The 55,656-nt window shown below is 71.3% G+C and carries 54 protein-coding genes, 6 tRNA genes and 1 other RNA gene (2 of these 61 running past the window's edge); 30 read left to right on the top strand and 31 right to left on the bottom strand.

From position 1 onward, the window contains the following. The 3 genes from hrpA to ACWDZ4_RS11435 all read left to right on the top strand — a co-directional run. Positions 1–2,440, top strand: the 3' portion of a protein-coding gene (hrpA, locus tag ACWDZ4_RS11445) for an ATP-dependent RNA helicase HrpA (RefSeq protein WP_451508164.1). It extends 1,481 nt beyond the left edge of the window; only the last 2,440 of its 3,921 coding nucleotides appear in the window; its start codon lies beyond the left edge, outside the window; its stop codon occupies positions 2,438–2,440. Positions 2,441–2,533: 93 nt separating this feature from the next. Further along, positions 2,534–2,608, top strand: a tRNA-Asp gene (locus ACWDZ4_RS11440). Between the two features lie 124 nt (positions 2,609–2,732). Next, on the top strand, positions 2,733–2,981 hold the full coding sequence (locus ACWDZ4_RS11435; protein WP_451508163.1) for a DUF6274 family protein: 249 nt from the start codon (positions 2,733–2,735) through the stop codon (positions 2,979–2,981). 440 nt (positions 2,982–3,421) lie between these two features. Here the strand turns inward: ACWDZ4_RS11435 and bldC are convergent, their stop codons facing one another. After that, positions 3,422–3,628 carry a developmental transcriptional regulator BldC gene (bldC, locus tag ACWDZ4_RS11430; protein ID WP_003949541.1) on the bottom strand — a complete coding sequence of 69 codons (207 nt, stop codon included), beginning with the start codon at positions 3,626–3,628 and terminating at the stop codon, positions 3,422–3,424. A gap of 472 nt (positions 3,629–4,100) precedes the next feature. Next, positions 4,101–4,952 carry a hypothetical protein gene (locus tag ACWDZ4_RS11425; RefSeq protein ID WP_451508162.1) on the bottom strand — a complete coding sequence of 284 codons (852 nt, stop codon included), beginning with the start codon at positions 4,950–4,952 and terminating at the stop codon, positions 4,101–4,103. 197 nt (positions 4,953–5,149) lie between these two features. Between ACWDZ4_RS11425 and ACWDZ4_RS11420 the strand changes: the two genes are divergently transcribed. Together ACWDZ4_RS11420 and ACWDZ4_RS11415 are read left to right on the top strand one after the other, a co-directional pair. Beyond that, a complete protein-coding gene (locus ACWDZ4_RS11420) occupies positions 5,150–6,232 on the top strand; it encodes a Leu/Phe/Val dehydrogenase (protein WP_451508161.1) in 1,083 nt (360 codons plus the stop codon). A gap of 299 nt (positions 6,233–6,531) precedes the next feature. Further along, positions 6,532–6,786 carry a DUF3073 domain-containing protein gene (locus ACWDZ4_RS11415; protein WP_451508160.1) on the top strand — a complete coding sequence of 85 codons (255 nt, stop codon included), beginning with the start codon at positions 6,532–6,534 and terminating at the stop codon, positions 6,784–6,786. A gap of 86 nt (positions 6,787–6,872) precedes the next feature. Here the strand turns inward: ACWDZ4_RS11415 and purM are convergent, their stop codons facing one another. Both purM and purF read right to left on the bottom strand, forming a co-directional pair. Then, positions 6,873–7,973: a phosphoribosylformylglycinamidine cyclo-ligase gene (gene purM / locus ACWDZ4_RS11410; RefSeq protein ID WP_451508159.1), complete on the bottom strand. Its 1,101-nt coding sequence runs from the start codon at positions 7,971–7,973 to the stop codon at positions 6,873–6,875. Between the two features lie 35 nt (positions 7,974–8,008). Next, entirely contained in the window at positions 8,009–9,532 is a 1,524-nt protein-coding gene (purF, locus tag ACWDZ4_RS11405; RefSeq protein ID WP_451508158.1) for an amidophosphoribosyltransferase, read from the bottom strand. 116 nt (positions 9,533–9,648) lie between these two features. On the opposite strand from purF, the gene ACWDZ4_RS11400 reads away from it, so the two are divergent. Then, a complete protein-coding gene (locus ACWDZ4_RS11400) occupies positions 9,649–9,741 on the top strand; it encodes a putative leader peptide (RefSeq protein WP_451508157.1) in 93 nt (30 codons plus the stop codon). A 159-nt stretch (positions 9,742–9,900) separates the two neighbouring features. Then, the gene (locus ACWDZ4_RS11395) at positions 9,901–11,319 is read left to right on the top strand and encodes a sulfatase-like hydrolase/transferase (protein ID WP_451508156.1); all 1,419 of its coding nucleotides are present in this window, start codon (positions 9,901–9,903) and stop codon (positions 11,317–11,319) included. 22 nt (positions 11,320–11,341) lie between these two features. On the opposite strand, the gene ACWDZ4_RS11390 is transcribed toward ACWDZ4_RS11395, so the two are convergent. The 3 genes from ACWDZ4_RS11390 to ACWDZ4_RS11380 form a co-directional block, all read right to left on the bottom strand. Further along, positions 11,342–12,175, bottom strand: a complete 834-nt coding sequence (locus ACWDZ4_RS11390) for an META domain-containing protein (RefSeq protein ID WP_451508155.1) — start codon at positions 12,173–12,175, stop codon at positions 11,342–11,344. 64 nt (positions 12,176–12,239) lie between these two features. Continuing rightward, entirely contained in the window at positions 12,240–13,031 is a 792-nt protein-coding gene (locus ACWDZ4_RS11385) for a putative protein N(5)-glutamine methyltransferase (protein ID WP_451508154.1), read from the bottom strand. Between the two features lie 169 nt (positions 13,032–13,200). Next, positions 13,201–13,992: a sterol carrier family protein gene (locus ACWDZ4_RS11380; RefSeq protein ID WP_451508153.1), complete on the bottom strand. Its 792-nt coding sequence runs from the start codon at positions 13,990–13,992 to the stop codon at positions 13,201–13,203. A gap of 141 nt (positions 13,993–14,133) precedes the next feature. On the opposite strand from ACWDZ4_RS11380, the gene ACWDZ4_RS11375 reads away from it, so the two are divergent. Beyond that, the gene (locus ACWDZ4_RS11375; RefSeq protein WP_451508152.1) at positions 14,134–14,538 is read left to right on the top strand and encodes a nuclear transport factor 2 family protein; all 405 of its coding nucleotides are present in this window, start codon (positions 14,134–14,136) and stop codon (positions 14,536–14,538) included. Between the two features lie 101 nt (positions 14,539–14,639). Here the strand turns inward: ACWDZ4_RS11375 and purL are convergent, their stop codons facing one another. The 3 genes from purL to purS are packed head-to-tail and all read right to left on the bottom strand — an operon-like array spanning position 14,640 to position 17,847. Then, positions 14,640–16,919 carry a phosphoribosylformylglycinamidine synthase subunit PurL gene (gene purL, locus ACWDZ4_RS11370; RefSeq protein WP_451508197.1) on the bottom strand — a complete coding sequence of 760 codons (2,280 nt, stop codon included), beginning with the start codon at positions 16,917–16,919 and terminating at the stop codon, positions 14,640–14,642. Continuing rightward, positions 16,919–17,599 carry a phosphoribosylformylglycinamidine synthase subunit PurQ gene (purQ, locus tag ACWDZ4_RS11365; RefSeq protein WP_451508151.1) on the bottom strand — a complete coding sequence of 227 codons (681 nt, stop codon included), beginning with the start codon at positions 17,597–17,599 and terminating at the stop codon, positions 16,919–16,921. The genes purL and purQ overlap by 1 nt, the downstream gene beginning before the upstream one ends. Further along, entirely contained in the window at positions 17,596–17,847 is a 252-nt protein-coding gene (gene purS, locus ACWDZ4_RS11360; RefSeq protein ID WP_093800170.1) for a phosphoribosylformylglycinamidine synthase subunit PurS, read from the bottom strand. Before purS ends, purQ begins: the two co-directional genes overlap by 4 nt. 312 nt (positions 17,848–18,159) lie before the next feature. On the opposite strand from purS, the gene ACWDZ4_RS11355 reads away from it, so the two are divergent. From ACWDZ4_RS11355 to ACWDZ4_RS11320, 8 genes are all read left to right on the top strand, one after another. Next, the gene (locus tag ACWDZ4_RS11355) at positions 18,160–18,477 is read left to right on the top strand and encodes a histone-like nucleoid-structuring protein Lsr2 (RefSeq protein ID WP_451508150.1); all 318 of its coding nucleotides are present in this window, start codon (positions 18,160–18,162) and stop codon (positions 18,475–18,477) included. 100 nt (positions 18,478–18,577) lie between these two features. Next, positions 18,578–18,649 (top strand) — tRNA-Gly (locus tag ACWDZ4_RS11350). A 53-nt stretch (positions 18,650–18,702) separates the two neighbouring features. Then, a tRNA-Gly gene (locus ACWDZ4_RS11345) sits at positions 18,703–18,775 on the top strand. Positions 18,776–18,922: 147 nt separating this feature from the next. Next, positions 18,923–19,900: an ABC transporter ATP-binding protein gene (locus ACWDZ4_RS11340; protein ID WP_451508149.1), complete on the top strand. Its 978-nt coding sequence runs from the start codon at positions 18,923–18,925 to the stop codon at positions 19,898–19,900. Next, on the top strand, positions 19,897–20,664 hold the full coding sequence (locus ACWDZ4_RS11335) for an ABC transporter permease (protein ID WP_451508148.1): 768 nt from the start codon (positions 19,897–19,899) through the stop codon (positions 20,662–20,664). The genes ACWDZ4_RS11340 and ACWDZ4_RS11335 overlap by 4 nt, the downstream gene beginning before the upstream one ends. A gap of 86 nt (positions 20,665–20,750) precedes the next feature. Continuing rightward, positions 20,751–22,085, top strand: a complete 1,335-nt coding sequence (locus ACWDZ4_RS11330; protein WP_451508147.1) for a sensor histidine kinase — start codon at positions 20,751–20,753, stop codon at positions 22,083–22,085. Beyond that, positions 22,082–22,705 (top strand): response regulator, encoded by a 624-nt coding sequence (locus ACWDZ4_RS11325; RefSeq protein ID WP_451508146.1) that lies wholly within the window; start codon positions 22,082–22,084, stop codon positions 22,703–22,705. Before ACWDZ4_RS11330 ends, ACWDZ4_RS11325 begins: the two co-directional genes overlap by 4 nt. Positions 22,706–22,727: 22 nt before the next feature. After that, a tRNA-Gly gene (locus ACWDZ4_RS11320) sits at positions 22,728–22,800 on the top strand. 52 nt (positions 22,801–22,852) lie between these two features. Here the strand turns inward: ACWDZ4_RS11320 and ACWDZ4_RS11315 are convergent. The 6 genes from ACWDZ4_RS11315 to ffs all read right to left on the bottom strand — a co-directional run bounded on the left by ACWDZ4_RS11315 (position 22,853) and on the right by ffs (position 31,262). Further along, complete coding sequence (locus tag ACWDZ4_RS11315; protein ID WP_451508145.1) at positions 22,853–23,752, bottom strand: phosphoribosylaminoimidazolesuccinocarboxamide synthase; 900 nt, start codon at positions 23,750–23,752, stop codon at positions 22,853–22,855. 85 nt (positions 23,753–23,837) lie between these two features. Then, complete coding sequence (locus ACWDZ4_RS11310; RefSeq protein WP_451508144.1) at positions 23,838–25,346, bottom strand: N,N-dimethylformamidase beta subunit family domain-containing protein; 1,509 nt, start codon at positions 25,344–25,346, stop codon at positions 23,838–23,840. A gap of 320 nt (positions 25,347–25,666) precedes the next feature. After that, positions 25,667–27,367 (bottom strand): hypothetical protein, encoded by a 1,701-nt coding sequence (locus ACWDZ4_RS11305; protein WP_451508143.1) that lies wholly within the window; start codon positions 27,365–27,367, stop codon positions 25,667–25,669. Between the two features lie 219 nt (positions 27,368–27,586). Continuing rightward, positions 27,587–28,840: a phosphoribosylamine--glycine ligase gene (purD, locus tag ACWDZ4_RS11300; protein ID WP_451508142.1), complete on the bottom strand. Its 1,254-nt coding sequence runs from the start codon at positions 28,838–28,840 to the stop codon at positions 27,587–27,589. Between the two features lie 73 nt (positions 28,841–28,913). Further along, positions 28,914–31,121 carry a DNA polymerase III subunit gamma and tau gene (locus ACWDZ4_RS11295; RefSeq protein ID WP_451508141.1) on the bottom strand — a complete coding sequence of 736 codons (2,208 nt, stop codon included), beginning with the start codon at positions 31,119–31,121 and terminating at the stop codon, positions 28,914–28,916. 42 nt (positions 31,122–31,163) lie between these two features. Then, positions 31,164–31,262, bottom strand: an RNA gene (gene ffs / locus ACWDZ4_RS11290) — signal recognition particle sRNA small type. 98 nt (positions 31,263–31,360) lie between these two features. Here ffs and ACWDZ4_RS11285 point away from each other — a divergent pair. After that, positions 31,361–31,448, top strand: a tRNA-Ser gene (locus ACWDZ4_RS11285). Positions 31,449–31,517: 69 nt separating this feature from the next. On the opposite strand, the gene ACWDZ4_RS11280 is transcribed toward ACWDZ4_RS11285, so the two are convergent. The 4 genes from ACWDZ4_RS11280 to ACWDZ4_RS11265 all read right to left on the bottom strand — a co-directional run bounded on the left by ACWDZ4_RS11280 (position 31,518) and on the right by ACWDZ4_RS11265 (position 33,930). Beyond that, the gene (locus ACWDZ4_RS11280) at positions 31,518–32,105 is read right to left on the bottom strand and encodes a hypothetical protein (RefSeq protein WP_451508140.1); all 588 of its coding nucleotides are present in this window, start codon (positions 32,103–32,105) and stop codon (positions 31,518–31,520) included. A gap of 209 nt (positions 32,106–32,314) precedes the next feature. Then, positions 32,315–32,938 (bottom strand): GNAT family N-acetyltransferase, encoded by a 624-nt coding sequence (locus ACWDZ4_RS11275; RefSeq protein ID WP_451508139.1) that lies wholly within the window; start codon positions 32,936–32,938, stop codon positions 32,315–32,317. Continuing rightward, a complete protein-coding gene (locus ACWDZ4_RS11270; protein WP_451508138.1) occupies positions 32,935–33,492 on the bottom strand; it encodes a helix-turn-helix domain-containing protein in 558 nt (185 codons plus the stop codon). The genes ACWDZ4_RS11275 and ACWDZ4_RS11270 overlap by 4 nt, the downstream gene beginning before the upstream one ends. Before the next feature lie 57 nt (positions 33,493–33,549). Beyond that, the gene (locus ACWDZ4_RS11265; protein ID WP_451508137.1) at positions 33,550–33,930 is read right to left on the bottom strand and encodes a hypothetical protein; all 381 of its coding nucleotides are present in this window, start codon (positions 33,928–33,930) and stop codon (positions 33,550–33,552) included. A gap of 819 nt (positions 33,931–34,749) precedes the next feature. Between ACWDZ4_RS11265 and ACWDZ4_RS11260 the strand changes: the two genes are divergently transcribed. Both ACWDZ4_RS11260 and ACWDZ4_RS11255 read left to right on the top strand, forming a co-directional pair. Further along, complete coding sequence (locus tag ACWDZ4_RS11260) at positions 34,750–35,052, top strand: type II toxin-antitoxin system VapB family antitoxin (RefSeq protein WP_344496120.1); 303 nt, start codon at positions 34,750–34,752, stop codon at positions 35,050–35,052. Between the two features lie 127 nt (positions 35,053–35,179). After that, the gene (locus tag ACWDZ4_RS11255) at positions 35,180–35,809 is read left to right on the top strand and encodes a LytR C-terminal domain-containing protein (protein ID WP_451508136.1); all 630 of its coding nucleotides are present in this window, start codon (positions 35,180–35,182) and stop codon (positions 35,807–35,809) included. Positions 35,810–35,831: 22 nt separating this feature from the next. On the opposite strand, the gene upp is transcribed toward ACWDZ4_RS11255, so the two are convergent. Next, positions 35,832–36,467, bottom strand: coding sequence for a uracil phosphoribosyltransferase (gene upp / locus ACWDZ4_RS11250; RefSeq protein WP_451508135.1), 636 nt, complete (start codon positions 36,465–36,467; stop codon positions 35,832–35,834). A 106-nt stretch (positions 36,468–36,573) separates the two neighbouring features. Between upp and ACWDZ4_RS11245 the strand changes: the two genes are divergently transcribed. The 8 genes from ACWDZ4_RS11245 (at position 36,574) to ACWDZ4_RS11210 (ending at position 40,874) form a co-directional block, all read left to right on the top strand. Beyond that, positions 36,574–36,759 carry a hypothetical protein gene (locus ACWDZ4_RS11245; RefSeq protein WP_451508196.1) on the top strand — a complete coding sequence of 62 codons (186 nt, stop codon included), beginning with the start codon at positions 36,574–36,576 and terminating at the stop codon, positions 36,757–36,759. A gap of 184 nt (positions 36,760–36,943) precedes the next feature. Beyond that, on the top strand, positions 36,944–37,489 hold the full coding sequence (locus tag ACWDZ4_RS11240; RefSeq protein WP_451508134.1) for a tRNA adenosine deaminase-associated protein: 546 nt from the start codon (positions 36,944–36,946) through the stop codon (positions 37,487–37,489). A gap of 74 nt (positions 37,490–37,563) precedes the next feature. Next, positions 37,564–37,992, top strand: a complete 429-nt coding sequence (tadA, locus tag ACWDZ4_RS11235) for a tRNA adenosine(34) deaminase TadA (protein ID WP_451508195.1) — start codon at positions 37,564–37,566, stop codon at positions 37,990–37,992. A 93-nt stretch (positions 37,993–38,085) separates the two neighbouring features. Next, positions 38,086–38,172: transfer RNA gene (locus ACWDZ4_RS11230), tRNA-Ser, on the top strand. 95 nt (positions 38,173–38,267) lie between these two features. Beyond that, entirely contained in the window at positions 38,268–38,432 is a 165-nt protein-coding gene (locus ACWDZ4_RS11225; RefSeq protein ID WP_451508133.1) for a hypothetical protein, read from the top strand. Positions 38,433–38,463: 31 nt separating this feature from the next. After that, a complete protein-coding gene (locus ACWDZ4_RS11220) occupies positions 38,464–38,757 on the top strand; it encodes a Dabb family protein (RefSeq protein WP_450263772.1) in 294 nt (97 codons plus the stop codon). A 179-nt stretch (positions 38,758–38,936) separates the two neighbouring features. Next, positions 38,937–39,797, top strand: a complete 861-nt coding sequence (locus ACWDZ4_RS11215) for an RNA polymerase sigma factor SigF (RefSeq protein ID WP_344496108.1) — start codon at positions 38,937–38,939, stop codon at positions 39,795–39,797. 210 nt (positions 39,798–40,007) lie between these two features. Beyond that, the gene (locus tag ACWDZ4_RS11210; RefSeq protein WP_344496106.1) at positions 40,008–40,874 is read left to right on the top strand and encodes an RNA polymerase sigma factor SigF; all 867 of its coding nucleotides are present in this window, start codon (positions 40,008–40,010) and stop codon (positions 40,872–40,874) included. 126 nt (positions 40,875–41,000) lie between these two features. On the opposite strand, the gene ACWDZ4_RS11205 is transcribed toward ACWDZ4_RS11210, so the two are convergent. Further along, positions 41,001–41,216, bottom strand: coding sequence for a hypothetical protein (locus tag ACWDZ4_RS11205; protein WP_451508132.1), 216 nt, complete (start codon positions 41,214–41,216; stop codon positions 41,001–41,003). Between the two features lie 244 nt (positions 41,217–41,460). On the opposite strand from ACWDZ4_RS11205, the gene ACWDZ4_RS11200 reads away from it, so the two are divergent. The 3 genes from ACWDZ4_RS11200 to ACWDZ4_RS11190 all read left to right on the top strand — a co-directional run bounded on the left by ACWDZ4_RS11200 (position 41,461) and on the right by ACWDZ4_RS11190 (position 45,364). Next, complete coding sequence (locus tag ACWDZ4_RS11200; protein ID WP_451508131.1) at positions 41,461–41,946, top strand: MarR family winged helix-turn-helix transcriptional regulator; 486 nt, start codon at positions 41,461–41,463, stop codon at positions 41,944–41,946. Between the two features lie 15 nt (positions 41,947–41,961). Next, entirely contained in the window at positions 41,962–44,400 is a 2,439-nt protein-coding gene (locus ACWDZ4_RS11195; protein WP_451508130.1) for an MFS transporter, read from the top strand. Positions 44,401–44,545: 145 nt separating this feature from the next. Next, entirely contained in the window at positions 44,546–45,364 is an 819-nt protein-coding gene (locus tag ACWDZ4_RS11190) for a YceI family protein (protein ID WP_451508129.1), read from the top strand. A gap of 13 nt (positions 45,365–45,377) precedes the next feature. Here the strand turns inward: ACWDZ4_RS11190 and ACWDZ4_RS11185 are convergent, their stop codons facing one another. The 9 genes from ACWDZ4_RS11185 to ACWDZ4_RS11145 form a co-directional block, all read right to left on the bottom strand. Further along, on the bottom strand, positions 45,378–46,160 hold the full coding sequence (locus ACWDZ4_RS11185; protein WP_451508128.1) for a GAF and ANTAR domain-containing protein: 783 nt from the start codon (positions 46,158–46,160) through the stop codon (positions 45,378–45,380). A 28-nt stretch (positions 46,161–46,188) separates the two neighbouring features. After that, positions 46,189–46,878, bottom strand: a complete 690-nt coding sequence (locus ACWDZ4_RS11180) for a GAF and ANTAR domain-containing protein (protein ID WP_451508127.1) — start codon at positions 46,876–46,878, stop codon at positions 46,189–46,191. Between the two features lie 189 nt (positions 46,879–47,067). Then, positions 47,068–47,823: a TetR/AcrR family transcriptional regulator gene (locus tag ACWDZ4_RS11175; protein WP_451508126.1), complete on the bottom strand. Its 756-nt coding sequence runs from the start codon at positions 47,821–47,823 to the stop codon at positions 47,068–47,070. 75 nt (positions 47,824–47,898) lie between these two features. Further along, positions 47,899–49,419, bottom strand: a complete 1,521-nt coding sequence (locus tag ACWDZ4_RS11170) for an MFS transporter (RefSeq protein ID WP_451508125.1) — start codon at positions 49,417–49,419, stop codon at positions 47,899–47,901. Between the two features lie 93 nt (positions 49,420–49,512). Continuing rightward, entirely contained in the window at positions 49,513–51,525 is a 2,013-nt protein-coding gene (locus ACWDZ4_RS11165) for an ArnT family glycosyltransferase (RefSeq protein WP_451508124.1), read from the bottom strand. Beyond that, positions 51,522–52,817, bottom strand: coding sequence for a glycosyltransferase (locus ACWDZ4_RS11160; protein ID WP_451508123.1), 1,296 nt, complete (start codon positions 52,815–52,817; stop codon positions 51,522–51,524). The genes ACWDZ4_RS11165 and ACWDZ4_RS11160 overlap by 4 nt, the downstream gene beginning before the upstream one ends. A 63-nt stretch (positions 52,818–52,880) precedes the next feature. Next, on the bottom strand, positions 52,881–54,458 hold the full coding sequence (locus ACWDZ4_RS11155; RefSeq protein ID WP_451508122.1) for a sensor histidine kinase: 1,578 nt from the start codon (positions 54,456–54,458) through the stop codon (positions 52,881–52,883). A 3-nt stretch (positions 54,459–54,461) separates the two neighbouring features. Beyond that, a complete protein-coding gene (locus ACWDZ4_RS11150) occupies positions 54,462–55,184 on the bottom strand; it encodes a response regulator transcription factor (RefSeq protein WP_451508121.1) in 723 nt (240 codons plus the stop codon). A gap of 106 nt (positions 55,185–55,290) precedes the next feature. Continuing rightward, positions 55,291–55,656: the 3' portion of an amidohydrolase family protein gene (locus tag ACWDZ4_RS11145; protein ID WP_451508120.1), read on the bottom strand. 576 nt of this gene lie beyond the right edge of the window; 366 of the gene's 942 nt are visible here — the last part of the coding sequence; the start codon falls outside the window, past its right edge; its stop codon occupies positions 55,291–55,293.

Below are 55,656 nucleotides of genomic sequence, written 5' to 3'. Positions count from 1 at the left end.
CCCCGTCGACCCCCGCCTGGCCCGCATGGTCCTGGAGGCGGACAAGAACGGCTGCGTACGCGAGGTGATGGTGATCGCCTCCGCGCTCTCCATCCAGGACCCGCGCGAGCGCCCGTCCGAGAAGCAGCAGCAGGCCGACCAGCAGCACGCCCGCTTCAAGGACGAGACGTCCGACTTCCTCGCCTTCCTCAACCTCTGGCGGTACGTCCGCGAGCAGCAGAAGGAGCGCGGCTCCTCCAGCTTCCGCCGGATGTGCAAGTCGGAGTACCTCAACTTCCTGCGCATTCGCGAATGGCAGGACATCTACACCCAGCTGCGCTCCGTCGCGAAGCAGATGGGCATACACGTCAACGAGGACGACGCTCCCGAGCTGTCCGTCCACCAGTCCCTGCTCGCCGGCCTGCTCTCCCACATCGGGCTGAAGGACACCGAGAAGAACGAGTACCTCGGCGCCCGCAGCGCCAAGTTCGCGATCTTCCCCGGCTCGGCGCTCTTCAAGAAGCAGCCCCGCTTCATCATGTCCGCCGAGCTGGTCGAAACGTCACGCCTGTGGGCGCGGGTCAACGCGAGGATCGAGCCGGAGTGGATCGAGCCGCTCGCCCAGCACCTCATCAGGCGCACGTACAGCGAGCCGCACTGGGAGAAGGACCAGGCTGCCGTGATGGCGTACGAGAGGGTCACGCTGTACGGCGTCCCGATCGTCGCCCAGCGCAAGGTCAACTACGGCCGGATCGACCCGGAGACCAGCCGCGATCTTTTCATTCGCAACGCCTTGGTCGAGGGAGACTGGCGTACGCATCACCAGTTCTACGCGGACAACCGCAAGCTCCTGACCGAGGTCGAGGAACTGGAGCACCGCGCCCGCCGCCGCGACATCCTCGTGGACGACGAGACGCTCTTCGACTTCTACGACCGGCGCATCCCCGAACACGTCGTCTCGGGCGCGCACTTCGACTCGTGGTGGAAGCACAAGAAGCGCGAGGAGCCCGAACTCCTCGACTTCGAGCGCGAGATGCTCATCAACGAGAAGGCCGGGGCGGTCACCAAGGACGATTATCCGGACAGCTGGCGCCAGGGGAAGCTCAAGTTCCGGGTGACGTACCAGTTCGAGCCGGGCGCGGACGCGGACGGCGTGACCGTCCACATCCCCCTCCAGGTCCTCAACCAGGTCACATCCGAGGGCTTCGACTGGCAGATCCCGGGCCTGCGCGAGGAAGTGGTCACCGAGCTGATCCGTTCCCTCCCCAAGCCGATCCGCCGCCACTACGTCCCGGCCCCGAACTACGCGCAGAAGTTCCTGGAGCGGGCCGTGCCCCTCCAGGAACCGCTGCCCGTCACGCTCGCGCGCGAGCTGAAGCGGATGGTCGGCGTACCGGTCGGGGCGGACGACTTCGACCTGTCGCGCGTCCCGGACCACCTGAAGATCACGTTCCGGATCGTCGACGAGCGCCGCAGGAACCTCGCCGAGGACAAGGACCTGGAGGCGCTGCGGCTGAAGCTGCGCCCCAAGGCCCGTCAGGCCCTCTCCAAGGCCGCGGCGGCGACCGCGGGCCCCTCGGGCGAGTCGGTCGAACGTACGGGCCTCACGGACTGGACCATCGGCACGCTCGACCGCGTCTTCGAGACGCGCAGGGCCGGCCAGCCGGTCCGGGCCTATCCGGCCCTCGTCGACCAGGGCGAGAGCGTCGCCGTACGGCTCTTCGACACGGAGGCCGAGCAGCGGCAGGCGATGTGGCGGGGCACGCGCCGGCTCATCCTGCTCAACATCCCGGTGAACCCGGCGAAGTTCGCCTCGGACAAGCTCAGCAATCAGCAGAAACTGGCCCTCTCGCGCAATCCGCACGGTTCGGTCCAGGCGCTCTTCGACGACTGCGCGACCGCCGCCGCCGACAAGCTGATCGCTGACCACGGCGGTCCGGCCTGGGACGAGGAATCGTTCCGGAAGCTGTACGACAAGGTCCGCGCCGACCTCGTGGACGCGACCGTGCGCACGGTGAACCAGGTCCAGCAGATCCTGGCCGCCTGGCAGGCCTGCGAGCGCCGCCTGAAGGCCGCCTCCAGCCCGGCGCTGCTGGCCAACCTCGCCGACGTGCGCGACCAGCTGGCGGCCCTCGTGCCGCCCGGGTTCGTCACGAAGACGGGACTGCGCCGGCTGCCCGACCTGATGCGCTATCTGGTCGCGGTCGACCGCAGGCTCCAGCAGATGCCGACGGCCGTCCAGCGCGACACCACGCGCATGGAGAAGGTCCACGAGATGCAGGACGAGTACGCCTGGCTGCTGGAGCAGCTGCCGCAGGGCAGGCCCGTACCGCAGGAAGTCCTGGACATCCGCTGGATGATCGAGGAACTGCGGGTGAGCTACTTCGCGCACGCCCTGGGGACGGCCCAGCCCATCTCCGACAAGCGGATCGTGAAGGCGATCGACGCGGCGGCCCCGTAACTCCGCCGTCGCCTTGAGTGAGTTCGCCCGCACCCCCTGACCTGCTGTACAGTCTGTCTTCGCAGCCCCGAGCAACACGGCAAAGCGAATCAAGGTCCTGTGGAGCAGTTTGGAGTGCTCGCCACCCTGTCAAGGTGGAGGCCGCGGGTTCAAATCCCGTCAGGACCGCACAAGAAGAAGTACGAGAAGGCCCGGATCCGCAAGGATCCGGGCCTTCTCGCGTCTTGACTGCGTCATCTGCCACCGGTAACCAGACAACAGGGCATCGGGGGCCCGCACTGGGAGGTGGCGCATGGCGGCATCAACAGCCAGGCACGAGACGCGCGCGCTGCTGCGTGCCCATCTGGCGGCCTCTACGGGCTATCGCCACGTCACCAGACACTGCCCCATCTGCCACCGGCTCCTGCGGCTCGCCATGGAGCCCGAGGCGGAGACGAAGACGGAGCGGGAGCCCGAGAGGCCGGCGAAGGCCACCGGGCCCACGGGGACCGCCGCCGAAGCGGCCGAGACCGCCGAGGCCGAAAGCCCTTCGCCGTCATGACCAATGACGCTGCACGCCCTCGCCCTTCGCTGGAGCGATGGAAATAAACAAGAGTTTCCCTGTGTGACGGGTGTCACCACACGAGTTTTGGGAACCGGGGGACTTACACCCTCCCTACAACCGGTCAATTTAATATGTGCAATTGCACTCACCCGAAAGGGCCGTTCGGAGCTCTCCCCGAAGCCGCCCCCGACCCGCCCTGAGGCACTCCGAGGGCCCCGGGAACCGGCGCGCCGCAGGTCAGAGCGGTCGGCAGGCGTCCTGGCGCGGGCATAAAAAAAGATCGCGCTGGACCCGGCGGAGTCCAGCGCGATCAACGACGCATCCATCAAGCCCGGATGTGGCGCCTGTTGGGGCAGGCGCCTGTCGTGTGGTGCTCAGGTGGGCGTCCGAGTTGGGGGACCCGGAGGATTGCCCGGTAAAGCGGGTTATTCAGTTGTTCAGGCCTCGCTGCGCTGCTGCGGAATGCCCGCAAGCAGCGCGCGGACCTCTGCCTCGCGGTAACGCCGGTGTCCACCAAGCGTGCGGATGGACGTGAGCTTGCCTGCCTTGGCCCAGCGCGTGACCGTCTTCGGGTCCACGCGGAACATCGTGGCAACCTCAGCCGGGGTCAGCAGCGGCTCGGCGTCAGGGGTGCGAGCGGTCATGAGCGGCCTCCTCGGGAGAACCGAACCATCACGGTTCTTTCCTCTAAATTCTGCACCTTGACCCGCGTTGCCCGAAATGGCGGACGCGGGCCGAGTCGGTTATAGGACGAACGGCTTGTCCTCGGCACTACAACTACACCATCCGTCCAGCCACGTCGGCCAAACCGATGGAATTGCCCTCCCAGGTGTTCATCAGCGACGAAGCCGATGGACCATGCCATAGCGGACAGTCACGTCACAGTGACGATCAGTCACAGAGCGATCAGGAGCCGTCATGACCCCCCATAGCGCGCAATACCGAGCCATTCCGCCCATAGGTGGACGGAAGGAGCCCTCGTCGGACTCCTTGTCCTATTTTGGCATGAGGATGGGGGATGGGCGCAAGAGACCGCTAAGTGCTGTCCATCACGCTTGAGGCAAAGGCCCGTATCAGGACCTACGTCCCGGCCGCCGGATCAGCGCCCCGTCGCACTCAGTTCGCGAACTGGCGCTCGCGCACCACCCGCCACCGCTCCATCAGCCTTCCGTGCACCTCGCGGGCCCCCGCGCCGTCCCCGGCCCGCAGCGCCGCGATCCCCTCGGCCGCATCCGCCGCGGAGTGGTCCTCGGCGAGGTGCTCCTGCGGAAGGACGTGCACCAGACCGCCGTAATCGAGCTCGACCAGCGACCTGGGGTGGAATTCCTCCAGCCAGCGCCCCACATCGACCAGGCCCTCGACGAGCGGCCCGCCGGCCTCGGCGTCGAGTTGCTCCCGCAGCGTCTTCAGCGCCCGCGCCACCCGCCGCCGCGCCTGGGCCATCGGCGTCCGGTAGCGGAGTACGGGCGCGGCCTCCCCCTCGCCCTTGCGGTACTCCCGTTCCTCGTCCGCGAACAGCGCGAACCAGCGCACCGGCACGTGCCACGCCGAACTCCTGATCCACGGCCGCGCGTCCGGGTGGAGCTCCAGCCACCGCTCGAAGTCCGCGGCCGCCTGCCGCCGCACCACCGGCGGCAGCGCCGCGTCCAGCATCGGCTCCGGGAAGAGTCCGGGCAGTTCCTCCAGCGCCAGCCAGCCGCGCAGCCGCGTACGCCAGGGACAGACGCACACCACCCCGTCCACCTCGGTCACGAACGCGTCGCCGCTCTCGTGGACCGGCACGGCGACCGGCGGGGTGGGCAGCAGGCCGGCGAGGGAACGGCGCAGTTCGTCCTGGGCGGTGGGCAGCCGCTCACGGCCCGCGTACCGCTCCCAGTGGCCGCGCTCCGGCTCGGGGAAGGCGGCCAGTGGTTCGTACACCCGCAGATAGGAGGCGTACGGGACGATCACTGATGACGCCTGGGCCACGCCTGCTCCTCACCTCGACCGGAAAGAATCTGGAAGAACCGGAAGGAAACCGGGGAGGAATCGTCCCACGCGTACTCCGCCGGGGGGTGATCCTCGGCACGGGGGTCCACCCGGGGCCTGCCAGGTCTTACTCTCTTGCCCACCGGCCCTCCCCACCCGCAGGAGGGCGTAGCGCCTCGTACTTGGGAGTCACCACCGTGACCGACGCATCCGAAGGCGTCCTGCACACCCTGTTCCGATCGGAACAGGGCGGCCACGAGCAAGTCGTGCTGTGCCAGGACCGCGCCAGCGGCCTCAAGGCCGTCATCGCCATCCACTCCACCGCCCTGGGCCCGGCCCTGGGCGGCACGCGCTTCTACCCGTACGCGACCGAGGCGGAGGCCGTCGCCGACGCGCTGAACCTCGCGCGCGGCATGTCGTACAAGAACGCCCTGGCCGGACTCGGCCACGGCGGCGGCAAGGCCGTGATCATCGGCGATCCCGAGACGCTCAAGAGCGAGGAACTGCTCCTCGCCTACGGCCGGTTCGTGGACTCCCTCGGCGGCCGTTACGTGACCGCCTGCGACGTCGGCACGTACGTCGCCGACATGGACGTCGTCGCCCGCGAGACCCGCTGGGCGACCGGCCGCTCCCCCGAGCACGGCGGCGCCGGCGACTCCTCCGTGCTGACCGCCTTCGGCGTCTTCCAGGGCATGCGGGCCTCGGCCCAGCACCTGTGGGGCGACCCGACGCTGCGCGGCCGCAAGGTCGGCGTCGCGGGGGTGGGCAAGGTCGGCCACCACCTCGTCGGCCACCTCCTGGAGGACGGCGCCGAGGTCGTGATCACGGACGTACGGGAGGAGTCGGTACGCCGCGTCACCGAGCGTCACCCCCAGGTCGCCGTCGCCGCGGACACCGAGGCGCTGATCCGCGTCGAGGGGCTCGACATCTACGCCCCGTGCGCGCTCGGCGGCGCGCTGAACGACGAGAGTGTTCCGGCACTGACGGCGAAGGTGGTGTGCGGCGCGGCCAACAACCAGCTCGACCACCCCGGCGTCGAGAAGGACCTCGCGGACCGCGGGATCCTCTACGCGCCCGACTACGTGGTGAACGCCGGCGGTGTGATCCAGGTCGCCGACGAACTGCGCGGTTTCGACTTCGACCGGTGCAGGGCGAAGGCCGCGAAGATCTTCGACACCACGCTCGCAATATTCGCACGTGCGAAGACGGACGGCATTCCGCCGGCCGCGGCGGCCGACAGGATCGCCGAGCAGAGAATGGCCGAGGCGCGCGGGCGCTGACGCCGCGGCCCCTTCCCCCGGGGGCCGGCCCGCCGTCGGTGGGACATGACGAGACATGACTCACCCCCGTCGGCGGGTCGGCCCTCAGAAGAGGTTAAAATCGCAGTTGACCAGCGAGGACGGGGCTTCTCGTGGGTTCTGTGCCGAGGCGTTGCATGCGGGCGGCGTACCGTATGGCCACGGAAGCAGGTACCGTTGATGCCCTACGGACCGGTCTCTCCGAGGGGAGTCCGTTCCGAACCATGAACGCGTGTCAAGACTCTGGGGCCGTCGAGCCCCGTCACCGAGGGGGTCGAGCCATGGGGCGCGGCCGGGCAAAGGCCAAGCAGACTAAGGTCGCCCGCCAGCTGAAGTACAGCAGCGGCGGGACTGACCTGTCGCGTCTGGCCAACGAGCTGGGCGCTTCGACGACTTCGCAACAGCCGCCTAACGGCGAGCCGTTCGAGGACGACGACGAGGAAGACGACCCGTACGCACAGTACGCGGCTCAGTACAACGATGACGGGGACGAGGACGAAGAGTCCGGTTCTTCGGCACATCGTCGCGGCGCTTGACGTCCGTACACCTCGAACAGGCATTACACACATGACCCGGTCCTGGGGCCTCGGCCCCGGACCGGGTTCTGTGCTGCCCGGGGGGACTACTTCGCGTAGTCGCCCGTAAGCGCCGCGCCCGTGGCGTGGTCGCCGCGCCCGGTGATCTCTCCGGCCACCCAGGCGTCGACACCACGGTCGGCGAGGGTCTCCAGCGCCACGTTCACCGACTCCTCGGGGACGACGGCCACCATGCCGACACCCATGTTGAGGGTCTTCTCCAGTTCGAGCCGCTCGACCTGACCGGCCTTGCCGACGAGGTCGAACACCGCGCCGGGGGTCCAGGTGGAGCGGTCGACCGTGGCGTGCAGGCCGTCCGGGATCACGCGGGCCAGGTTGTTCGCAAGACCGCCGCCCGTGATGTGGCTGAAAGCGTGCACCTCGGCGGTGCGGGTGAGGGCCAGGCAGTCCAGCGAGTAGATCTTGGTGGGCTCCAGGAGCTCCTCGCCGAGGGTGCGGCCGAACTCCTCGACCTCGCGGTCCAGCGACCAGCCGGCGCGGTCGAAGACCACGTGCCGGACGAGTGAGTACCCGTTCGAGTGAAGACCGGAGGACGCCATGGCGATCACCACGTCACCCTTGCGGATACGGTCCGCGCCCAGCAGCCGGTCGTACTCCACCACGCCCGTACCGGCGCCGGCGACGTCGAAGTCGTCCTCGCCCAGCAGGCCCGGGTGCTCGGCCGTCTCGCCGCCGACCAGGGCGCAGCCCGCGAGGACACAGCCCTCGGCGATGCCCTTCACGATGGCCGCGACACGCTCGGGGTGCACCTTGCCGACACAGATGTAGTCGGTCATGAAGAGCGGCTCGGCGCCACAGACGACCAGGTCGTCGACGACCATGCCGACGAGGTCGTGGCCGATCGTGTCGTACACGCCCATCTTGCGGGCGAGGTCGACCTTCGTACCGACACCGTCCGTGGCGGAGGCGAGCAGCGGACGCTCGTAGCGCTTGAGGGCGGAGGCGTCGAAGAGGCCGGCGAAGCCGCCCAGGCCGCCGAGGCCCGCAACTTCAGCGCGCTGCGTCTTCTTCACCCACTCCTTCATCAGCTCTACGGCGCGGTCGCCGGCTTCGATGTCTACGCCCGCGGACGCGTAGCTGGCACCGGTGCCCGCGTGCGGAGCACGCCCAGAAGATTCAGCAGACATGAGTTCGGGATCTTTCGTGTCGTTGAAAAAGGGCGTTACGGGCGACGGAGCGCCTCGGCCGCGGCGCTCGCCGGGCCGGCCGCGAGCTCGGTCTCCAGAAGCTGCTTGCCGAGCAGCTCGGGGTCCGGGAGCTCCATCGGGTACTCGCCGTCGAAGCAGGCGCGGCACAGGTTCGCCTTGGGAATGGTGGTCGACTCGATCATCCCGTCGATGGAGATGTACGAGAGCGAGTCGGCGCCCAGGGACTTGCCGATCTCGTCGATCGTCATGCCGTTGGCGATGAGCTCCGCGCGGGTCGCGAAGTCGATGCCGAAGAAGCAGGGCCACTTCACCGGCGGGGAGGAGATCCGGATGTGGATCTCGGCGGCGCCGGCCTCGCGGAGCATCTTGACCAGGGCGCGCTGGGTGTTGCCGCGGACGATCGAGTCGTCGACGACCACCAGGCGCTTGCCGCGGATGACTTCCTTGAGCGGGTTGAGCTTCAGGCGGATGCCGAGCTGGCGGATCGTCTGCGACGGCTGGATGAAGGTCCGGCCGACGTACGCGTTCTTGACGAGGCCCGAGCCGTACGGAATTCCGCTGGCTTCGGCGTAACCGATGGCGGCGGGGGTGCCGGACTCGGGCGTCGCTATCACCAGGTCGGCTTCGACCGGGGCTTCCTTGGCCAGTTTCCGGCCCATCTCGACACGCGAGAGGTAGACGTTGCGGCCGGCGATGTCGGTGTCCGGGCGCGCCAGGTAGACGTACTCGAAGACACAGCCCTTGGGCTTCGCTTCCGCGAATCGGGAGGTGCGCAGGCCGTTCTCGTCGATGGCGAGCATCTCGCCGGGCTCGACCTCACGGACGTACGCGGCGCCGCAGATGTCGAGGGCGGCGGACTCGGAGGCCACCACCCAGCCGCGCTCCAGGCGGCCGAGGACCAGCGGGCGGATGCCCTGCGGGTCGCGGGCGGCGTAGAGCGTGCCCTCGTCCATGAAGACGAGGGAGAAGGCGCCCATGACGTCGGGAAGGACCTTGGCGGCGGCTTCCTCGATCGTGAGGGGCTTGCCGTCGTCGTCCGTCTGGCCGGCCAGCAGAGCTGTGACCAGGTCGGTGTCGTTGGTCGCGGCGACCTGCGTCGCGCGGCCGTTCTCCTTGGGGAGGGCGGCGACCATCTCGGCGAGCTGCGCCGTGTTGACCAGGTTGCCGTTGTGTCCCAGGGCGATCGATCCGTGCGCGGTGGCACGGAAGGTCGGCTGCGCGTTCTCCCACACCGAGGCTCCGGTGGTGGAGTAACGGGCATGGCCCACCGCGATGTGGCCCTGGAGGGAGCCGAGAGAGGTTTCGTCGAAGACCTGCGAGACCAGTCCCATGTCTTTGAAGACCAGGATCTGGGACCCGTTGCTCACTGCGATGCCCGCGGACTCCTGTCCACGGTGCTGCAGGGCATACAGTCCGAAATAGGTGAGCTTGGCGACCTCTTCGCCGGGAGCCCAGACACCGAAGACGCCGCAAGCGTCCTGGGGGCCTTTCTCACCGGGGAGCAGGTCGTGGTTGAGTCGTCCATCACCACGAGGCACACCACCGAGTGTAGGCGAGATCGACCACTGGTCCGAATTGGGGACACGGGCGGCTGCCGGCCCCCGAGTGCCCGGGGGTTGACAGGTACGCGGTGTCTCCGTCAGGCTCCGGCCTCATGCAGTCCCTGGGTGACCCCTCGGTCACGCTTGTGGAGCGCCGCCACGTCGACCTGGTCCGTGTCGCGAGCGCCATCTGTCGCTGCGCGTAGGCGCGCCTTCCCTCGAGCGCCCCGCAGACCACCTCTCCTCCCCGCTCCTTCCTTCGCGCCGCCTTCCCGCGGCCGTTCCCTGCCCCGATCCGGCCCGGCCGGGCGCTGAACCGCGCCGCCGCGGGCCCGGTCGGCGTGCTCTTCATCACTGGAGACCCTGTGACCTCGCACGACAAGAAGCTGTCCCGGCGCGCCTTCGGCGGTGTCGTCGGCGCGGGCACCGCCGCCGTCGGCCTCGCGGCCGGACCGGCTCTCGCCGCCGCCCCTGTCGAAGCCCCGCGGGAGCGGCCCTTCCGGGCGGCCGCCGGCCGGCGCTCCCGGCGGCCCAACATCCTGTTCGTCCTGGGCGACGACCTGGGCTGGGCCGACCTCTCCGCGTACGGCTCCCCCCACATCCGTACGCCGCACCTCGACCGGCTCGCCCGGCAGGGGGTGCGCTTCACCGACGCGTACTCCGGGTCCGCGACCTGCTCCCCGACCCGCTTCAGCCTCTACACGGGGCGCTTCCCCGGGCGTACGAAGGGCGGGCTCGCCGAGCCGATCGCGGACAGGTCGGTGGGTCTGGAACCGACGCATCCCACGCTCGCCTCGCTGCTGAAGGGCGCCGGGTACGCGACCGCGCTGATCGGCAAGTGGCACTGCGGGTACCTGCCGGACTACAGCCCGACGCGGTCGGGCTGGGACGAGTTCTTCGGCAACTTCGGGGGCGCGCTGGAGTACTACTCGAAGCTGGGGCTCGGCGGGGAGTACGACCTCTACGAGGGTGACGCCCCGTACAAGGACCTGCGGTACTACACGCGGATCCTGACCGAGCGGGCGAGCGAGTACATAGAGCGCGAGCACGACAGGCCGTGGCTGCTGAACCTGAACTTCACCACCCCGCACTGGCCCTGGATCGCCGACGGCGACGAGGAGGCGAGCGCGGAGATCGTACGGCGGATCAGGGCGGGCGACCGGGGCGCGCTGTGGCACCAGGACGGCGGCTCGGTCGAGAAGTACCGGGAGATGGTCGAGGACCTGGACCGGTCGGTCGGCGAGGTGCTGGGCGCGCTGCGGCGGTCGGGGCAGGAGAAGGACACCCTGGTCGTCTTCGCGAGCGACAACGGCGGCGAGCGCTTCTCGTACAACTGGCCCCTGTCGGGCAACAAGTCCTCCCTGAAGGAGGGCGGCATACGCGTGCCGACCCTGGTGCGCTGGCCCGCGCGCATCGACGGCGGCCAGGTCAGCGAGGTGCCGGTCTTCACACCGGACTGGACGGCGACCCTGCTGGAGGTGGCGGGGGCGCGTCCCGACCCGGCGTACCCGCTGGACGGCGCGAGCCTCGCCGGGTACCTGCTGCGGGGCGAGCGGGCCCCGGCGCGCGATCTGTTCTGGCGCGTGCGGGGCGAGCGGGCGCTGCGGCGCGGCGAATGGAAGTACTACCGGGGCGCGGGCGGCAGGGACCAGCTCTTCCGGCTCACCGAGGACGCCCGGGAGCAGGCGGACAGGGCGTCGCAGGAACCGGAGCGGCTGGGCGCGCTGCGGGCCGCCTGGGAGCGGACGGACGCGGGGCTGCTGCCGTACGGGGCGGTGTCCTGAGCGGGGGTGGCGGCCCTCGCGGTCACTTGGCGATCGCGACCGCGTCCAGTCCCTTGCCGTCCGGCGCGGTGAGGGACAGGGCGCGGTCACGGATCGCGTAGGCCGCCCTGCCGTCGAGGATGTCGAGCAGGGCCCGCTCGGTGTCCATCACCGGCGGCGGGCACAGCTTCCGGGTCGTGGCGATCTTGGAAAAGGTCATGGTGGATCCGGAGACCTTCGCCCTGCCCGAGACGTTGTTGCAGCCGAGATGGCCGCCCACGGACCCGTCCTCGGCGAAGACCAGCTTCGCCCTGCCCGCCGCGTCCCCGGGCAGCGAGGCCGCGGTGTCGCCGTCACGCAGCGACTCCACGAGCCACTCGGTGCCGAGCAGCTGCGCGCCGGGCTCCGGCTCCGTCTCGGACAGGGTGACGGTGTCGCCCTCGGCCGTGGTCAGCGTGAGCCTGTCGTTCCTGACCCCGGCCTTGAGCTCACCGGTGAGGGTGCGCTGGAGGTGCTGCTCGAACTTCGCGACGTTCTTCGGGCAGCCGATCTCCGTGGTCTGCGCGGGCCCCACGGTGACCGTGTCTCCCCTGACCGTCGCATCGGCGCCGAAGCGATTGCAGCCGGTGCTGCCCTCGGCCCGGCCCCTGTCGTCGAACCGGACCGTGGCCTTCTCGGGCGCCGGCATCTTCCTGCCGTCGACGGTCACGCTGTCGACGGTCCAGTCGACGCCGGTGATCTGGGGGGCAGGTTTCACGGTGCCGTCGCCTCCGGCGCCCGGGCCCGGCTCCGTACCGCAGGCGGCCAGGGTCAGGAGGGCGAGGACGGTGACGGCGCCGGTGAGGGGGCCGCAGATGCGGGTGCGCGACGTATCCATGGCGGTGGGACGGGACGAGTAGCGTTTCTGGTTCCGCTTACTCGGCTTGTTCGTCTCATTCGCCTCATTCGTCCTTCTTGCCGATGACGACGGTGGCGTACAGCTCGTCGGACGTGACGACCCGCGGGACCAGCCCGTCGCGGGCGACGGTCTCCACGGCCCGCGGCGCCTGGCGCTCGCTCGTCTCGAACAGCAGGTGGCCGCCCGGCGCCAGCCACCGCGCCGCCTCCGCCGTCACCCGCCGCAGTACGTCGAGCCCGTCCGCCCCGCCGTCGAGCGCGACCCGCGCCTCGTGGATGCGGGCCTCCGGGGGCAGCAGCTCTATCTCCTCGGTCGGTACGTACGGCACATTCGCCAGCAGCACGTCGACCCGGCCCCGCAGCGTGGCCGCCGGCAGCGGCTCATAGAGGTCGCCTTCGTACACCTGTCCACCCATGGCGCCGACATTGCGCCGGGCACACCGCACGGCGGCCGGATCGACGTCGGCGGCGTACAGCTCGGTCTGCTCCAGGGACGCGGCCAGCGCCGCGCCCAGCGCGCCCGAGCCGCAGCACAGGTCCACCACGACGGACCGCGGCGGCGCGAGGGCGGCGGCCTGCCGGACGAGGAACTCGGTGCGGCGGCGCGGGACGAAGACCCCGGGGTCGACGGTGACGCGACGGCCGCAGAACTCGGCCCAGCCGAGGACGTGTTCGAGGGGAAGGCCGGCGATCCGCCGGTCCACCATGGCGGCGAGGTCCGCGGGGTCCGGCGCGGTGGAGAGGAGCAACTCCGCCTCGTCCTCGGCGAATACACAGCCGGCGGCACGAAGCCTGGTGACGATGACGGAAGGGGAGAGGGAGGGGGAGAGGGACACGGGAAACCTTTCGGGACGCCGATGGGCGCTCCCTCGGTCACCTATGTCAGGGAAACCACGCGGTCGCGAGAGGAGAGCACCCGACCTGATACAGCGGTAATGGGTCTCACCTCCTCGGTGCGTACGTCCTGCGTGGGCGTCGGCAACATTACATGATCAACTGTCACCCCTACCCGAGAAGGGGCAACAACCCGGCCAGATGGGCCCTTTCACCACTGGCGGCGACCTTCGCCCCGCCGACGGCCGCGTCCCAGTCCGTACGCCCCGTGGCGAGGCGGATCCAGGTGAGCGGGTCGGTCTCGACGACGTTGGGCGGGGTCCCGCGGGTGTGCCGGGGACCCTCCACGCACTGCACCACGGCGTACGGCGGGACGCGGACCTCGACCGCACCGCCGGGCGCCTTCACGGCGAGGGCGTCGGCGAGGAGGCGGGTGCAGGCGGCGAGGGCCTGGCGGTCGTACGGGATGCCCAGCCCGGTCGCGTCGTTCAGATCGTCGGTGTGGACGACCAGCTCGACGGCGCGGGTGACCAGGAAGTCGCCGAGCCTCATGGCTCCGAACCGCATGGACACCAGCCGGTCGTCCGAGGCGCCCGGCAGCGCAGCGGCGACGGCCGCCTCGGTACGCGCGTACAGCTCGTCCGGCTCGGACCCGGCGGCGAGCGCCCTGGTGTCCTCGTCGATCCGGCCCGCGGCGGTCACGGTGGCGAAAGGCCAGTCGAGCAGGGCCACCTCCTGCCCGGCGGGCTCGGGCTCCTCCAGTGCGCGGACGACGGAGCCGAGCGCCAGGCAGACGTGCGCCGTCAGCTCGCGGACCGTCCAGTCGCCCAGCCGGGTGGGGGCGGCGAGCTGCTCGGGAGTGAGGGTGCGGACTCCTGCCCGTACATGGCCGGACTGCGCCAGCACGGCGGCGCGGATCTTGGCGGGGTCGTACCTGCGGGCGCGCTTCCTGGCAGGGGGCATGGGGGCGAGGTTAATCGACCCGGCCGCGGTGGTCGTGGCCGCGTGGCGATCGCGGTGGTCGTGGCCGCGTGGCAGTGGACGCCCGCCCGGCGGACGATGGAAGAGGGCGGCCGTACGGATGACGGAAGGTGGGAAGCAACCATGGGTGAGCACCCGGACAGTGCCCTGGTGCGCCGGGGCTACGAGGCGTTCAACACGGGTGACATGGAGACCCTCGCGACCATGATGATGGCGGACTGCACGTTCCACGCACCCGGTTCGAGTCAGGTCTCCGGTCACTACAAGGGCCGGGACAACGTCCTGGGCCTGTTCCGCAAGCTCTTCGAGCTGTCGGGCCGCTCCATGCGCGCCGACCTGGAGGGCGTCTCCGTGGACGGGCGCGGACATGCCGTGGCCGCCCACAAGTGGTACGCCGAGCGCGAGGACCGCGGCATCGAGATGAAGGGCGCGCTCTTCTTCACGATCGTGGGCGGCAAGATGGCGGACATCGACGAGTGCGTCGAGGACATCGACGAGACCGACGCCTTCTGGGGCACGGCGGAGTGAGGCGGAGCGAGCCGCTCGCGGACACGGCGCCGGACCGGCCGACGGCCCCGCCCTCCTCTTGGAGGGCGGGGCCGTACGTACGTCCTCGGTCCGTGCGGGACTCAGGCGAAGAGGCCCGGGAGGGTCTCCTCGTGCGCCGTACGGAGCTCGCTCAGCGGAATGCCGAACTCGCCCTGCACCTCGATCTCGTCCCCGTCGACGACACCGATCCGGGTCGCGGGCAGACCCCTCGCCCCGCACATGTCGGTGAAGCGGAGCTCCTCGCTGCGCGGCACGGAGACGACCGCCCGGCCGGCGGACTCGGAGAAGAGGAACACGAACGCGTCCAGACCGTCCGGCACGACCAGCCGCGCACCCTTCCCGCCCCGCAGGCAGGACTCGGTGACCGCCTGGATCAGGCCGCCGTCGCTCAGGTCGTGCGCCGCGTCGATCATGCCGTCGCGCGAGGCCGAGATCAGGATCTCGCCGAGCAGCTTCTCCCGGTCCAGGTCGACCTTCGGCGGCATGCCGCCGAGGTGGTCGTGGATCACCTGGGACCAGGCGGAGCCGCCCAGCTCCTCGTGCGTGTCGCCGAGCAGGTAGAGGAGCTGGCCCTCTTCCGCGAAGGCGACGGGCGTACGCCGGGTCACGTCGTCGATCACGCCGAGCACCGCGACGACGGGCGTCGGGTGGATCGCGGTCTCACCGGTCTGGTTGTAGAGCGAGACGTTGCCGCCGGTCACCGGCGTACCGAGCTGGAGGCAGCCGTCCGCGAGACCGCGCGTGGCCTCGGCGAACTGCCACATGACGTCCGGGTCCTCGGGGGAGCCGAAGTTCAGGCAGTCGGAGATCGCGAGCGGCTTGGCGCCGGAGGCCGCGACGTTGCGGTACGACTCGGCCAGCGCGAGCTGCGCGCCCGTGTACGGGTCGAGCTTCGCGTACCGGCCGTTGCCGTCGGTCGCCATCGCGACGCCCAGGTTCGTCTTCTCGTCGATCCGCACCATGCCGGCGTCCTCGGGCATGGCGAGCACCGTGTTGCCCTGCACGAACCGGTCGTACTGGTCGGTGATCCACGACTTCGACGCCTGGTTCGGCGACGAGACGAGCTTCAGCACCTGCTCGCGCAGCTGGGCCGCGTCCGCCGGGCGCGCCAGCTTGTTCGCGTCGTCGGCCTGGAGCGCGTCCTGCCACGCGGGGCGGGCGTACGGCCGGTTGTAGACCGGGCCCTCGTGGGCCACGGTCCGCGGCGGTACGTCGACGATCTGCTCGCCGTGCCAGAAGATCTCCAGCTGCGAGCCGTCGGTCACCTCACCGATGACGGTGGCGATGACGTCCCACTTCTCGCAGATCTCCAGGAACCGGTCGACCTTGTCCGGCTCGACGATCGCGCACATGCGCTCCTGCGACTCGCTCATGAGGATTTCCTCGGGCGAGAGGGAGGAGTCGCGCAGCGGAACGGTGTCCAGTTCGACCCGCATGCCGCCCGAGCCGGCGCTCGCCAGCTCGGAGGTGGCGCAGGACAGGCCCGCGCCGCCGAGGTCCTGGATGCCCGCGACGAGCTGCTCGCGGAAGATCTCCAGGGTGCACTCGATGAGGAGCTTCTCCTGGAAGGGGTCGCCGACCTGGACGGCCGGACGCTTCGCGGGACCGGTCGACTCGAAGGTCTCGGAGGCGAGGACCGACACGCCGCCGATGCCGTCGCCGCCCGTGCGGGCGCCGTACAGGACGACCTTGTTGCCCGGACCGCTCGCCTTGGCGAGGTGGATGTCCTCGTGCTTCATGACGCCGATGCAGCCGGCGTTGACCAGCGGGTTGCCCTGGTAGCACGCGTCGAAGACGACCTCGCCGCCGATGTTCGGCAGGCCCAGGCAGTTGCCGTAGCCGCCGATGCCCGCGACGACGCCGGGCAGTACGCGCCGGGTGTCGGGGTGGTCGGCCGCGCCGAAGCGCAGCGGGTCGACGACCGCGACCGGGCGGGCGCCCATGGCGAGGATGTCGCGGACGATGCCGCCGACACCCGTGGCCGCGCCCTGGTAGGGCTCGATGTAGCTCGGGTGGTTGTGGGACTCGACCTTGAAGGTCACGGCGTAACCCTGGCCGACGTCGACGACGCCCGCGTTCTCGCCGATGCCGACGAGCATGGCGTCGTTCTGCGGAACCTTCTCGCCGAACTGCTTCAGGTGGACCTTGCTGCTCTTGTACGAGCAGTGCTCGGACCACATGACGCTGTACATGGCGAGTTCGGCGCCGGTGGGGCGGCGGCCGAGGATCTCCCGGATACGCGCGTACTCGTCCTCCTTGAGGCCGAGTTCCTTCCAGGGCTGCTCGGCCTCGGGGGTCTCCAAGGCGTGCTTGACGGTGTCCAGGCTGTGCTTGATGGTGCCCTCGCTTCGCTCGGTCATCATGCGCTGACCAGCTTCTTCAAGATCGAGGTGAAGAATCCGAGGCCGTCGGTACGGCCCGTGCCGACCAGCGGCTCCACGGCGTGCTCCGGGTGCGGCATCAGGCCGACGACGTTGCCGGCGGCGTTGGTGATGCCGGCGATGTCGCGGAGCGAGCCGTTCGGGTTGACGTCCAGGTAGCGGAAGGCGACGCGGCCCTCGGCCTCCAGCTCGTCGAGCACGCGCTCCTCGGCGACGTAACGGCCGTCCATGTTCTTGAGCGGGATCCGGATCTCCTGCCCGGCGGTGTAGTCCGCCGTCCAGGCCGTGCCGCTCGTCTCCACGCGCAGCTTCTGCTCGCGGCAGATGAAGTGCAGGTGGTTGTTCTGCAGCATCCCGCCGGGCAGCAGGTGGGCCTCGGTGAGGATCTGGAAACCGTTGCAGATGCCGAGGACCGGCAGGCCGGCCTTCGCCTGCTCGATGATCGTCTCCATCACGGGCGAGAAGCGGGCGATGGCTCCGGCCCGCAGGTAGTCGCCGTAGGAGAAACCGCCCGCGAGGACGACCGCGTCGACCTGCTTGAGGTCCTTGTCGCGGTGCCACAGCGAGACCGGCTCGGCGCCCGCGGTCCGGACGGCGCGGAGGCTGTCCTGGTCGTCGAGCGTTCCAGGAAAGGTGACGACTCCGATACGAGCGGTCACTTCGACTCCTCCACCTTCACGGTGAAGTCCTCGATGACGGTGTTGGCGAGGAACGTTTCGGCCATCTCGTTGATGCGGGCGAGGGCGGCGTCATCGACCGGCCCTTCGACCTCGAGCTCGAAACGCTTTCCCTGACGGACGTCCGCGATTCCCTCGAAGCCGAGACGGGGCAGTGCACGCTGCACCGCCTGTCCCTGCGGGTCGAGGATCTCGGGCTTGAGCATGACGTCGACTACGACGCGTGCCACTGGCACTCCCGGTGGTGGTGTGGTGCGAAGGCGGTTCCATCAGCGTACCCGCCCAGAAATTCTACGCGGGTAGATAAGGGTTGACGTGGATCACGGACCGGTATCGGAGCGGCAGCCCCGAGAAAAAATCAGGGAAAAATGGCCGCCTCCGATTGCGGACGGACACGCGGACGGAATTAACTGGGCCACACCATGCAATGCCTGTCGCTGTACAAAGGAATAGCGAATAAATCAGCATTGCTCCGAAACAGCCGGAAGGCCGGCGTCGCCCCACGTCAAGCGTGGTGACGCCGCAGGAAAGGACCGATATCCGTGGCTCAGCGCGTAGTGGTCACGCTCTCCGACGACATCGACGGAGGGGAAGCAGCGGAAACGGTCAGCTTCGGCCTGGACGGGAAGTCGTACGAGATCGACCTGAATCCCGCCAATGCAAAGAAACTGCGCACGGCACTGGAGCCCTTCATCCAGGCCGGCCGAAAGCAGTCGAAGTCGGGCAGGGCCTACCGCCACACCGCCGTGGCCCCCGACCCGGCGGCGGTGCGCGCGTGGGCGCGCTCGCACCAGATGGACGTGCCGGCCCGCGGCCGCATCCCGAAGAAGGTCTACGAGGCCTTCGCGGAGGCCTCCTGACGCCATGTGGAGGTACCGATTTGCATTGCACCCCCACCTGTCGGCTAGAGTCTGGATCACGCCGAGGGGCAAGGCCGAAGGGCCGGTCCCCGAGCAGCGTGCGGGTGTAGTTCAGTAGTAGAACATCCCCCTTCCAGGGGGAAGGCGCAGTGTGCAATTCCTGTCACCCGCTCTGCATCGCTATACCGGCCACTTCGGTGGTCGGGTACAGTGGTGGCACCATATGCGGACGTGGCTCAGTTGGTAGAGCATCACCTTGCCAAGGTGAGGGTCGCGAGTTCGAATCTCGTCGTCCGCTCAGCGAGTACGAAGGCCCCGGTCATGACGACCGGGGCCTTCGTCGTGTCCGCCCGTCGTATCCGCCGTCGGCCGTACTGACATTTGTCATGTGCAGTGGTGACAGCACGCACTTCCGCCGGCCGTGGCCCGGCGGAAGTCTGGGGACATGACCACCCATGACTACGTGATCGACGCGGAAGGGCTGCGGCGCGTCTACAGCGGCGGCTTCGAGGCCGTCCGCTCGCTCTCCTTCTCCGTGGCGCGCGGTGAACTCTTCGCGCTGCTCGGTACGAACGGCGCGGGCAAGACCTCGACCCTGGAGCTCCTGGAGGGCCTGGCCCCGCCCAACGGCGGCAGTGTCCGGGTGCTCGGCCACGACCCGTACACCGAACGTGCGAAGGTGCGGCCCCGGGTCGGCGTGATGCTCCAGGAGGGCGGCTTCCCGTCCGAGCTGACCGTGCGCGAGACGGCCCGGATGTGGGCGGGGTGCACCAGCGGGGCGCGGCCGGTGGGCGAGGCGCTGGAGCTGGTAGGGCTGGAGAGGCGGGAGAACGTACGGGTCAAGCAGTTGTCCGGCGGTGAACGGCGGCGGCTCGACCTGGCGATGGCGCTGCTCGGACGGCCGGAGATCCTCTTCCTCGACGAACCGACGACGGGCCTCGACGCCGAGGGGCGGCGCGAGACGTGGGAGCTGGTGCGCGAACTGCGCGACGGGGGGACGACCGTACTGCTGACCACGCACTACCTGGAGGAGGCCGAGGAGCTCGCCGACCGGCTGGCGATCATGCACGAGGGGCGGATCGCCGCCGAGGGGCGGGTCGACGAGGTGGTGGCGGCGTACCCGTCGCAGATCTCCTTCGAGCTGCCGGACGGTTACCACCTGGGGGATCTGCCGCCGCTGGGGCAGCTGGGCGTCACGGGGCACGAGGTGGCGGGCCGGACGGTGCGGTTGTTCACGGGCCGGCTCCAGGCCGCCGCCACGGGGCTGTTGACGTGGGCCGACGCGACGGGGGTGGAGCTGCGCGGGCTCGATGTGCGGTCGGCCTCGCTGGAGGAGGCCTTCCTGAACATCGCGCGGGAGGCGAAGGAAGAGACGAAGGAAGCGGGGAGCACGGGCGTGACGGGCAAGGGGGCGGCGCGATGAGCACGACTGCCGCGGGACGCGTGGCGGCGCTGACGCGGGCCGAACTGACTCTGCTCGTACGGCACAAGGCAGTGCTCGTCACGGCGCTGGTGCTGCCCGTCGCGATGACCTATGCGATGCGGCCGTTCCTGGACGGCCTGGACCTGAAGAAGGCCGGGATGTCGCTGGGCGCGGCGATGATGCCGATGACCGTGGCGTTCGTGCTGCTCTTCGGGGTGTACTCGGCGCTGGTCACGGTCTATGTGGTGCGGCGCGAGGAACTGGTGCTCAAGCGGTTGCGGACCGGGGAGCCGGGCGACGCGGAGATCCTGGCCGGGACGGCGGCCGCCACGCTGGCGGCCGGGCTCGCGCAGTGCGTGGTGCTGGTGGTCGCGGGGGCGGCGGTCCTGGGGATGGAGATGCCCGCCGATCCGTTGTGGGTGGTGGCCGGTGTGGTGCTGGGTCTGCTGGTCGCGGGCACGACGGCGGCGGCGACGACGGTCTTCACCCGGTCCGCCGAGGGCGCACAGATCACGATCATGCCGATGCTGCTGGTCTCGATGGCCGGGTCGGGGGTCGTCGTACCGCTGGAGCTGATGCCGGACAGGCTCGCCTCGGTCTGCGAGCTGCTGCCGCTGTCGCCGGTCGTGGAGCTGGTGCGGGGCGGCTGGACCGGGCAGTTGGGGGCGTACGAGGCACTGGGCGCCGTCGCCACGGCGGTGGCCTGGACCGTACTGTCGGTGTTCGCCGTGCAGCGGTGGTTCCGCTGGGAACCGCGGCGCTAGGCGTCCGGACAGAGGGAGAGAGCGGGGGGACGGGGATGAGGGGTTTCTGGCGGAAACGGAGCCAGGCCGCGAAGCTGGATCTGTACATGCGGGTGGTGCTGTACGCCCTGCCGTGGCTGACCCCGGTCAGCATCCTCACCCCCCTCACCCGGGAGCTCGTCCGCGGCCCCGACGCCGTCGCGCTCGCACGCGGACTGGTGGCGCTCTCCGTGGCCCAGTGCGCGGTCGCGATGCACACCATCCACCACGGGCTCGCGCACTACGTCGACGGGGCCCCGGCGCCGCGGCGCTCGGCGGCCCTCGCACTGGCCCTGGGCGGCGTTTCGGCGGGCCTGCTCCTGACGCTCCAGACGATCGGCGGGATCGGCGACGGGACGGCGGTGCTGCAACTGCTGCCGTACGCCCTGCTGACCCCGGCCATGTCGACGTTCATGCTGTCGACGCTGCGGCGGCTGGTGCTGGGGTCGGTGGTGGCCGCGGCGCTGGTGGCCGGTGCCATGGTTGCCACCGGGGCGGAACCCCCGCTCGCGGTGTCGGCCGCGGTGGTCGTGTTCTTCGTGGGACTGTTCGCGCTGGCCACCACGCGCTCGACGGCCTGGTTCATGGCGATGATCTGGGAACTGGACCGGTCCCGCGATGTGTCCGCGCGGCTGGCGGTCGCCGAGGAACGGCTGCGCTTCGGACGGGACATGCACGACGTCATGGGCCGCAATCTCGCCGTCATCGCCCTCAAGAGCGAACTGGCGGTGCGGCTGGCGCGGCGCGGCAGGCCGGAGGCCGCCGACCAGATGGCCGAGGTGCAGCGGATCGCGCAGGAGTCGCAGCGCGAGGTGCGCGAGCTCGTACGCGGTTATCGGGACGCGGATCTGTCCGCCGAACTGGAAGGGGCGCGGGGCGTGTTGAGTGCGGCGGGCATCGACTGCCTGATGGACCGGGAGCCGCTCGGCGACGGGCTTCCGTCGGGCGTGCAGTCGGCGCTCGGCTGGGTCGTACGGGAAGCGACGACCAATGTGCTGCGGCACGGGGACGCGCGCAGCTGCACGGTGCGGCTGACGTCCGACGGCGGGCGGGCGGTGCTGGTCGTGGAGAACGACGGCGCGGAGGGCGGTTCCGCTCCGGGCACTCCGGGGTCGGGGCTTGCCGGGCTCAGGGAGCGGCTGACCGCGGTCGGCGGGACGCTGCGGGCGGGGCCGGCCGGGGACGGCAGGTTCCGGCTCACGGCCGAAGTGCCGCTGGCACAGGAGGCGCTGGTGCAGAAGGCGCGGGCGCAGGGGGTGCGGGCGCAGGAAGCGCGGGCGCCGGGGGTGCGGGCGCAGGGAGTGCGGGCGCCGGGGGTGCGGGCGCAGGGAGTGCGGGCGCCGGGGGTGCGGGCGCAGGAAGCGCCGGCACAGGAAGCGCCGGCACCGGGGGCGCTGCGATGACCGTTCCCCCGGTTCCCGTACGGGTACTGCTGGCCGACGACGAGCATCTGATCCGGGGCGCGCTCGCCGCGCTGCTCGCGCTGGAGGACGATCTGGTCGTCGTCGCCGAGGCGGCCACGGGTCCCGAGGCGCTGGCGATGGCGCGGGCGCACCGGCCGGACGTCGCCGTCCTGGATCTCCAGATGCCGGGGATCGACGGTGTGAGTGTGGCCACATCCCTGCGGGCCGAGCTGCCCGGGTGCCGCTGCATGATCGTGACCAGCCACGGGCGGCCCGGACACCTGAAGCGGGCGCTCGCGGCGGGGGTGCGGGCGTTCGTGCCGAAGACCGTCAGCGCGCAGCGGCTGGCCGAGCTGATCCGGAGCGTACGGGACGGAAACCGTTACGTGGACCCGGAGTTGGCGGCCGACGCGATCTCCGCGGGGGACTCACCGCTGACCGTGCGCGAGGCGGAGGTGCTGGAGCTGGCGGCGGACGGGGCGCCCGTCGCGGAGATCGCGGAGCGGGCCGCGCTGTCACCGGGGACGGTGCGCAACTACCTGTCGTCGGCCGCTTCGAAACTGGGTGCGGAAAATCGTCATACGGCTGTACGCCTCGCACGCGAGCGGGGTTGGGTATAGTGGGCATCGCGCCACGGCGCATGCGGACGTAGCTCAGTTGGTAGAGCGCAACCTTGCCAAGGTTGAGGTCGCCAGTTCGAACCTGGTCGTCCGCTCAGAGTGAGTCAGAAGGCCCCGGTCATCGCGACCGGGGCCTTCTGCGTTGCCCTAGGACCAGTTGGTGCCGGTGAGGAGCTCGTACGCCTCCAGGTACTTCGCCCGGGTCGCGTCGACGATCTCCTGCGGGAGCGCGGGCGGCGGCAGCTCCGCCTTGCGGTCCCAGCCGGAGGCGGGCGAGGTCAGCCAGTCGCGGACGTACTGCTTGTCGTACGACGGCTGGGCGTGGCCGGGCTCCCAGGTGGCAGCGGGCCAGAAGCGGGAGGAGTCCGGGGTCAGCACCTCGTCGGCGATGACCAGCCGGTCGCCGTCGAAGCCGAACTCGAACTTCGTGTCGGCGAGGACGATGCCCCGGTCGCGGGCGATGTCGCGGGCCCGGCTGTACACGGCGAGGGTCGTCTGGCGCAGCTTGGCGGCGGTCTCGGCGCCGACCTGGCGGGCGACTTCCTCGTAGCTGACGTTCTCGTCGTGATCGCCGACGGCCGCCTTCGTGGCGGGCGTGAAGATCGGCGCGGGGAGTTCGGAACCGTCGGTCAGACCTTCGGGGAGGGCCAGGCCGCACACGGTACGGGTCTCCTGGTACTCGACGAGACCGGAGCCGGTGAGGTAGCCGCGGGCCACGCACTCGACCGGGACCATCCGCAGGGACTTGCACACGAGCGTACGGCCGGCCCAGTCGGCGGGGGCCCCGGGCGGCAGCTCGGTGGAGACGACGTGGTTCGGGATGATGTCCACGAGCTGCTCGAACCACCAGAGCGAGAGCTGGGTCAGCACCCGGCCCTTGTCGGGGATCTCCGTGGGCAGCACCCAGTCGTACGCGGAGATGCGGTCACTGGCGACCATGACGAGGTCGCCCGCCTCGTTCTGGTAGAGGTCACGCACCTTGCCCGTGTGGAGGTGGGTCAGGCCCGGGAGCTGGAGAGGCTCGGGCTTTTCTACGAATCCGGACACGGTTCCTCCGCGTAGGTTGATCCAGGAGCGCTTCCGATTCTCCCGCATGCGGGGCGCGGACGTCGTGGCGGGGCGGTGCGGGAGGTCAGTCACGTTTGCAGATGCGGTCCAGGAGGTTGGCCGTGGCCCGCTGGATGCGCGGGTCCACATGACCCGGACGGTCCAGGGCCGGGGACCAGGCGAACGTGCCCGAGGCGAAGACGAGGGCGCCGCTGGGGGCCCGGTAGAGCGATGTCTCCTGGTGGCGGAGGGCTCCGTCGCCGTCCCGGTAGGGGGAGTGGGCGAGCAGGATGCGGCCCTGGTGCTCGGGGAGGGCGGTGCGCGGGAAGTAGCGGTCGGCCTCGCCGGCCACCAGGCCCTCGATCTCGTCGTTCTCGTGGGCGCCGGTGGAGTCCCAGAGCCAGTGGTCCGCGTTGCGTACGACCAGGGGGCTGGGCTCGGGGACCCGGCCGGCGTACTGGATGCCCATCAGCTGCTGCTCGGGGCGGTCGACCTCGCGCCAGAGGGCGGGCTTGCCGGGGCCGCGGCGCTTGCGGCAGGTGAGGAGGCGGTCGGCGGTGCCGGAGGCGGAGGGCGCGAGCTCGACCTGCCAGTACATGGTGTTGGCGGAGAGGAAGACGAGGGAGGTGCCCGCCTCGCGCGCGAGCTCGGTGGTGCGGCGCATGGGGGCGGACCAGTACTCGTCGTGGCCGGGGAAGACCAGGCCGCGGTAGCGGGTGGGGTCGACGCGGCCCGCGTGCAGGTCACGGGCGTCGGCGTAGGCGAGGTCGTAGCCGTAGCGCTCGGCCCAGCGGATGAAGTCGTACGCGTGACCCACGTGGAGGGGCAGGCCCGCGCCGGCGTACGGGCGGTCGAAGGAGACGGTTGTGGCTGCCTGCTCTTCGCCCAGGAGGCGGCCCATGCTGTCCCACGCGTGGTAGAGGCTGGCGCCGGTGCGGCCGTCCTCGGGGTAGAGGTTGTACGCCTGCCAGGTGATGTCGGGCAGGAGCAGGAGGAGGTCGGCGGGGTGGTTGTCGCGGACCGTGAAGGGGATGTGCGAGCGGTAGCCGTCGGCGGTGGTGAGCACGGCGACGTACGCCCCGACGCTCCAGGAGTCCGTGATCTGCAGACGCCAGGACAGCCACCAGTGGTGGCAGGAGACGGTGCGGTCGGCGGTGAGCGGGGCCGGCTGGACGATGCCGGGCAGGCGGGGGCTGGTGGTGATCTTGGCCGCGCCGTGGCCGCTGTAGTGGCCGATCCGGTAGATGTCGACGGAGAACTGCTGGGGCGGGTCCACGGTGATGTGGAAGTCGATCGCCTCGCCGGGCGCGGCCGCGCCGGGGGACGCGAAGCCTTTGATCTGCTGGCGCACGTCGTCGGCGGTGCGGGGGCCGCCGGTGGAGGCGGGGCGGGGCTGCGGGAGGCGGACGCCGGTGACGGGGTCGACGTGTTCGATGTACTCGGTGTGCTCGGCGTACCAGGGGATGACCTGGCCGCTGTCGCTGAAGAAGTGCTCGCCGCCGCGCAGCCAGGGCAGGGGGCCCTGGCCGAAGGGGTCGGAAACGGCATGCGCGAGAGCGCCTGATTCCCAGCGCCGGATGAACTCGTCCCCCATACCGCTTCCCTCCCTCAGGCCCCCGAGACAACAGTGATGCACCACTTGTCAGCTACCGACCCCCAGCACATCACATAACGCACGCACCCCGTCACCGTTCGTCGCGAATAGGCGTGAACGGAATCTGAGCCTCCGGTACGTGGGGACGTGGTAGGGGGTCGGACGGGCGGCTGGGATGCGGTGCTTCTGTGCTTACTGTGCTTACTGTGCTTCTGGGTGCTGGTGGTGGGTGCGGGGGCTTTGGGGCCGGTGCCGCGCCGGGGCGTCCCCTCCCGGCACCGCGCATGCGCCGCGGGAGCGGTCCTCAGAGCAGGCGGTCCTCAGACCAGGCGGACCGGCTTCTCCGGGCGTACGCCGACGGAGGCCAGCCAGGAGCGGAGCGGCGCCGCGTCGCCGTCCTCGACGAGGCTCAGGACGTGGGCGGCCAGTTCCGTCTGGCGTTCGCCTTCGACCAGCAGTACGGGGCCGTCGAGCCAGTCCAGGCCGGGTACGGCGCCGGCCGTGTCGACGGCGGCGCAGCAGACCATCGCGGTGACATGGTCGGCGAGCAGGTCACGGCCGGTCCTGGGCGGCTGGAGCGGGAAGAGCGGCAGGGGTCCGGTGTCCCACAGGCCGTCGCCCTCACCGGGGCCGAGTGGCGCGGGCGCCGGGACGGCCGCCCCTTCCCGGGCGACCTCTGCCTCGATGGCCGCGGCGAGCGCCTCGGCCGCCGGGTGGGGGCTGAGGGGGTGGGGGCTGAGGGGGTGCGCGTCGCTCGTGGGCAGGGCCGCCGACAGGTGGTTCATCACCCGGGTCAGGGTGGGGGTGTCGGGGACCGTGGAGCGGCGTGTGACCAGGGTGTCCAGCACGTGGTGCAGGCGGGCGGCGTCGGCACGCCACTTGCGGTCGACGACCTCTTCCGGGTACTGCGACCAGTCCACCGGCGACCAGTCCGGCCCCGGCTCTGCGGGGCCGCCGTGGAAGAGGCGGGCGGCGAGGAGGGAGGCGGCCTCGTCCACGGCGCCGGGCTCCTCCAGGAGGTCGCACGCCGGCCGGTCGCCCAGCCGGGAGGTGAAGCCCTCGGCCAGACGGTCGCGCCGGGAGAGCTCGGTGAGGGCGGAGACCACACCCGCGTCGAGCCGGGACGGCCAGCGGCCCATGCGCCAGGCGGGCAGCGCGACCCGGGTCAGCAGCCGGTCCCAGCCCGCGTACGCCAGACCGACCTGCTCCTGGGCCACGATCCGCAGGCCGTAGTCCACGGTCTGTGCGCGCTCGGACGCGGCGGTCGCGACGCCCCGCTCCATCTCGGCGGCGTGTGTGCGGCAGCTGCGCAGCATCAGCCGGGAGGTCCAGCCGACGAAGCCGAGGGGTATACGGCGCAGGAGGCTCCGGTCCGGGAGGGCGGCGACCGCGACGGCGGCGTCCAGACCCCGCACGAAGCGGCGCGCGGCGGCTATGTCGGGGTGCGCGGAGGGCCCCGTACCGGCGACGACCGGGGCGAGTACCGCCCGCAGCTCGGCCACCCGCATCCACCACAGGAACGGCGAGCCGATGACCAGCACGGGCGCGGTCGCGGTTCTGCGCCGGGCGGAGGCGGGGGCCGTGGCGGTCGGCGGGGATGCCGAGGCCGGGTGCGTACGGTCCTCCAGCCAGCTGTCGCAGTCCGGCGTGAGCGCTATCGCGGACGGCGCCGGCACCTCCAGGCGGTCCGCCAGATCGCGCACGAGCCGGTAGAGATCCGGCGCGGACTCCTCGGTGACCTCCACCGTCGGGGTGACGGCCGGCCTCGCCCGTACGATCACGGCCCCTACCGCGACGGCGGCCAGCAGCGCCACCACCGCGACGACCGACGTCACCCAGCGCGCGACGTCCCAGCCCCCGCCGTCCGCATGGCCCGTGGCGCCGCCCACCAGCAGGACGACGGCGACGGCCGCGGGAAGCAGGGCGACGGCCAGCGCCCTGCCGCGGACGCGCAGCACGGCGAGAGCCCTGGAACGCGCGGACTGCGCGCCCTTCTCCACACCCTTACCGGTACCGGACACGGCCGGACGTCACCCCCTTCGCCCTGCGACGGCTTTGCTCATTCCCCCACTGTGGCACCCGCCACTGACATCGCAATGTCGGTGGGCCAAGTGCCGGAATGCTTGCGCCGCACCCTAGTTGGGGGCGGGACAGGCGTCAGCCGGATGGACCAGCGGTCACTCGATGGAATGGCTTTGGGGAAAGCTGCTGACGTCGTCGGGTGTCGGGAGGGGGTGGGGTCAGGCCTCGGTCGCCGCCTTCTGCGCGATGTCCGTACGGTACTGCGCCCCGTCGAGCCGGATCCGTGCCACCGCGGCGTACGCCCGCTCGCGGGCCTCGGTCAGGTCCGCTCCCGTCGCGGTCACCGACAGCACGCGGCCGCCCGCGCTCACCACGGCGTCGCCGTCCCGCCTGGTTCCGGCGTGCAGGACGTACGCGTGGGGCGCGTCCTGGGCCGCGACCTCGCCGAGACCTTCGATCCGGTCGCCCGTCCGCGGCGTGTCCGGGTAGTTGTGCGAGGCGATGACGACCGTCACGGCGGCGTCGTCGCGCCAGTTCAGCGGGGGTTCGGTGTCAAGAGTGCCGTGGGCGGAGCTGAGGAGCACGCGCGCCAGCGGGGTCTTGAGGCGGGCCAGGACCACCTGGGTCTCCGGGTCGCCGAAACGGGCGTTGAACTCGATGACCCGCACGCCGCGCGAGGTGATCGCCAGACCCGCGTACAGCAGCCCGGAGAAGGGCGTGCCGCGGCGGCGCAGCTCGTCGACGGTCGGCTGGAGCACGGTCGCCATGACCTCGTCGACCAGCTTGGGGTCGGCCCACGGGAGCGGGGAGTACGCGCCCATGCCGCCGGTGTTCGGGCCCTCGTCGCCGTCGAGCGCGCGCTTGAAGTCCTGCGCGGGCTGGAGGGGGAGGACCGTCACACCGTCGGTGATCGCGAAGAGCGAGACCTCGGGGCCGTCGAGGAACTCCTCGATGACCACGCGGTCGCAGGCCAGTGCGTGCTCGCGGGCCGCCTGGAGGTCGTCGGTGACGACGACGCCCTTGCCCGCGGCGAGGCCGTCGTCCTTGACGACGTAGGGCGCGCCGAAGGCGTCCAGCACCGTGTCGATCTCTTCGGGGGTGGTGCAGACGTAACTGCGGGCGGTGGGGACGTTCGCCCCGGCCATCACGTCCTTGGCGAAAGCCTTGGAGCCCTCCAGCTGAGCGGCCTCCCGGGACGGGCCGAAGCAGGGGATACCGGCCGCGCGCACGGCGTCGGCGACCCCGGCGACGAGCGGCGCCTCCGGGCCTACGACGACGAGGCCGGCGTCGAGCTCACCGGCGAGCCGGGCAACGGCCGCACCGTCGAGGGCGTCGACCGGGTGCAGCTCGGCCACCTCGGCGATGCCGGCGTTGCCGGGGGCGCAGTACAGCGCGGTGACGTCGGGATCGAGGGACAGAGAGCGGCACAGGGCATGTTCGCGGGCGCCGCCGCCGATGACGAGGACCTTCACGGGTGCAGCCTAGCCCGCGCGCCGCGCTCCCCCCGCCGGGCGTCTGCCGGGCTCCCGGGGGACGTCGGCCGGGCTACTCGTTCGTGAACTCCTCGACGACCGTCGCGCCCAGCTCCCGCACGATCAGGTCGTGGCCGGACAGCGCCGAGTCGACGAGGTCCGGATCGTCCTCTTCCGGTACGTCGTCCTCGATCGCCATCGGCGGGGGAGGGGGCGGGGGCGTCGAATCCACGGCGTAGGAGGCACCGGAACCCGTCCTGGCCCCGGGGCCGGGACCGGAGGCGGAATCCGGTGCCGGGCGCTGCGGGCCGGAGGGCTGGGGAGCGGCGGGGGCGGCCGGGGCTGCCTGGTACGGGGGAGCGGGGCGCGGGGCCGGGGCCGGGGGCCGCCCGCCGAAGCCACCGCCGCCGCCCGGGCCGCCGCCGAAGCCACCTGTGCCACCGGGCGGCTGCGCACCGCCACCGGACGGGTCGACGACCGACTCGACCTTCCACTGCACGTTGAAGGACTCGGCCAGCGCCTGCTTCAGCACGTCCTCGCTGCCGCTGCTCGCGAAGTTGTCCCGGGCCCCGGCGTTGATGAAGGCGATCTGGAGCGTGGTCCCGTCGAAGCCACTGACGTGGGCGTTCTGGCTGAGCAGGATCCAGGTGAAGCGCCGCCGGTTCTTGACGGCCTCCAGGATGCCCGGCCACATGTTCTGCACCTGTGCGGCGCCCTGGGCGGCCGACTGCGACACGGCGGGCGCGGGGGCGGCTGCGGCAGGGGACGCCGCCGGGGCCGCGACGGGCGCGGCCTGCGGCTCCGGCCGGCCCTGGCCCGGAGCGGAGGCGGTGGGCCACCCGCCGGGCCGGCGGCCGGCGTCCTGCCCCACGCCGGCGCCGCCACCCGCACCGGGCCACGCACCGGGCCGCTGCCCGCCCTCGACGGCGGCCGGAGCGGGTGGTGCGGCCACCGGCGCCGGAGCGGGCGCAGAAGCCACGGGCACAGCGGGAGCGGGCGCAGGAGCCACGGGTACAACAGCGGGAGCGGGCACAGCCGCCCCCACTCCCCCGTGCGCGTCGGGCCCCGGTACGTACCCCATCGCGGGGCCGGGAGCGGCGGCCGCGGCCACGAACGCGCCGCCGCCGTTGCGCTCCAGGCGGTCCAGCCGCGCCTGGAGCGAACGCTCGTCGTCGAAGGCCGCGGGCAGCAGCACCCGGGCGCAGATCAGCTCCAGCTGGAGCCGCGGCGACGTCGCGCCCCGCATCTCGGTGAGCCCCGTGTTGACCAGGTCGGCGGCGCGGCTCAGCTCCGCCGCGCCGAACACCGAGGCCTGCGCCTGCATCCGCTCCACGACATCCGCGGGCGCGTCGATCAGGCCCTTCTCGCGTGCGTCGGGAACGGCGGCCAGGATCACCAGGTCCCGGAGCCGCTCCAGCAGGTCGGCCACGAACCGGCGCGGATCGTTGCCGCCCTCGATGACCTGGTCCACGACCTCGAACGCGGCGGCTCCGTCGCCCGCCGCGAAGGCGTCCACGACCGAGTCGAGGAGCGAGCTCTCCGTGTACCCGAGGAGCGCGGTGGCCATGGCATATGTCACACCGTCCTCGGCCGCGCCGGCGAGCAGCTGGTCCATGACGGACATCGAGTCGCGCACGGACCCGGCCCCGGACCGCACGACCAGCGGAAGCACCCCTTCCTCGACCGGGATGTTCTCCTTGCCGCACACCTCGCCGAGGTAGTCGCGCAGCGTCCCGGGCGGCACCAGGCGGAAGGGGTAATGGTGCGTACGCGACCGGATCGTGCCGATGACCTTCTCGGGCTCCGTCGTCGCGAAGATGAACTTGAGGTGCTCCGGAGGCTCCTCGACCACCTTCAGCAGGGCGTTGAAGCCCGCCGGGGTGACCATGTGCGCCTCGTCGATGATGTAGATCTTGTAGCGACTGCCGGCCGGACCGAAGAACGCCTTTTCCCGCAGGTCACGGGCGTCGTCCACACCACCGTGCGAAGCCGCGTCGATCTCGATGACGTCGATCGATCCCCGGCCGTTCCTGGCCAGGTCGACACAGGACTGGCACGTGCCGCAAGGGGTGGGCGTGGGCCCCTGCTCGCAGTTCAGACAGCGGGCGAGGATGCGCGCGCTGGTCGTCTTTCCACAGCCCCGCGGCCCGCTGAACAGGTACGCGTGGTTGACCCGGTTGTTACGCAGGGCCTGTTGCAGCGGGGCAGTGACATGCTCCTGCCCGATGACCTCGGCGAACGACTCGGGACGGTAGCGGCGGTAGAGCGCAAGGGACGACACGTATACGAGGTTATCGGGACCCACCGACAACCGTCCCCGCCCAACGCAAGCGCCCCCCACGCACCCGCCAGAGCCCACTTACCCTTGCTGCCTTCCGGCCCTGGGGGAGTTCGGTGAGATAGCGCCACGTGAGGGGCTGGCCCCCACACTAGCGGATCACCCCCCGGAAAAACGAGCCGGCCCCCGACCGCGCGGAACGCGTTCGCGAGCACTCCTCAACGTCTTGTATTGTTTGCCGCGGAGGATTCGCCTAGTGGCCTAGGGCGCACGCTTGGAAAGCGTGTTGGGGGCAACCCCTCACGAGTTCGAATCTCGTATCCTCCGCCAGTGCCTCACCGGGCACTTGAAGGCCCCGACCGGGAAACCGGCCGGGGCCTTCGTCGTGCTCCCGGTCGGTCAGCGGTGGTTCTTCCAGAACGGGTAGTCGTGGTCCTTCGTGAAGTCCGCGCGCTTCCAGGTGCCCGAGGCCAGCGTCTGCACGTATCCGCCGGCCTCCTGGAAGCGCGGCCGGTTCGTACGGCCCGAGTCGGCGAGCTCCACCCATGTGCTGATCATCCGGTCGCGGAATCGGGCCTGGTCGTGCTTCACCTCCTGGAACAGGCCCATGTCGAACAGGTGGGCCAGCTCGGACATGTGCCGGGCACGCTGGTCGAAGCTGGGCGTCGGGTACGTGTCGAACCAGGGCGTGTCGCGCTCGCTGAACCCGCCCATCCGGGTCGGGACCCACTCCGAGAGCAGCCGTGCGGTGTCCAGTGTCGGGGCCGACCACGCCGCGTCCGTGCGGACCGTCGCCAGGACTTCGCCCGCCGAGGGGGACACCCCGAGCGGGTAGCGCTTCAGTACGTCGTCGGCCCTGTCGCCGAACTCCTCCCGGATCGCGGGCTCGTACGCCTCCGGTTTCATGAGGGCACCTCCCGGCGCGGGCTCCTGGCCGAGGACCCTGCCACGCTCCTCGTCGCGGTTGGCGCCGACGAGCACCGGCACCCGGTTGAACCGTCCGGTGCGCAGCGCTCCCGCGTCGGCAGCGTCCAGCTCGCGCTGATGTCAGGCGTGATGATCCAGCACCTGGGCGACCCGGCCACCGCGCCCACCGACGCCGAAGCGCTCCAGGGACTGCGCGGTCTCGGCGGACTCGCGCGCTGAGGCGCGCTGAGGCGCACCGGTCGGCCCCGAGGAATCCGCCGGCGCCGGCCTCACGCGCCGTCTTCGGCGCCGTCGGCCGTTTCCGGGCAGTGACCGCCTCGGCCCGTGACCGTGGCCGGGTCCGGCGCGGGGTGGGTGGGCGTCAGGCGTCTGAAGTAGAAGCTGCAGTCCTTGAGGGTGCCGGCCGGGTCGCCCGCGTAGGCGGGGACGACGCCGTAGCGGGTCCAGCCCGCGGCGCGGTAGAGGTGCTCGGCGGGGCTGTCGGTCTCGGTGTCCAGGAGCAGGAGCGTGGCTCCGGCGCGGGCGGCGGCCTCTTCGGCGGCGGTGAGGAGTGCGCGGCCCAGGCCCTGGCCGCGGGCGTCGCGGTGGACCATGAGCTTGACCAGTTCGGCGCGGTGCCTGCTGTTGGGCTTGGGGCTGCGGGCGAGGCCGAAGGTGCCGGCGATGCCGCTGGGACCGCGGGCGGCCCACACGGCGAGGCTGCCGTCGTCCACCGCCGGTTGCTGGGCGGCCCACCAGGCGACGGCCTCGTCGTGGCCGAAGGGGGCGAGGAAGCCGACGGACGCGTTGCCGTCGACCGCGTCCGCGAGGAGGCCGGCCAGGCCCTGCACGCTGTCGCGGAACTCGTCGGGCGACAGGCGTGCGATGACGTGAGTCCGTGTGCCGGCGGTCATGGCATGACGACCATGACCGCGTAGCGGGCCGGACCGGGCCCCGGACAGCGGAATCGCGAAGGGCCCCAGAGGCGGAAACGCAGGCAGTCCCCGGCGCGGAGCTCGTGGACGCCGCCGCCCGCCGTGACCTCCAGGGCGCCTTCCCGTACCCAGATGTGCTGCTCGACGCCCGGCACGGGAGGTCCTTCGTACGAGATGTCCGCGCCCGGCCGCAGCGCCCCCTCGACGATCTCGCCCCGCAGCCCGGGGTGCGGCGGGGACACCGACCGCCGGGTGAAGCCCGACTCCTCGTCGCGCCACACCAACTGGCGGCCGGCGCGCACCAGTTGCGGCGGCTCGGCCTCCACCTCGGCGAGCAGGTGCGACATCGTCCGCCCGTACGCCGTGCACAGGGTGCCCAGCATCGCCGCCGTCGGGCTGATCTCGGCACGCTCCAGCCGGGAAAGGGTCGACCGGCTGATGCCCGTATGCCGCGCCAGTTCGTCCAGCGACCAGCCGCGCTCCGTGCGCAGCTCGAAGAGCCTGGCCGCCAGTCGGTCCTCAGTGGTTCTCATTTCAGAGAGAATATCCCATTTCCGGGACGGCTGTCGGTCCGTCTGTCCATCGGTCCGTCAGTCAGTCCTCACGCCACCCGCTCTCCTTCTCCTTCCCCTCCCCTCCCCTCCTTCGCCGGTGGGGCGACTGCGGTCGGCCCGGCGCAGGATCTCCTCGGCGTCGTCGAGCTGCGGGTGGATCCACTGCTCAGTGATCATGCGTTTGCGTGCCTTCGCCTCCGACCCGGTCAGCCGTACGGTCCGTTCCCAGCCGGTGGTGGACACCGCCCCCGCGCCGCCGAGGTCCAGGCACGTCACATACGGCTTCGGCGCGAAGGCGGCGGGAGCGAGGCCCGGCAGGGCGGCGGCCGCGTCGTGCCCCGCGAGTTCGCCGAGGGGGATGGCGCGCCGGCAGCTCGGCAGCGCCTGGTGACCCGGTTCGGCGTACGCCGCTGCCATGTCCCCGGCGGCGTACCCACCGGCACGCCGGTGGCGTGGAGGAAGGGGGCGACCATCGGGCGGCCGATGCGGTCGCGGGGGCGGGGCGGGGAGCAGGGCGGCACCACCTGATCCAGCTCTCCTGGACCACGTCCTCGGCCTCGTCGACGCTGCCGGGAATCCCGTGGGCGATGCCCGGCAGGCGCCCGCGGAGCGCCTCGAACCCCTCCGCCACACCGTTTTCTTCGTTCACCTCATGAGGACGACACCGCCGCGTCACGTGTGACATCGAAGGACAACCCGGCCACCGTGACGGCCAGCACCTCGGCGAGCAGTACCGGTTCACGGCCGGGACGGCTGCCCCCGGTCCGTTCGCACGGACCGCACAGCGTCATCCCCAGAACCGCCCGCCACCTGCCGCGCGGGACACCGCACGCGTCGCATGCGTCGCGCTCGTCGTACGAGACCATGACTCCCCCACCCGTAAACTGTCCTGTTTACAGCCGACGGGGGAATCGTTCCACGAGGGTCTGACAATCATGCCGTGCGGCTTTGTCAGGTTCCTGCCGGTCCGGCCCGGAAGGCGGCCCCGGAGTCACGGCGGAGCGGATCCCGGGAGGGGCGTCCCCCGAACGGGGGAAAACCCGCCCGGCCCGCTCTCCGTACGGTGGAGCCCGCCGCGACCCGCCGCAATCACCGCGACGGGGCCGCCCCAACCGCCCCACAACACCGGAGGGGGCGCTTCCGCTCATGATTTGCTCCCGTTCTGGCGTTTGATACGGCCTTTGCGCCCCGCGCTCATGGCTGCGCCCGGAGCCGCTCGCCCGGTAGGCTTTCCGTGTGATCTTCAAGCGCATCGGAAACGGCCGGCCGTATCCCGACCACGGCCGGGAAAGCACCCGGCAGTGGGCGGATGTCGCGCCGCGCCCGGTCCGCCTCGATCAGCTGGTGACCACCAAGGGCCAGCTGGATCTCGAGACACTGCTCGCCGAGGACTCGACGTTCTACGGCGACCTCTTCGCCCACGTCGTGAAGTGGCAGGGCGACCTCTACCTGGAGGACGGACTGCACCGCGCGGTCCGCGCCGCGCTCCAGCAGCGCCAGGTGCTGCACGCGCGCGTCCTCGAACTCGACACCATCTGATCATCGGGCCGCCCGGCCACCCGGACGGCCCCCGGAGGCCGTCCCCATTGGTCCTTACGGGTTGGTCCGGCCCGAAGTCATTGATCATTTAGTAGGCATCATCACCGAGGCGCACTACGCTGCGCCCATGAGCATGCTGACACCCCCCGGCATGGGCGGAAAGTACCGCATCACGGGCGACAAGTACCCGCGTATGCGACGCCCCCGGAACCGACGCAGGACCATCCTCGCGGTGGCGGCCTCGATCGTGGCCCTCGGTCTGGCCGGCTGGGGGACTCTGCAGCTCATCGACGTCTTCACGGGCGGCGGGAAGAGGACCACGGCCGCCGGACGCGGGCAGGGCTGCGTGAAGCCCGCCGCGGCGTCCGCGCAGCCGAAGGCCGCGCTGCCCGAGCCGGGCAAGGTCAAGGTCAACGTCTACAACGCGACACCGCGCTCCGGCCTCGCCAAGAGCACCGCGGACGAGCTGAAGAAGCGCGGCTTCGCCATCGGCGAGATCGGCAACGCCCCCAAGGCGTACGACAAGAAGGTCAAGGGCTCCGGAGTGCTGCTGGGATCGCCCAGGGCGGCCGCCGGCGCCCTGCCCGTACTCGGCACGCAGCTCAAGGGCGCCCTGCGGAAGACCGACACCCGCAAGGGCGCCGAAGTGGACCTGATCCTGGGCGCGGCCTTCAAGAAGCTGGACACGGAGAAGGACGCGGACCGGGCCCTGGCCGTTCTGGCCGAACCCGCGCCCGCGCCCTCCTCGAAGTGCTGAGAACGCCGCGTCCGTACGACCGCTAGCCGGCGGTCCCGTACATCCGGTCGCCCGCGTCGCCGAGGCCCGGCACGATGTAGCCGTGCTCGTTGAGCCGCTCGTCGACCGAGGCGGTGACCACGGTGACCGGAGTGCCGGCCAGCTCCCGCTCCATGACCTCGACGCCCTCGGGCGCCGCGAGCAGCACGACCGCCGTGACGTCGTCCGCGCCGCGCTTGATCAGTTCACGGATCGCCGCGACCAGGGTGCCGCCGGTGGCCAGCATCGGGTCGAGCACGTACACCTGGCGGCCGGAGAGGTCCTCCGGCATCCGGGTCGCGTACGTCTCCGCCTGGAGCGTCTCCTCGTTGCGGATCATGCCGAGGAAACCCACCTCGGCGGTCGGCAGCAGCCGCACCATGCCGTCGAGCATGCCCAGACCGGCCCGCAGGATCGGTACGACCAGGGGGCGCGGGTGGGACAGCTTCACGCCCGTCGTCGACGTGACCGGGGTCTGGATGTCGACCTGCTCGGTGCGCACGTCCCGGGTGGCCTCGTACGCGAGCAGGGTGACCAGCTCGTCGGCGAGGCGCCGGAAGGTCGGGGAGTCGGTGCGCTTGTCGCGCAGCGTGGTGAGTTTGTGCGCCACCAGCGGGTGGTCGACAACATGGATCCGCATGGCGTCAACAGTAACCGGGCATCCCGGCGGCCCGCGCTGGCATCAACCCGCCGACCGGAGGGAAGGTGGGGTGGGAGACAAACCCGGGTTTGGGGTGGTGTGGTCGATGCCGGACGGGGAGCACGGTCAGGAACAGCAGGAAAACATAGGTGAGGCCGACCGCAGGCGGCGGCGCGCCCAGTTCCTGCGCGAGCTGCACGAGGCCAAGGCACTGCGTGACCGGGTGCAGCCGCGCCGGGCCCGGGCGGCCCGGATGCGGCAGCAGATGCGGATGCGTACCTTCCGCTGGTAGCGGGCCTGCTCGCGGGACCGGGACACGACGCAAGAGCGGAAGACCTCTCGCGGAGCGATTGTTTCTGCCACGATTCCGAGTGGGCGGGGCTCGGAGCTGCGAAACGGTTTCTCCCCACCTCAGCGAACCCTCCGGCCGGGAGGAACTCCAACCGGCACTTCTCAAGACCAGTGGGAGAGTCACGGTGTACTTCGCCGCACTGCTCGCGCGCACCGAAGACGGGTGGAAAGCGAGCGACACGGAGCTCGACGACGTGGAAACCCTGTCCGACCTGACCGATCTGGCCCGTGAGGCCACGGTCGACGAGGACACGGTGATCGTCTTCATCGAGCAGGAAGACGCATGGTTCGGCCTCGTCCGGGTGGACGGCGAGGAGGACCCTCGTATCTATGTCTCGGACGCGGCCGCGGCCGCCCGTTCCTCGTACGGGGAGATCCTGCTCACCGACGAACTGCTCGGCCGGGCCCCCGAGGACCCGGACGTCCTGGAAGTGCTCGTCGACCTCGACGGCACCGAGGACGGGGAACCGGACGAGGAAGTCATCGACGACGAAGAGGAGGCGATCACGGCGGACGACGGCGGTGCCGTACCGGCGGGTCCGCTCGGGGAGGCGGGGATCCTGACGGACCTCGGCCTGCCGGAGAAGGAGCTGCTGGCGCTCGACACGGACGCGCTGGGCGAGATCGCGGACGCCCTGGGCGCCGCCGACGTACTGGAGACCGTCCAGTAGTGAGTCCGGCAGTGACAGAGGAACAGCAACCGGATCCGGGCCCGGATCCGGTACGGGACCGGTGGCGGGCGTCCATGCGCCTGGCCCTGGACGAGGCGGCACGGGCGGCGGTGGCCGGTGACGTACCGGTCGGCGCCGTCGTGCTGGCCCCCGACGGCTCGCTGCTCTCGGCGGGCCACAACGAGCGCGAGGCGACGGGCGACCCGACGGCGCACGCCGAGGTGCTGGCCATCCGCAGGGCGGCGCACGAGCTCGGCGAGTGGCGGCTGACGGGCTGCACGCTCGTCGTCACCCTGGAGCCGTGCACGATGTGTGCGGGAGCGCTCGTGCAGTCGCGGGTGGAGAGGGTGGTCTACGGGGCGCTCGACGAGAAGGCGGGCGCGGCCGGTTCGCTCTGGGACGTCGTACGGGACCGGAGGCTGAACCACCGGCCCGAGGTCGTCGCGGGCGTACTCGAAAAGGAGTGCTCGGACCGGCTGACGGCCTTCTTCAGGGACCGCTGAGGGACCGCTGAGAAGCCCCCTGAGGGACCGGCCGGACAACCGGCCGGACAACCGATTTCGGAGCACGGCCCGGGGTGGGCTAAGCTCTCTCTCGGTAGCGTGTCCGAGCGGCCTAAGGAGCACGCCTCGAAAGCGTGTGAGGGGGCAACTCCTCCGTGGGTTCAAATCCCACCGCTACCGCTCAGAACGGAAGCCCCGACTCTCGGAGTCGGGGCTTTCGTGTTGTGCGGTTAGACTCGCGCGACTCAGGGGACCAGCAGGGGAGGCCGAGCAGCATGGTGCTGGCGAGGAAGATAACGCTCTACGTGGTCGTCGTCTTCGTGCTGTACACGATCATCAAACACCCCGAGCGGGCGGCCGATCTCGTCCAGGTAGGGTTCGAAGGCGTGTCCAGTGCCGCCCAGGGCGTCGGCGAGTTCATGACCCAGCTGATCCAGTGAGCGGGCGCCCTCCGCATCGAAGGAGTGCTCCTTGATCCGCCATCTGGTCCTCTTCAAGCTCAACGAAGGTGTCGAGCGGGACGAGCCGCGCGTCGCCGCCGGCGTGAAGGCCTTCGAAGAGCTCGACGGGACCGTTCCCGAGCTGGAGTTCTGGGAGTGCGCCTGGAACATCACCGACCGGCCCATCGCGTACGACTTCGCCATCAACTCGGCCGTCCAGGACCGCGATGCGCTGAAGCGCTACATCGAGCACCCGGCCCACCAGGCGGCCGCCGCGCAGTGGCGTGAATTCGCCACGTGGGTGATCGCCGACTACGAGTTCTGAGCCCCCGCGGCACCAGGCCCCGCACCGTTCCGGTGCGGGGTTTTTGCATGTTTAAGAACCAACTTGCCCTCAACACGGCTTTATACGGTGCTTGCACACAGTGCACATGTCTTGTGATGCTATGACCGCTTTTGACGGATGAGTTGACGTGGTTGACCGAGATAAGGGGTGGCGTGTCCGTGCCGGCCAGTACAGCGCCTCAAGCTCCGCCCCAGCAGCTTCAGCCACTCCCCCCCGAGACCGCGCCCGACGTCCCCGCGGGCAGCCCCGCGAAGCGCCGGGGCGCGGACACCAGGGCCCTCACCCAGGTCCTGTTCGCGGAGCTGAAGGGGCTGGACCCGGGTACGCCCGAACACCACCGCGTGCGCGGAGCGCTCATCGAGGCGAACCTGCCGCTGGTGCGGTACGCCGCCGCCCGGTTCCGCAGCCGCAACGAGCCGATGGAGGACGTCGTCCAGGTCGGCACGATCGGGCTGATCAACGCGATCGACCGGTTCGACCCGGACCGCGGCGTGCAGTTCCCGACCTTCGCGATGCCGACCGTCGTGGGCGAGATCAAGCGGTACTTCCGCGACAACGTCAGGACCGTGCACGTGCCGCGCCGGCTGCACGAGCTGTGGGTGCAGGTCAGCGGGGCCACCGAGGACCTCACGACGGCCCACGGGCGCTCCCCCACGACCGCCGAGATCGCCGAGCGCCTGCGCATCTCCGAGGACGAGGTACTGGCGTGCATCGAGGCGGGGCGCTCGTACCACGCGACCTCGCTGGAGGCGGCCCAGGAGGGCGACGGGCTGCCGGGGCTGCTCGACCGGCTCGGATACGAGGACCCGGCGCTGGCCGGGGTCGAGCACCGCGACCTCGTGCGGCACCTGCTTGTACAGCTGCCCGAACGCGAACAGCGCATCCTGCTGCTCCGGTACTACAACAACCTGACGCAGTCCCAGATCAGCGCCGAACTGGGCGTCTCCCAGATGCACGTGTCGAGACTTCTGGCGAGAAGCTTCGCCCGGCTCAGATCCGCAAATCGGATCGAGGCGTAACCGGATCGGGTAGGACCCGTACCTGGCCGAAAAGCCGCACACCCCCTCTTTCCAGCGCAGGTTTGTCGACTTGGCGCTACAGCGCGTTGCCGACATGTGACATTCTGCTGAGACCGCGTTTGCCGCAGCCACTCCTCCGGTATTCAGGTGGAGGCTGCTTCCTCCGACGGGAGCGCCCGCCGCTACCGTCAGCGACCTCAAGGGGGTGGCATGTCCGCAGAACAGGGCAGCTCGAAGGTGCTCACGAAGGAAGTAGTGCCTGCCGTGCTCGACCAGGTGACGGCTCCGCCGCCGCCGCTGGTGTCGCAGCCGGAAGCCATCGACACCCGCACTCTGTCCCGCTCGCTCTTCCTGCGGCTTGCCGCTCTCGACAAGGACAGCCCGGACCGTACGTACGTACGGGACACGCTGATCGAGCTCAACCTCCCCCTGGTGCGGTACGCCGCCGCCCGGTTCCGCAGCCGCAACGAGCCGATGGAGGACATCGTCCAGGTCGGCACGATCGGGCTGATCAAGGCGATCGACCGGTTCGACTGCGAACGGGGCGTGGAGTTCCCCACGTTCGCGATGCCGACGGTGGTCGGCGAGATCAAGCGCTTCTTCCGCGACACCAGCTGGTCGGTACGGGTCCCGCGCCGCCTCCAGGAGCTGCGGCTCGCGCTGACGAAGGCCAGCGACGACCTCGCGCAGAAGCTCGACCGCTCCCCGACCGTGCCCGAACTCGCCGCGGTGCTCGGGGTGTCGGAGGAGGACGTCGTCGACGGCCTCGCGGTGGGCAACGCCTACACCGCGAGCTCGCTGGACTCGCCCTCCCCGGAGGACGACGGCGGCGAGGGGTCGCTGGCGGACCGCCTCGGGTACGAGGACACGGCGCTGGAGGGTGTCGAGTACCGCGAGTCCCTGAAGCCGCTGCTGGCGAAGCTGCCGCCGCGCGAGCGCCAGATCATCATGCTGCGGTTCTTCGCGAACATGACGCAGTCCCAGATCGGCGAGGAGGTCGGCATCTCCCAGATGCACGTCTCGCGCCTGCTGACCCGCACGCTCTCGCAGCTCAGAGAAGGGCTCATCGCGGACTGAGCCGCGTCACCGGCGCCGCCGGCGGAGGCCCGGCACACGACCGCCGGGGCGCTACGACGAGCGCCCCGGCGGTCGTGCCGTGTCCGGGCTGTTCCGGGCGGCGTGTCCGCCGGCCGGGAGCGGTGATCAGCGGAGCGCGAGCCAGGCGACCGCCGCGAGGATCACGACGACGGCTACGACGCCGACGATCAGACCGGTCCTGGGACCGCCCGACGCCGCGGCCGCGGCCGGCTGCTGTCGCTGCGGTTCGCCGTCGTCCACGAAGGCGCGGAACATCTGGGTGCTGCCCGCCGGGTCGTGGTGACCCTCGGGGCCCTGGGGGGCATGGGGGTTGTGTGCCATGGGGAAGGACCCTAGCGAAGTGGGGACGCCCCGCACACCCCAGGACCCCTGTAGCGGCCCCTGGAGCGGTGCCACCGCACCTTCACGGAGCTGATCTGCGGCTTTACCGGCCGCTCGGCCGCCCTTGACCCGCCCCGGACCGATCCTTTTGGGTTCCTTTACTCCAGGTGGCCCGATTTCATTTGCCTGTAGCAACCAACCGCTTATATGGTTGCCCTAAGCAACAAGATGTTCGGAGGCGCCCATGGCCGCACAGAGTCGGTTCGCGGAACTGGCCCGGCAGCTCAGCGCCATCGGTGTCGTGAAGCGCGATCTCGCACGCATCCTCCCCGCGCACTGCCCGGCCGGATCGGCCGCCGTGCTCACCCTCCTCGACCACCACGGCGAGATGCGGATGAGCCGGCTCGCCGAGCTCCTCGCGGTCGACATGTCGGTGACCAGCCGGCACGTGGCACACGTGGCGGAGCGCGGCTGGGTCGACCGGGCCCCCGACCCGTGCGACAAGCGTTCACGCATCCTGCGGCTCAACCCGGCGGGCCGGGCGCTCCTGGAGGAACTCTCCGAGCGCTACGTCCAGACGCTCGCCGGTGCCCTCGACGACTGGTCCGACGACGAGGTCGGACAGCTCAACACGATGCTGGCCCGCCTGCGCCACAGCTTCGGTGAATGCCGGGCGCGGTCACCGCACCACTTCCAGCACGACGCAGCAACACCCGCAACACCCGCGTAAGAGCAAAGGAATTCAATGGCTACGACCACACCAGCCGGTGTGCGGGGCGGCCACGCCAAGCAGGGGTCCTCCCACTCCTCCGACGGCGCGCCGATGACTCACCGGCAGATCATGGAGGCCCTCACCGGTCTTCTGCTCGGCATGTTCGTCGCGATGCTGTCGTCGACGATCGTGTCCAACGCCCTCCCCGAGATCATCAGGGACCTCGACGGCACCCAGAGCGCGTACACCTGGGTCGTCACCGCGGCGCTCCTGTCCATGACGGTGACCACCCCCCTCTGGGGCAAGCTGGCGGACCTCTTCAGCAAGAAGCTGCTGGTCCAGGTGGCTCTGGTCATCTTCGTGATCGGCTCGGCGCTCGCCGGCATATCGCAGAACACCGGCACGCTCATCGCCTTCCGCGTGCTCCAGGGCGTCGGCACCGGCGGTCTGGTCGCCCTCTCGCAGATCGTGATCGCCGCGATGATCTCGCCGCGTGAGCGCGGCAGGTACGCCGGTTACATCGGCGCCACGTTCGCGGTCGCGACGGTCGGCGGCCCGCTGCTCGGCGGCGTCCTCACCGACACCGACTGGCTGGGCTGGCGCTGGTGCTTCTACGTCGGTGTGCCGTTCGCGGCCATCGCACTGGTCCTCCTCCAGAAGACCCTCAAGCTTCCGGTCGTCCGCCGCAAGGTGAAGATCGACTGGCTCGGCGCCTTCTTCCTGGCCGCCTCCGTCTCGCTGCTGATGATCTGGGTGACCCTGGCGGGCGACAAGTACGACTGGATCTCGTGGCAGACGTACGCCATGGTCGGCGGTTCGATCGTGCTCGGCCTGATCTTCGTCCTCGTCGAGACGAAGGCCGCGGAGCCGCTGATCCCGCTGCGCTTCTTCCGTAACCGCACGATCGCGCTCACGTCCTTCGCGAGCCTCTTCGTCGGTGTCGCGATGTTCGGTTCGACCGTCTTCCTGAGCCAGTACTTCCAGCTCGCCCGGGACAAGTCGCCGACGATGTCCGGCGTCATGACGATCCCGATGATCGCGGGCCTGTTCATCTCCTCCACCGTGTCCGGCCAGATCATCACCAAGACCGGCCGCTGGAAGGGCTTCCTGGTCGGCGGCGGCGTCGGCCTGGTCGCGGGCCTCGGCCTGCTCGGCACGATCACGTACGACACCGCGTACTGGCAGGTCGCCGTCTACATGGCGGTGCTCGGCCTCGGCCTCGGCATGATGATGCAGAACCTCGTGCTGGCCTCCCAGAACCAGGTCAAGCCGCACGAGCTCGGCGCGGCCAGCTCACTGGTCACCTTCACCCGCTCCCTCGGTGGCGCCATCGGCGTCTCCGCGCTCGGCGCGGTGCTCTCCAGCCGCATCACCCACTACGTCGAGGACGGCCTCGCCGTCCTCCACATCAAGCCGGGTGCGGCCGGCGGCGGGAACACCATCCCGGACATGGACGCGCTGCCCGCGCCGATCAGGACCGTCATGGAGAGCGCGTACGGAGACGGGGTCGCCGACCTCTTCCTGTACGCCGCGCCCATCGCGCTGGTCGGTCTGATCCTGGTCCTGTTCGTGAAGGAGGTCGCCTTGAAGTCGTCCAACGACGACGCGGCGCAGTCGGCGCAGCCGGACACGGAGCAGATGGCCGCGGCGCCCGCCGCGCCCGCCGGCGTGGCCGCCACGGCCACCGAGGCCACCGCCCCGGCCGTGACCGGCAGGACCCTGCACGGCACGGTCCGTACCGCCGAGGGAACGGCCGTACCGCACGCCGCGGTCACGCTGATCTCGCTCGCCGGACGGCAGCTCGGCCGCGCGGTCGCCCAGGAGGGCCGTTACGCGCTGGACGCCCCGGCGGCCGGTTCGTACGTCCTGATCGCCTCCGCCGACGGCTTCCAGCCGCAGGCGTCCACGGTGGTCGTGGGTGACGAGCCCGTCGCGTACGACATCCTCCTGTCCGGTACGAGCGGACTCGCCGGCACCGTGCGCGCCGCGGACGGCGGCCTGCCCGTCGAGGACGCGATGGTCATCGTGACCGACGTACGCGGCGATGTGCTCGCCACCGGCAGGTCGGCCGCCCAGGGCGACTTCGTCTTCGGCGAGCTGGTCCCCGGAACGGTGACCGTCGCGGTGAACGCGGCCGGCTTCCGGCCGATGGCGCTGCCGGTGGAGATCGGCGGCCAGGGCGTCACCCGCGTCGAGGTCGCGCTCCAGTCCGGCGCGCTGGTCCGGGGCACGGTACGCGGCGGCGCCGCCCGGCGCCCGCTGGCCGACGCCCGGGTGACGCTGATGGACGCGGCCGGGAACGTGGTCGCCTCCTCCACCACCGGGGACGACGGGGCGTACGCCTTCGCCGACCTCGACTCGGGCGAGTACACGGTCGTCGCGACCGGCTACCCGCCGGTGGCCGGAGTGCTGACGGTCTCGGGCCGCGGCGTCGACGGCCACGACATCGAGCTCGCCCACCCGGGCGAGTAATCACAGGCCCCCGGCCCGGGGCGCGTCCTCAGCGGAGGCGCGCCCCCGCGGCCGGTGCGGAAACGGGCCCCGGGCGGGTCCGACAGGCAGGGGACGGCCTGTCGGACCCGCCCGGGGCCCTCGGTCTCGAAGGAGAGAGAACGGGATGGGACTTCGCGCACAGGTACGGACCCGGGACGGCTGGGCCGTGCAGCACGCGGTGGTGACCGTGACCGACATGACGGGCACCCAGGTGATCCGGGCGGCCGCGGACGAGGAGGGGACGGCGAGGACCGACACCCCCCTGCCGGCCGGCCCCTACACGGTGATCGTGACGGCCGCCGGTTACGCCCCCGCGGCGTCGACGGCGTTCGTCACGGCGAGCGGACGGGCGGACGCCGGAACGGTCGTACTGGCCCGCCAGGGCGGCGTGGAACTCCCGCCCCCCGGCACCTGGACGCTCGACCCGGCGCACTCCTCGGTGGGCGCGGTCGCCCAGCACCTGGGGATCTCCAGCGTGCACGGCCGGTTCACCGAGTTCGGCGGGCACATCGAGATCGCCGAGGACCTCGGGGCGTCGCGCGTCGAGGCCGTCATCAGGGCGGCCAGCATCGACACCGGCAACGGCATGCGGGACGGCCACCTGAAGTCGCCCGACTTCCTGGACGTCGAGCGGTTCCCCGAGATCAGGTACAGCAGTACGGGCCTGACCCCGGCGGGCCCCGACCGGTGGACCGTGCACGGCGAGCTGTCCCTGCACGGGGTGGCGCGCGCCGTCGACCTGGACCTGAGCTACCTGGGGACGGGCCCGGACCCGTGGGGCGGCGTACGGGCGGCCTTCCGCGCGACGGCCGAGCTGCGCCGCGACGACTTCGCCATGAACTACAACCAGGTCGTCCAGGCGGGCATCTCGGCGATCGGCGCGACACTGCGGGTCGAACTCGACATGCAGGCGGTGCAGGGGGACCGGCTCCCGCAGGCGTAGCGGCCGCGGGGCGCTAGCGGGAGGTGCCGCCGCGTCCGGTGAAGGAGCCGGGCGAGGGCGGGCCGTCGCCCGCCTCGGACACCAGGGCGTAACAGAGGTCCCGCAGCTTGACGTTCCGGCCCTGCGAGGCCCGGCGCAGTATGTTCAGCGCCACACCCGCCGTGCAGCGCCTGCGGGCCATGACGATGCCGATCGCCTGGTCGATGACCGAGCGCGAGAGCATCGCGGTCCGCAGGTCGTGCACCGTCTCCGTCTCCTGCTCGATGCGCTCGGCGACGGCGATCGCCCCCGCCGCCTGGGCGGACAGCCGCCGCGCCGTCTCCCGCTGGTCCCCGAGGGCGTGGGGCCGGCCGGAGTAGAGGTTGAGGGCGCCCAGGGTGTGGGAGTTCAGCGCCAGTGGGACGGCCAGGACGGACCGTACGCCGCGCTCGGCGGCCGCCGCCGGGTACGGGCTCCAGCGCCGCTCCCGGAGCATGTCGGGTACGTAGTTCTCCTCGCCGTTCTCCATGCTGCACACGCAGGGCCCGGTCTCGGCCTCGTACTGCAGCAGGTCCAGCCGGAGCGCCTCGCCGCTTTCGGCGGCGGCCGTGACCAGGCGGCCGTGGCGGCGCATCGTGATGCTGCACGCCTGTGCGCCGTCCGTCGCGCGGACGGCGCGCCGCGTCACGTCCTGGAGGAAGGCGTGCAGGCCGCGCCAGTCGGTGAGCGCGTCGTGGAGCGAGGCGAGGTCGAAGCCGTCGGCCGGTGTGCTCCCCGTGCCCTGCGTGCCTTCCGTGCTCCTTGCCGTATCCGTCATGCCTTTCCTGTGCCCGCGATCGCGCCGGTCACCCTGGGTGCTGCTCCGTGGACCTGACTTCGACGATGCGTGACGCGATGTCGCGGAGCTTCACATTGCCCTTCTGCGAGGCGCGCACGAGACGGTCGAAGGCCTGCGAGGCGTCGATGTTCATGCTCCCCATGAGGATGCCGGTGGCCTGCCCGATCACGTCTCGTGTGTGCATGGCCTCGGCGAGCTGTTCCTGCACCTCGACGGAGTCGAGGGCGATGCCGAGGTGGGCCGAGAACAGCCGCCCGACGCGTACGGACTCGCCGTCGAAGGCGCTCGGCTTGCGCGAGTAGAGCGTCAGCACGCTGAATCTTCGCTGGTGGCCCCGGAGCCGGAGGAACAAGGCGGAGCGCAGGCCGTTCTCGGTGAGCACCGGCCCGTGGCCGTCGCATGCGGCGATGTCCTCCATGCGGACGACGGGGCTGGTCCACAGCTCCGGCCAGCCCATGGCGCAGCCCGCTCCGCATCCGGTCGCCGCGTCGAGGGTCCGTATCACCTCGTCGGTCCAGGCGACGGTACGGACGCCTCCCGCGCGCTCGACGAGGGAGATGCCCGCGTGATCGGCGTCGGGCACGATGTCCCTGGCCAGCAGCGCCCCGACCCGTGCCGTCTCCGCGTGCCCCTCGGCTTCGTACAGGGCGGTCGCGACGGCGGCCAACGACTCCGCCAGCGAGACAGATGTCTCCACTTGGACAGAATCATAGGAAATGTCGGGAATGTCGGACGCAGTCACCACGAACCTCTTCGGCGAGCACGGCTGAGGATGCGGCCATGCACGGGAGAGCTCCGCAGCACATTCCCGACTGCGAGCAAAGGACGGACAGACTCTATCCGCTTCTGTCCTGCGACGGAGCATTCATGCCGTCGCTCCGGCCGCTCAGCGGGCCGCCATCGCCTCGATACCCGCGATCAGTGTCTCCAGCGCGAACTGGAAGTCACGCTCGCGCATCTCCGCCACCGTGTCCCCGCCCCGCGCCTCCAGCAGGTCCTTGGCGTTCTCGAACGTCTCGCGCAGCTGCGGCGCGGTGCTCATCGCGCCCATCGCCTGGGCGAAGAACTCGTCCTGGCTCATGTCCGCCGACGCGCAGCGCTGCACGAAGTGGCCCTCGATCGTCCCGAAGCCGTAGACGAACTGGAAGACCGCGGCCAGGCCGCCCGTCTGCCCGTGCGGCGGCAGCCCGGTCGCGCGCATCACGTCGTGCACGGCCCGGGAGAACGCCACCGAGTGCGGCCCGATGTTGAGGAACGTACCGATCAGCGGCGACACCCACACGTGCCGGACCAGCAACTCCCGGTAACTGGTGGCCAGTGCGCGCAGCCGGTCGCGCCAGTCACCGGTCTCCGCCGGGGGCGTGATCTCGCTGAAGACCGAGTCGAGGGCCAGTTCCAGCAGGTCGTCCTTGGTGTCGACGTACCAGTAGACGGACATGGCGGTGACGTTCAGCTCGGCGGCGAGCCGGCGCATGGAGAACTTCGCGAGTCCCTCGGCGTCGAGCAGCCGCACCGACACCGCGGTGATCCGGTCCCGGTCGAGACCGGCCGGCTGGTCGGCCCTGCGGGCGCGTGGTGTCTTGCCCTCCAGCCAGACGCTGTTGCGGGCTGGGTTCCTGACGCGGTCGGCCGCGGACACCATGGACGCACACTCCTCGTTCTCCCGGCGGGGCGGGCGACGAACCGGAATGGCCCGGTCCGCCCCCCCGTTCCGATGCTATGCCGCTGATACGGCTCCGGGTGAGTCTGCCCGCTCAGCACGGCGCAACAGCACCGCGGCGAGCAGTCCGCCGGCGAGCACCGCGACCGCACCGACCAGTTGGCTGGTCTCGACCCCCGAGGCGAAGGCGTCCGCGATACGGGCCCGTTCCCCCGCGCCGTCCGCCGCCGCCAGCGCGGCGGGCAGCGAGGCCGCGCCGACCGCGGCGGGGACGAGCGCGGCGAAGCGGGAGTTGAGCACCGCGCCCAGGACGGCGACGCCCAGGCCGTTGCCGAACTCGGCCAGGGTGCCGTTGACGCCCGCGCCCACACCGGCCTTCTCCGGCGGGATGGCGCTCATGATGGCGTTGGCCATGGCGGGCATCGCGAGCGAGATGCCCGCGCCCATCACGACCAGTCCGAGCAGCATTCCGCCGTATCCGGCCCCGGTGCCGCCGCCGAGTACCGCGATCGCGGCGAGGCCGGCGGACAGCAGGGTCATGCCGGAGGCGATGGTCGCGGGCGTGCCCAGCCGGGGCAGCAGCCGCGCGCCGAGGCCGGTGAGGTTGAGCACGACGACCGTGAGCGCGAGCGGCGCCGTACGCAGCCCCGCCTCCAGGGGCCCGTACCCGAGCACGAACTGGAGGTGCTGGGTGAGGAGGAAGAGCGAGCCGCCCATGCCGAACGCGACGAGGATCGCGCCCGCGACCGCGCCGACGAAGCGCTGGTCGCGGAAGAAGTGCATGTCCAGCATCGGGTACGGGATGCGCAGCTCCCAGAAGACGAAGACGCCGAGGACGAGCACGCCGAACGCGGCGGAGACCAGCACCCGGGTGGAGGTCCAGCCGTGCTCCGGGCCGGAGATGATCGCGTACACGACGGCGGTCATGCCGACGGTGGAGAGCAGCGCGCCGAGCAGGTCGGGCCGGTCGCCCTGCTTGCTCCTGGACTCCGGTACGAGGGAGACGACGGCGACGAGGCCGACGATCGCGACCGGGATGTTGATCAGGAAGATCGCGCCCCACCAGAAGTGGTCGAGCATGACGCCGCCGATCAGCGGACCGACCGCGAAGCCGAGCGAGTTGACCGTCGACCACAGGCCGATGGCCTTCACGCGCTCGGTGTCGTCGAAGATCTGGACGACGACGGCGAGGGTGGTGGTGATCAGCAGCGCGCCGCCGATGCCCATGCCCGCGCGGGCGGCGATCAACTGGGCGCTGGACTGGGCGAGTCCGGCGACCAGCGAGCCGATGCCGAAGAGCGCGAGGCCGGCTATCAGCATCTTCTTGCGGCCGTAGCGGTCGGCGGCGCTGCCCGCGGTGAGGAGGAGGCCCGACTGGACCAGGGAGTACGCGTTGATCATCCACTGGATGTCGGCGGTGGACGCGTCCAGTTCCTCGGTGAGGGAGGGGATCGCGACGTTCAGGACGGTGTTGTCGAGCAGCACGGTGAGCTGGGCCAGGCAGATGACACCGAGGATCAGCCAGCGCTGCGGGTGGCCTTGCGCGGTGGGGCGGTTCTCGGCGGTCGTCGCCGTCATGCGGGGGTCTCCTTGTACGGGTACGGGTACGGGCGCTGGGGTGTTGCGACCTGTTCCCGTACACCGTACAAGGAGTTCCTGTACGCCGTATAGCTATTTCCGCTCGGTCAGGTCGTAGAGGGTCGTCCCGTCGACGGTGACCTTCGTGAAGTTCGCCTCCACCCAGGTGGTGACGGCGGAGTCGCCGCCACCGGGACCGCCGCCGCTCGCGATGAAGTAGTGGATCTCGCCCTTCTGTACGTACGCCTTGAACTCGGCCGGGGTCGGGGACGGGTCGCTGCCGTTGAAGCCGCCGATCGCCATCACCGGCTGCTCGGTGGCGAGTTGGTAGCTCGCGGCGTTCTGCGAGCCGATCGCGGCCGCGGCCCAGGTGTAGTCGTCGGCGTCGGCCCGGATCGTGGCCTCCACCTCGGAGCCGACGCTCCGGCCGTCGAGCAGTCCGCCCATGGAGCCGCCGGCGCCACCCGTGCCGCCCGTGCCGCCCGTGCCGCTTTCGCGGGCCGTGCCGGGCCCTTCGGGGAAGCCGCCGGGCATCGCACCGCCCGGCCGGCCGCCGGGACCGCCCGGCTGCCCCCCGCCCGCGCCCGTACCCGCCGGGGGCTGCCCCGCGCCCGTACCCGCCGGACGCTCGCCCCCGCCGAAACCGCCACCGGGGCCGCCCCCGCCGAAACCGCCCCGCGCCGAGGCCGGCCCCGCCGTGACGATGGAGCCGGTGTGCGCGCCGGCGACCGTGGTCAGGGCGTACGCGGCCGGTCCCGCCAGCGCCGCCGCCAGCCCCAGCCCCGCGGCCCCCAGGGCGGCCCTCCGGTCCACGCGCCCCGCGAGCACCAGCCCGAGCGCGGCCACCAGGCCGCAGGCGAGCACGGCCCAGCGCAGCCACGGCAGATAGCCGGAGGCGCGCCCCAGCAGGACGTACGCCCACAGGCACGTCACCGCGACCGTCGCGCCCAGCGTCGCCGCCGCCGCGAGCGAGCGGCGCTCCTCCCACAGCACGGTCGCGCCCATGCCGATCAGGGCGGCGATGTACGGGGCCAGGGCCACCGTGTAGTACTCGTGGAAGATCCCGGCCATGAAGCTGAAGACGGCCGCGGTCATCAGCAGCGAGCCGCCCCACGCGACGAAGGCGGCCCGCGCCGTGTCCGTGCGCTTCGCCTTCCAGGTGATGACCAGGCCCGCCACCAACAGGATCAGCGCGGCGGGCAGCAGCCAGGAGATCTGGCCGCCGATGCTCGTACTGAACATCCGCCCGATGCCGCTCTCGCCCCAGCCGCCGCCCCCTCGGCCGCCACCCCCGACACTCCCCGTCTCCTCACCGTTGATCCGGCCCAGGCCGTTGTAGCCGAAGGTCAGCTCCAGGAAGCTGTCGGTCTGCGAGCCTCCGACGTACGGGCGCGAGGCCGCCGGCCACAGTTCGACGATCGCGACCCACCAGCCGCCCGCGACCACGGCCGCGAGCCCGGCGAGGGCGAGCCCGCCGAGGCGGCGGCGTACGGACGTGGGCGCGCACACGGCGTACAGCACGGCGAGCGGCGGCAGGATCAGGAACGCCTGGAGGGTCTTCGTCAGGAACGCGAAGCCGACCGCCACCCCCGCCCACACCAGCCACTTCGTCCGCGCGTCCTCGAGGGCGCGCAGCACGCAGTACACGGTGACGGTCATCAGGAGCGCGAGCAGCGCGTCCGGGTTGTTGAACCGGAACATCAGCGCGGCGACGGGCGTGAGCGCGAGCACTGCGCCCGCGATCAGGCCGGCGGCGGGGGAGAAGCGGCGGCGTACGGCGGCGTACAGCACCGCGACCGTCCCCACTCCCATCAGCACCTCGGGGACGAGGATCTGCCACGAGCCGAGGCCGAAGAGCCGTACGGACAGGGCCATCGGCCACAGGGCGGCCGGGGGCTTGTCGACGGTGATGGAGTTCGCGGCGTCGGACGAGCCGAAGAAGAAGGCCTTCCAGCTCTCGCTGCCGGCCTGGACGGCGGCGGAGTAGAAGGAGTTGGCGTAGCCGGAGGCGCTGAGGTTCCAGAGGTAGAGCAGCGCGGTGGCGAGCAGCAGCGCGAACAGCGCGGGGCGGGCCCAGCGGGGGTCGTCGCTTCGGTGTGCGGTCATCGGTCGGCCCTCTCGGGTGCGGTGGGGTCGGCGGGCCTGTCGGGGAAGACCCAGGCGCGGAAGAGCAGGAAGCGGAGCACGGTCGCGGCGAGGTTCGCCGCGACGAGCACGGCCAGTTCGGTGCCGTGGGAGGGGGCGCCCGAGGGCGCGGCGGCGTCGAGGGCGGCGAGCGAGCCGCTGGTGAGGGCGAGCCCGATGCCGAACACGACGAGGCCCTGGGCCTGGTGGCGCAGGACGCGGTCACGGCCCCGTACCCCGAAGGTGAGCCTCCGGTTGGCCGCCGTATTGGCCACGGCCGACACGAGCAGCGCGAGCGCGTTGGCGGCCTGCGGCCCCGCACCCGCCCCCGTACGGAAGACGGAGTAGAGCGCCAGGTAGACCAGCGTGCTCAGCGCGCCCACGACGCAGAAGCCGACCAGCTGACGGGCGAGGCCACCGGGGACGCCGCCGACCGCCCGGTCGCGCGGGTCGTCGCCGAAGGGCCGCGCGAGCCGGTCCAGCGGCAGCGAGCCGACGGCGAGCGCGCGTCCGACGCGCCAGACGCCCTTGAGGTCGTCGACGGCCGTCCGCACGATGCGGACCGTGCTGTCGGGGTCGTCGACCCAGTCCACCGGCACCTCGTGGATGCGCAGTCCGGCGCGTTCGGCGAGCACGAGCATCTCGGTGTCGAAGAACCACCCGGTGTCCTCGACCATCGGCAGCAGCCGCTCGGCGACGTCGGCCCGTATCGCCTTGAACCCGCACTGCGCGTCGGAGAAGCGGGCGGCGAGGGAGGACCGGAGGATCAGGTTGTACGTACGCGAGACGAACTCGCGCTTCGGCCCGCGCACGACCCGCGAACCGCCCGCGAGCCGGGAGCCGATGGCGAGGTCGGAGTGGCCCGAGATCAGGGGGGCGACCAGCGGAAGCAGGGCCTTGAGGTCGGTGGAGAGGTCGACGTCCATGTAGGCGAGGACCGGCGCGTCGGAACGCTCCCAGACGGCGCGCAGGGCCCGCCCGCGCCCCTTCTGCTCCAGCCGTACGGAGGTCACCGCGGGCATCACGCGCCCGAGCCGGGCGGCGATGTCCGGCGTGCGGTCGGTGCTCGCGTTGTCGGCGACGGTGATCCGGAATCCGTACGGGAACGTGCGGGCCAGGTGCTCGTGGAGCCGGAGCACGCACGCTTCGAGGTCCTTCTCCTCGTTGTGGACGGGGATGACGACGTCAAGCACGGGTACGGGGGCGCCGCCCGCTTCCCCGGCCGGAAGGTGATCCCTGGCCGGGAGGGCGCCCGCTGAAGTGTCGGTTCGCATGGCCTCGACCCTCACGAACCGCCCTGTCAGGGCGGTGTGGCAGCCCTGTGACCCACCTGTGAGTCACGCCCGCGCTTCCGGCGCCTCCCGCGTCGCCGGCACTTCCCGCGCTTCTCCTGCTTGCGGCGCCGCGGCCGGAAGGCGTACCGCGAAGACCGTGCGGCCCGGTGCGCTCTCCACCGTGACGCCGCCGCCGTGCGCGACCACCACGGCCCGCACGATCGCGAGACCCAGGCCGGTCGACGCCGCCCCTTCCGCCCCTCCCGCCGCCCCCGCCGTCACCCCCGCGCGCCGCGCGCGGGACGCGTCCCCGCGGGCGAAGCGCTCGAAGACGTACGGGAGAAGGGCGGGGGCGATGCCGGGGCCGTCGTCCGCGACTTCCGTCACGACCCAGCCGCCCTCCCCGCGCACGCGGGCGGTGACGGTGGTTCCCGGCGGAGTGTGGGTGCGGGCGTTGGCCAGCAGGTTCACCAGGACCTGCTGGAGGCGGGCGGGATCGCCGCGTACGACGGCGGGCTCGTCCGGGAGCTCCAGCCGCCAGACGTGCCCCTGCCCGGCCACCCGCGCGTCGCTGACCGCGTCCACGACGAGCGGCGAGAGATCGGTGCGCTCGTACGCCAACGAGCGCGGACGGCCCGCGCCCGGCCCCGTGTCCGGTCCCGCGCCCGGCCGCTCGCTCTCCCGCGCGTCCAGCCGCGCCAGCAGCAACAGGTCCTCCACCAGCCCCGTCATCCGCGCCGCCTCCGACTCGATCCGCCCCAGGGCGTGCCGCGTGTCGGGCCCGGCCGTCTCCCGCCCGCGCCGGGTGAGCTCGGCGTACCCGCGGATCGAGGCGAGCGGCGTGCGCAGTTCGTGGCTCGCGTCCGCGACGAACTGCCGCACCCGCGTCTCGCTCTCCTGCCGCGCCGCCAGCGCCGAACCGACGTGCCCGAGCATCCGGTTGAGCGCCGCCCCGACCTGCCCGACCTCGGTCCGGGGGTCGGCCTCCTGGCCCCGTACCCGCTCGTGGAGCGCCACCTCGCCGCTGTGCAGCGGGAGTTCGGACACGCGTGTCGCGGTCGCGGCGACCCGCCGCAGCGGACGCAGCGCGACGCCCACGATCGCCGTCCCCGCGAGCCCGGCGGCGACCAGCCCGGCGACCGTGACGCACACCTCGACGACGATCAGCGTGCTGACGGTGTCCTGGACGCCACCGAGCGGAAAGCCCAGCACGACGGAGCCGTCGCGCGCCGAAGCGACCCGGTAGTCACCGAGCCCCGGAAGGGCCGCCGTGTGCGGTGCGGCGTCCCGCTCCACCGAGCCCAGCGCCCGGGTCTGCGCGCCGGACAGCGCCTCCAGGTGCGCCTCGGGCCGTGCTCCCCGCGCCTCGACGCTCTTCGCGCCCGCCGGCACGGCCCCGTCCGGGGCGACGAGCCCGCCGACGGTCCCCAGCGGCTGCCCCGGGGCCGCCACGAACCTCAGCTCCTGGCCGGCCGCCCCCGAGGGGTCGCGCCCGGCCCGCTGCACGGACGACATCAGCTGACCGTCGAGCTGGTTCTCCAGGTACGAGTGCAGGGCGATCGTCGTGACCGTACCGATCACCGCCGCGACCACCGCGATCAGCGCGAGGGCCGACAGCACCAGGCGGCTGCGCAAGGACACCGCTCACCCGCCCGGCTTGATCAGGTACCCCGCCCCGCGCCGGGTGTGGATCATCGGCGGGCGGCCGGCGTCGATCTTCCTCCTCAGGTACGAGATGTAGAGCTCGACGACGTTCGCCTTCCCCCCGAAGTCGTAGCTCCACACCCGGTCCAGGATCTGCGCCTTGCTGAGCACCCGCCGCGGATTGCGCATCAGGAAGCGCAGCAGCTCGAACTCGGTCGCGGTGAGATGAATCCCCTCACCGCCCCGGGCCACTTCGTGGCTGTCCTCGTCGAGCGTCAAGTCCCCCACCGCCAGCAGCGATTCGCTGCGTACGGCCGCGGCCGCCGTCCCCGACCGGCGGATCAGCCCGCGCAGCCGCGCCACCACCTCCTCCAGGCTGAACGGCTTGGTGACGTAGTCGTCGCCGCCCGCCGTCAGCCCGGCGATCCGGTCCTCGACCGAGTCCTTGGCGGTCAGGAACAGCACGGGAACGTCCGGGAGTTCGCAACGCAGCCGCCCGAGGACGGCGAGGCCGTCCATGTCCGGCAGCATCACGTCCAGTACGACCGCGTCGGGCCGGAAGCCGCGCGCGCAGCGGACCGCGCCGGCGCCGTCACCGGCGCTGCGGACCTCCCACCCCTCGTATCGCAGCGCCATCGACAGCAGCTCGGCGAGCGGCGCCTCGTCGTCCACGACGAGCACCCGCACGGGCCCGCCACCGGGTCTGAGCATCTCGGTACGCATCGGTCCAGGCTGGGCGGCGCCTCTGAGAGCACCCTTTCCCGTTCCTGTGAATTCCCTGAGAAACCAGCACGCCCCCCCGCACCCCCGCCCCCCGCACCCGCCGCCGTCATCGGAGCGCGAAGAGGCGTGCCGCGTTCCCGTGGCAGACACCCCGCAGCCAGTCGTCCCCCAGTCCCAGCCGCTCCAGGGCCTCCAGCTGGTGCCCGTAGCCGTACGGGATGTTGGGGAAGTCCGTCCCCAGCAGAATCCGGTCGCCCAGGTCCGCAAGCCTCCCCAGCTCCCTGCCGGGAAAGGGCATCAGCCGCTCGGAGAAGTCGGTGAAGGCCATGGTCGTGTCGAGCCGGACCTCCCCGTAGCGCTCCGCGAGCCCAAGGAAATCGGCGTACTCCGGCATCCCCATGTGCGCCACCACGAGCCGCAGCCGCGGATGCCGCGCCAGCAGCCGCCCGACCGGTTCGGGCCCGGTGTGCTT

This window comes from Streptomyces sp. NPDC003016 (assembly GCF_053591455.1).
Note: the sequence above shows the minus strand (reverse complement) of the source record. Positions and strands in the feature narration are given on the sequence as shown.

Coding starts and splice junctions, on each gene's coding strand:
- ACWDZ4_RS11325 (WP_451508146.1), top strand. CDS start 22,082: ATGACCGTTCCCCCGGTTCCCGTACGGGTACTGCTGGCCGACGACGAG.
- ACWDZ4_RS11160 (WP_451508123.1), bottom strand. CDS start 52,817: ATGCGAACCGACACTTCAGCGGGCGCCCTCCCGGCCAGGGATCACCTT.
- ACWDZ4_RS11390 (WP_451508155.1), bottom strand. CDS start 12,175: ATGGATACGTCGCGCACCCGCATCTGCGGCCCCCTCACCGGCGCCGTC.
- ACWDZ4_RS11200 (WP_451508131.1), top strand. CDS start 41,461: ATGGCCGCACAGAGTCGGTTCGCGGAACTGGCCCGGCAGCTCAGCGCC.
- ACWDZ4_RS11210 (WP_344496106.1), top strand. CDS start 40,008: ATGTCCGCAGAACAGGGCAGCTCGAAGGTGCTCACGAAGGAAGTAGTG.
- ACWDZ4_RS11435 (WP_451508163.1), top strand. CDS start 2,733: ATGGCGGCATCAACAGCCAGGCACGAGACGCGCGCGCTGCTGCGTGCC.
- purM (WP_451508159.1), bottom strand. CDS start 7,973: ATGTCTGCTGAATCTTCTGGGCGTGCTCCGCACGCGGGCACCGGTGCC.
- ACWDZ4_RS11415 (WP_451508160.1), top strand. CDS start 6,532: ATGGGGCGCGGCCGGGCAAAGGCCAAGCAGACTAAGGTCGCCCGCCAG.
- ACWDZ4_RS11380 (WP_451508153.1), bottom strand. CDS start 13,992: ATGCCCCCTGCCAGGAAGCGCGCCCGCAGGTACGACCCCGCCAAGATC.
- ACWDZ4_RS11150 (WP_451508121.1), bottom strand. CDS start 55,184: ATGCGTACCGAGATGCTCAGACCCGGTGGCGGGCCCGTGCGGGTGCTC.
- ACWDZ4_RS11175 (WP_451508126.1), bottom strand. CDS start 47,823: ATGGTGTCCGCGGCCGACCGCGTCAGGAACCCAGCCCGCAACAGCGTC.
- ACWDZ4_RS11330 (WP_451508147.1), top strand. CDS start 20,751: ATGCGGGTGGTGCTGTACGCCCTGCCGTGGCTGACCCCGGTCAGCATC.
- ACWDZ4_RS11375 (WP_451508152.1), top strand. CDS start 14,134: ATGGGTGAGCACCCGGACAGTGCCCTGGTGCGCCGGGGCTACGAGGCG.
- ACWDZ4_RS11205 (WP_451508132.1), bottom strand. CDS start 41,216: ATGGCACACAACCCCCATGCCCCCCAGGGCCCCGAGGGTCACCACGAC.
- ACWDZ4_RS11245 (WP_451508196.1), top strand. CDS start 36,574: ATGCCGGACGGGGAGCACGGTCAGGAACAGCAGGAAAACATAGGTGAG.
- ACWDZ4_RS11270 (WP_451508138.1), bottom strand. CDS start 33,492: ATGAGAACCACTGAGGACCGACTGGCGGCCAGGCTCTTCGAGCTGCGC.
- ACWDZ4_RS11255 (WP_451508136.1), top strand. CDS start 35,180: ATGAGCATGCTGACACCCCCCGGCATGGGCGGAAAGTACCGCATCACG.
- purL (WP_451508197.1), bottom strand. CDS start 16,919: ATGACCGAGCGAAGCGAGGGCACCATCAAGCACAGCCTGGACACCGTC.
- bldC (WP_003949541.1), bottom strand. CDS start 3,628: ATGACCGCTCGCACCCCTGACGCCGAGCCGCTGCTGACCCCGGCTGAG.
- upp (WP_451508135.1), bottom strand. CDS start 36,467: ATGCGGATCCATGTTGTCGACCACCCGCTGGTGGCGCACAAACTCACC.
- ACWDZ4_RS11165 (WP_451508124.1), bottom strand. CDS start 51,525: ATGACCGCACACCGAAGCGACGACCCCCGCTGGGCCCGCCCCGCGCTG.
- ACWDZ4_RS11310 (WP_451508144.1), bottom strand. CDS start 25,346: ATGGGGGACGAGTTCATCCGGCGCTGGGAATCAGGCGCTCTCGCGCAT.
- ACWDZ4_RS11400 (WP_451508157.1), top strand. CDS start 9,649: ATGCAGTCCCTGGGTGACCCCTCGGTCACGCTTGTGGAGCGCCGCCAC.
- ACWDZ4_RS11275 (WP_451508139.1), bottom strand. CDS start 32,938: ATGACCGCCGGCACACGGACTCACGTCATCGCACGCCTGTCGCCCGAC.
- ACWDZ4_RS11190 (WP_451508129.1), top strand. CDS start 44,546: ATGGGACTTCGCGCACAGGTACGGACCCGGGACGGCTGGGCCGTGCAG.
- ACWDZ4_RS11185 (WP_451508128.1), bottom strand. CDS start 46,160: ATGACGGATACGGCAAGGAGCACGGAAGGCACGCAGGGCACGGGGAGC.
- ACWDZ4_RS11225 (WP_451508133.1), top strand. CDS start 38,268: ATGGTGCTGGCGAGGAAGATAACGCTCTACGTGGTCGTCGTCTTCGTG.
- ACWDZ4_RS11170 (WP_451508125.1), bottom strand. CDS start 49,419: ATGACGGCGACGACCGCCGAGAACCGCCCCACCGCGCAAGGCCACCCG.
- ACWDZ4_RS11265 (WP_451508137.1), bottom strand. CDS start 33,930: ATGGCAGCGGCGTACGCCGAACCGGGTCACCAGGCGCTGCCGAGCTGC.
- ACWDZ4_RS11195 (WP_451508130.1), top strand. CDS start 41,962: ATGGCTACGACCACACCAGCCGGTGTGCGGGGCGGCCACGCCAAGCAG.
- ACWDZ4_RS11340 (WP_451508149.1), top strand. CDS start 18,923: ATGACCACCCATGACTACGTGATCGACGCGGAAGGGCTGCGGCGCGTC.
- tadA (WP_451508195.1), top strand. CDS start 37,564: ATGCGCCTGGCCCTGGACGAGGCGGCACGGGCGGCGGTGGCCGGTGAC.
- ACWDZ4_RS11335 (WP_451508148.1), top strand. CDS start 19,897: ATGAGCACGACTGCCGCGGGACGCGTGGCGGCGCTGACGCGGGCCGAA.